Origin of the sequence: Pseudaquabacterium rugosum (genome assembly GCF_038066575.1) — a bacterium.
Lineage (GTDB): Bacteria > Pseudomonadota > Gammaproteobacteria > Burkholderiales > Burkholderiaceae_C > Pseudaquabacterium > Pseudaquabacterium rugosum.
The window spans coordinates 54,528-112,198 of sequence record NZ_JBBUTF010000009.1 but is presented as its reverse complement, the minus strand read 5'-3'; the positions used below and the strand labels follow the sequence as shown (position 1 = coordinate 112,198).

Annotated in this window: 45 protein-coding genes and 1 pseudogene (2 of these 46 cut by a window edge); 18 read left to right on the top strand and 28 right to left on the bottom strand. The window is 72.7% G+C overall.

Translation table 11 applies throughout. From position 1 onward, the window contains the following. From otnI to AACH11_RS11775, 6 genes are all read right to left on the bottom strand, one after another. Positions 1 to 84 carry the beginning of a 2-oxo-tetronate isomerase gene (gene otnI / locus AACH11_RS11800; protein WP_341374430.1) on the bottom strand. 726 nt of this gene lie to the left of the window's left edge, so 84 of the gene's 810 nt are visible here — the first part of the coding sequence; the start codon lies at positions 82 to 84; the stop codon falls past the left edge of the window. A gap of 57 nt (positions 85 to 141) precedes the next feature. Continuing rightward, a complete protein-coding gene (locus tag AACH11_RS11795) occupies positions 142 to 837 on the bottom strand; it encodes a class II aldolase/adducin family protein (protein ID WP_341374536.1) in 696 nt (231 codons plus the stop codon). A gap of 34 nt (positions 838 to 871) precedes the next feature. Next, positions 872 to 2,182 (bottom strand): 3-oxo-tetronate kinase, encoded by a 1,311-nt coding sequence (gene otnK, locus AACH11_RS11790; RefSeq protein ID WP_341374429.1) that lies wholly within the window; start codon positions 2,180 to 2,182, stop codon positions 872 to 874. 4 nt (positions 2,183 to 2,186) lie between these two features. Further along, entirely contained in the window at positions 2,187 to 3,083 is an 897-nt protein-coding gene (ltnD, locus tag AACH11_RS11785) for an L-threonate dehydrogenase (RefSeq protein WP_341374428.1), read from the bottom strand. Positions 3,084 to 3,144: 61 nt separating this feature from the next. Further along, the gene (locus AACH11_RS11780; RefSeq protein WP_341374427.1) at positions 3,145 to 4,506 is read right to left on the bottom strand and encodes a GntP family transporter; all 1,362 of its coding nucleotides are present in this window, start codon (positions 4,504 to 4,506) and stop codon (positions 3,145 to 3,147) included. Between the two features lie 180 nt (positions 4,507 to 4,686). Further along, complete coding sequence (locus tag AACH11_RS11775) at positions 4,687 to 5,457, bottom strand: FadR/GntR family transcriptional regulator (protein WP_341374426.1); 771 nt, start codon at positions 5,455 to 5,457, stop codon at positions 4,687 to 4,689. 198 nt (positions 5,458 to 5,655) lie between these two features. On the opposite strand from AACH11_RS11775, the gene AACH11_RS11770 reads away from it, so the two are divergent. The 3 genes and pseudogenes from AACH11_RS11770 to AACH11_RS24810 all read left to right on the top strand — a co-directional run. After that, on the top strand, positions 5,656 to 8,520 hold the full coding sequence (locus AACH11_RS11770) for a PAS domain S-box protein (protein ID WP_341374425.1): 2,865 nt from the start codon (positions 5,656 to 5,658) through the stop codon (positions 8,518 to 8,520). Positions 8,521 to 8,650: 130 nt separating this feature from the next. Continuing rightward, positions 8,651 to 9,118 carry a helix-turn-helix domain-containing protein gene (locus AACH11_RS11765; RefSeq protein ID WP_341374424.1) on the top strand — a complete coding sequence of 156 codons (468 nt, stop codon included), beginning with the start codon at positions 8,651 to 8,653 and terminating at the stop codon, positions 9,116 to 9,118. Further along, a pseudogene (locus AACH11_RS24810) lies at positions 9,115 to 9,270 on the top strand (PIN domain-containing protein); the annotation flags it as partial. The gene AACH11_RS11765 and the pseudogene AACH11_RS24810, both read left to right, overlap by 4 nt. A 127-nt stretch (positions 9,271 to 9,397) precedes the next feature. Here AACH11_RS24810 and dsbD read toward each other — a convergent pair. The 8 genes from dsbD to AACH11_RS11720 form a co-directional block, all read right to left on the bottom strand. After that, complete coding sequence (dsbD, locus tag AACH11_RS11755; RefSeq protein WP_341374422.1) at positions 9,398 to 11,479, bottom strand: protein-disulfide reductase DsbD; 2,082 nt, start codon at positions 11,477 to 11,479, stop codon at positions 9,398 to 9,400. Positions 11,480 to 11,492: 13 nt separating this feature from the next. Further along, positions 11,493 to 13,898, bottom strand: a complete 2,406-nt coding sequence (locus tag AACH11_RS11750; RefSeq protein WP_341374421.1) for a hypothetical protein — start codon at positions 13,896 to 13,898, stop codon at positions 11,493 to 11,495. 48 nt (positions 13,899 to 13,946) lie between these two features. After that, positions 13,947 to 15,743, bottom strand: a complete 1,797-nt coding sequence (locus AACH11_RS11745; RefSeq protein WP_341374420.1) for a WD40 repeat domain-containing protein — start codon at positions 15,741 to 15,743, stop codon at positions 13,947 to 13,949. Beyond that, a complete protein-coding gene (locus tag AACH11_RS11740) occupies positions 15,734 to 16,708 on the bottom strand; it encodes an FAD:protein FMN transferase (protein WP_341374419.1) in 975 nt (324 codons plus the stop codon). Before AACH11_RS11740 ends, AACH11_RS11745 begins: the two co-directional genes overlap by 10 nt. Positions 16,709 to 16,739: 31 nt before the next feature. Next, the gene (locus tag AACH11_RS11735) at positions 16,740 to 17,855 is read right to left on the bottom strand and encodes a DUF3570 domain-containing protein (RefSeq protein WP_341374418.1); all 1,116 of its coding nucleotides are present in this window, start codon (positions 17,853 to 17,855) and stop codon (positions 16,740 to 16,742) included. 14 nt (positions 17,856 to 17,869) lie between these two features. Continuing rightward, a complete protein-coding gene (locus tag AACH11_RS11730) occupies positions 17,870 to 18,130 on the bottom strand; it encodes a DUF4266 domain-containing protein (protein ID WP_341374417.1) in 261 nt (86 codons plus the stop codon). A gap of 17 nt (positions 18,131 to 18,147) precedes the next feature. Then, complete coding sequence (locus tag AACH11_RS11725) at positions 18,148 to 18,657, bottom strand: TlpA family protein disulfide reductase (RefSeq protein WP_341374416.1); 510 nt, start codon at positions 18,655 to 18,657, stop codon at positions 18,148 to 18,150. A 295-nt stretch (positions 18,658 to 18,952) separates the two neighbouring features. Beyond that, a complete protein-coding gene (locus tag AACH11_RS11720; RefSeq protein ID WP_341374415.1) occupies positions 18,953 to 20,239 on the bottom strand; it encodes a sugar MFS transporter in 1,287 nt (428 codons plus the stop codon). A gap of 167 nt (positions 20,240 to 20,406) precedes the next feature. Between AACH11_RS11720 and AACH11_RS11715 the strand changes: the two genes are divergently transcribed. After that, complete coding sequence (locus AACH11_RS11715; protein WP_341374414.1) at positions 20,407 to 21,405, top strand: patatin-like phospholipase family protein; 999 nt, start codon at positions 20,407 to 20,409, stop codon at positions 21,403 to 21,405. Positions 21,406 to 21,516: 111 nt separating this feature from the next. On the opposite strand, the gene AACH11_RS11710 is transcribed toward AACH11_RS11715, so the two are convergent. The 7 genes from AACH11_RS11710 to AACH11_RS11680 form a co-directional block, all read right to left on the bottom strand. Further along, on the bottom strand, positions 21,517 to 22,212 hold the full coding sequence (locus tag AACH11_RS11710; RefSeq protein ID WP_341374413.1) for a DUF4197 domain-containing protein: 696 nt from the start codon (positions 22,210 to 22,212) through the stop codon (positions 21,517 to 21,519). Then, a complete protein-coding gene (locus AACH11_RS11705; RefSeq protein WP_341374412.1) occupies positions 22,212 to 23,846 on the bottom strand; it encodes a TAXI family TRAP transporter solute-binding subunit in 1,635 nt (544 codons plus the stop codon). The genes AACH11_RS11710 and AACH11_RS11705 overlap by 1 nt, the downstream gene beginning before the upstream one ends. Before the next feature lie 99 nt (positions 23,847 to 23,945). Continuing rightward, positions 23,946 to 24,725, bottom strand: coding sequence for a glucose 1-dehydrogenase (locus AACH11_RS11700; RefSeq protein WP_341374411.1), 780 nt, complete (start codon positions 24,723 to 24,725; stop codon positions 23,946 to 23,948). Positions 24,726 to 24,761: 36 nt separating this feature from the next. After that, a complete protein-coding gene (locus AACH11_RS11695; RefSeq protein WP_341374410.1) occupies positions 24,762 to 26,210 on the bottom strand; it encodes an aldehyde dehydrogenase family protein in 1,449 nt (482 codons plus the stop codon). A 91-nt stretch (positions 26,211 to 26,301) separates the two neighbouring features. After that, the gene (locus tag AACH11_RS11690) at positions 26,302 to 27,630 is read right to left on the bottom strand and encodes a TRAP transporter large permease (RefSeq protein WP_341374409.1); all 1,329 of its coding nucleotides are present in this window, start codon (positions 27,628 to 27,630) and stop codon (positions 26,302 to 26,304) included. Between the two features lie 25 nt (positions 27,631 to 27,655). Next, on the bottom strand, positions 27,656 to 28,276 hold the full coding sequence (locus AACH11_RS11685; RefSeq protein ID WP_341374408.1) for a TRAP transporter small permease: 621 nt from the start codon (positions 28,274 to 28,276) through the stop codon (positions 27,656 to 27,658). Between the two features lie 2 nt (positions 28,277 to 28,278). Further along, positions 28,279 to 29,295, bottom strand: a complete 1,017-nt coding sequence (locus tag AACH11_RS11680) for a TRAP transporter substrate-binding protein (protein WP_341374407.1) — start codon at positions 29,293 to 29,295, stop codon at positions 28,279 to 28,281. A 411-nt stretch (positions 29,296 to 29,706) separates the two neighbouring features. On the opposite strand from AACH11_RS11680, the gene AACH11_RS11675 reads away from it, so the two are divergent. The 14 genes from AACH11_RS11675 (at position 29,707) to AACH11_RS11610 (ending at position 51,200) form a co-directional block, all read left to right on the top strand. Next, complete coding sequence (locus AACH11_RS11675) at positions 29,707 to 31,017, top strand: ABC transporter substrate-binding protein (RefSeq protein ID WP_341374406.1); 1,311 nt, start codon at positions 29,707 to 29,709, stop codon at positions 31,015 to 31,017. Between the two features lie 133 nt (positions 31,018 to 31,150). After that, the gene (locus AACH11_RS11670; protein ID WP_341374405.1) at positions 31,151 to 32,023 is read left to right on the top strand and encodes a carbohydrate ABC transporter permease; all 873 of its coding nucleotides are present in this window, start codon (positions 31,151 to 31,153) and stop codon (positions 32,021 to 32,023) included. 24 nt (positions 32,024 to 32,047) lie between these two features. Further along, positions 32,048 to 32,878, top strand: coding sequence for a carbohydrate ABC transporter permease (locus AACH11_RS11665; protein ID WP_341374404.1), 831 nt, complete (start codon positions 32,048 to 32,050; stop codon positions 32,876 to 32,878). 34 nt (positions 32,879 to 32,912) lie between these two features. Next, positions 32,913 to 33,977: an ABC transporter ATP-binding protein gene (locus tag AACH11_RS11660; protein WP_341374403.1), complete on the top strand. Its 1,065-nt coding sequence runs from the start codon at positions 32,913 to 32,915 to the stop codon at positions 33,975 to 33,977. 28 nt (positions 33,978 to 34,005) lie between these two features. Beyond that, positions 34,006 to 35,451: a D-arabinitol 4-dehydrogenase gene (dalD, locus tag AACH11_RS11655; RefSeq protein WP_341374402.1), complete on the top strand. Its 1,446-nt coding sequence runs from the start codon at positions 34,006 to 34,008 to the stop codon at positions 35,449 to 35,451. Between the two features lie 104 nt (positions 35,452 to 35,555). Further along, on the top strand, positions 35,556 to 36,476 hold the full coding sequence (locus tag AACH11_RS11650) for an AraC family transcriptional regulator (protein WP_341374401.1): 921 nt from the start codon (positions 35,556 to 35,558) through the stop codon (positions 36,474 to 36,476). A gap of 102 nt (positions 36,477 to 36,578) precedes the next feature. Next, entirely contained in the window at positions 36,579 to 38,072 is a 1,494-nt protein-coding gene (gene xylB, locus AACH11_RS11645) for a xylulokinase (protein WP_341374400.1), read from the top strand. A 121-nt stretch (positions 38,073 to 38,193) separates the two neighbouring features. Beyond that, positions 38,194 to 38,670 carry an SRPBCC family protein gene (locus AACH11_RS11640; RefSeq protein ID WP_341374399.1) on the top strand — a complete coding sequence of 159 codons (477 nt, stop codon included), beginning with the start codon at positions 38,194 to 38,196 and terminating at the stop codon, positions 38,668 to 38,670. Positions 38,671 to 38,807: 137 nt separating this feature from the next. Beyond that, positions 38,808 to 41,174: a protein-disulfide reductase DsbD family protein gene (locus tag AACH11_RS11635; protein WP_423228733.1), complete on the top strand. Its 2,367-nt coding sequence runs from the start codon at positions 38,808 to 38,810 to the stop codon at positions 41,172 to 41,174. A 190-nt stretch (positions 41,175 to 41,364) separates the two neighbouring features. After that, positions 41,365 to 43,653, top strand: a complete 2,289-nt coding sequence (locus tag AACH11_RS11630) for a polysaccharide deacetylase family protein (protein WP_341374397.1) — start codon at positions 41,365 to 41,367, stop codon at positions 43,651 to 43,653. A gap of 178 nt (positions 43,654 to 43,831) precedes the next feature. Beyond that, complete coding sequence (locus AACH11_RS11625; RefSeq protein ID WP_341374396.1) at positions 43,832 to 45,127, top strand: fumarylacetoacetate hydrolase family protein; 1,296 nt, start codon at positions 43,832 to 43,834, stop codon at positions 45,125 to 45,127. Between the two features lie 255 nt (positions 45,128 to 45,382). Then, positions 45,383 to 48,736 carry an ATP-binding protein gene (locus AACH11_RS11620; RefSeq protein ID WP_341374395.1) on the top strand — a complete coding sequence of 1,118 codons (3,354 nt, stop codon included), beginning with the start codon at positions 45,383 to 45,385 and terminating at the stop codon, positions 48,734 to 48,736. Positions 48,737 to 48,758: 22 nt separating this feature from the next. Further along, a complete protein-coding gene (locus AACH11_RS11615) occupies positions 48,759 to 50,591 on the top strand; it encodes a putative bifunctional diguanylate cyclase/phosphodiesterase (protein ID WP_341374394.1) in 1,833 nt (610 codons plus the stop codon). A 171-nt stretch (positions 50,592 to 50,762) separates the two neighbouring features. Next, complete coding sequence (locus AACH11_RS11610) at positions 50,763 to 51,200, top strand: hypothetical protein (RefSeq protein WP_341374393.1); 438 nt, start codon at positions 50,763 to 50,765, stop codon at positions 51,198 to 51,200. On the opposite strand, the gene AACH11_RS11605 is transcribed toward AACH11_RS11610, so the two are convergent. From AACH11_RS11605 to AACH11_RS11575, 7 genes are all read right to left on the bottom strand, one after another. Continuing rightward, complete coding sequence (locus AACH11_RS11605; protein WP_341374392.1) at positions 51,178 to 52,659, bottom strand: sensor histidine kinase; 1,482 nt, start codon at positions 52,657 to 52,659, stop codon at positions 51,178 to 51,180. The genes AACH11_RS11610 and AACH11_RS11605 overlap by 23 nt on opposite strands. Continuing rightward, entirely contained in the window at positions 52,656 to 53,369 is a 714-nt protein-coding gene (locus AACH11_RS11600; RefSeq protein ID WP_341374391.1) for a response regulator transcription factor, read from the bottom strand. Before AACH11_RS11600 ends, AACH11_RS11605 begins: the two co-directional genes overlap by 4 nt. Positions 53,370 to 53,470: 101 nt before the next feature. Continuing rightward, complete coding sequence (locus tag AACH11_RS11595) at positions 53,471 to 53,833, bottom strand: hypothetical protein (protein WP_341374390.1); 363 nt, start codon at positions 53,831 to 53,833, stop codon at positions 53,471 to 53,473. After that, positions 53,817 to 54,317, bottom strand: a complete 501-nt coding sequence (locus AACH11_RS11590; RefSeq protein ID WP_341374389.1) for a Spy/CpxP family protein refolding chaperone — start codon at positions 54,315 to 54,317, stop codon at positions 53,817 to 53,819. Before AACH11_RS11590 ends, AACH11_RS11595 begins: the two co-directional genes overlap by 17 nt. A 130-nt stretch (positions 54,318 to 54,447) precedes the next feature. Further along, positions 54,448 to 55,491: a trypsin-like serine protease gene (locus AACH11_RS11585; RefSeq protein WP_341374388.1), complete on the bottom strand. Its 1,044-nt coding sequence runs from the start codon at positions 55,489 to 55,491 to the stop codon at positions 54,448 to 54,450. A gap of 153 nt (positions 55,492 to 55,644) precedes the next feature. Continuing rightward, positions 55,645 to 57,021 carry a hypothetical protein gene (locus AACH11_RS11580; protein WP_341374387.1) on the bottom strand — a complete coding sequence of 459 codons (1,377 nt, stop codon included), beginning with the start codon at positions 57,019 to 57,021 and terminating at the stop codon, positions 55,645 to 55,647. Between the two features lie 133 nt (positions 57,022 to 57,154). Continuing rightward, on the bottom strand, positions 57,155 to 57,671 hold the 3' portion of the coding sequence (locus tag AACH11_RS11575) for a Bug family tripartite tricarboxylate transporter substrate binding protein (protein ID WP_341374386.1). It continues 482 nt past the right edge of the window; only the last 517 of its 999 coding nucleotides appear in the window; the start codon falls outside the window, past its right edge; its stop codon occupies positions 57,155 to 57,157.

Here is a 57,671-nt window from a genome sequence, read left to right as displayed (position 1 = left end):
GCCATCGGCCGCGGCGGCGGCGAAGCGGTCGAGGAAGGGATGCTCGTTGTAGAGCATCGACAGGTTGGCGGCGAAGCGGGGCATGGCGGGGTCAGGCTCCGGAAATGAGGGGATGAACGGTGGGGCCGGCCGGGCCGGCGCTCACCAGGACGCGCCGAAGACGCGGCGCAGTTCGTCGATCTGGGGCTCGGCCAGCGGGCGGATGGCCGGCTGCAGCAGGTGCAGGCGGGCGGTCTCCTCCAGCTCCTCCAGCACGGCCAGGGCGGCGGCCGGCGTGTCGTGCCAGACGTTGGGGCCCAGGCGCGCCAGCATCACCGCCTGCAGCCGGCGGCCGGCGGCGGCGTGCTGCGCGATGGCCCGCACCACGGCCTCGGCCGCGGCCGGATCGCCCGGGCGGTGGTAGGCGATGTGGGGCACGCGGCCGACCTTCATCACGAAGTAGGGCGTGATCGGCGGCAGCAGCTCGGCGCCCTCGGCCAGCCCCTCGTTCGCGGCGCCAGCCGCGTCATCGGCGCGCAGCGAGCAGGCCACCAGGTGCGTGCTGTGGGTGTGGATCACGCAGCCGGCGGCGCGCCCGGCGGCGGCCGTGGCCGCGTAGATGCGCCGGTGCAGCGTGATGGTCTTGCTGGCGCGGTCGCCGTCGATCTGCTCGCCGGCGGCGTCCAGCCGGGCCAGGCGCTGGGGCTGCAGCGTGCCCAGGCAGGCATCGGTGGGCGTGATCAGGAAGCCGTCGGCCAGGCGCACGCTGATGTTGCCGGCGGTGGCGTGCACGTAGCCGCGCTCGAACAGGCTGCGGCCGACGCGGCAGATCTCGTCGCGCGCGGCGGCCTCGTCCAGCGGGGGCGGGCAGGTCGGGGTGGTCATCGCGGGGTCAGGCCTGCAGCTGGCCGAAGGCCTTGGTGAAGAAATCGGTGGTGCCGAAGTTGCCGGACTTCAGCGTGATGTGCACGCCGTCGGCCGCCTGCAGCGCGGCATCGACCGGCGCGTGGCACCAGGGTACACCGGGGTCGATCTGGCCGCCGATGCGCAGCTGGGTGACGCCGAGGGCCTGCACGCAGGCGCCCGAGGTCTCGCCTCCGGCCACCACCAGCTGGCGCACGCCCAGGCCCACCAGGCCGCGTGCGATGCGTGACAGCGCGTGCTCGACCAGCGCCCCGGCCGCCTCCACGCCCAGCTTCGCCTGCACCGCGCGCACGGTGGCCGGCTCGGCGGTGGCATAGACCAGCACCGGGCCCGTGGCCAGCTGCGGCGCGGCCCAGTCCAGCACCTCGGCCACGGTGCGGTCGACGGCGCGGGCATCGGCCGCCAGACGCAGCGGATCGAGCGCCAGCGCCGGCCGGCCGCTGGCGATGAAGTGCGCCACCTGGCCGTTGGTCGCCACCGAGCAGCTGCCCGAGACGATGGCCTGCAGCCCGCGGGCCGGCGGCAGCGCCGCGGCCTGGGCCGACGGCGCGATGCCGGCGTTGGCCGGCAGGGCGATGGCCACGCCCGAGCCGGCGGTCAGCAGCTTCAGCCCGGCCAGTGCCGGGCCCATGCGCATCAGGTCGTCGTTGGAGACGGCGTCGACGATGGCGATGCCCACGCCCTCGGCCTGCAGTGCGGCGATGCGTGCGCGCACCGCGTCCGCCCCGGTGGCCACCGTGCGGTGGTCGATCAGGCCGACGCGGCGGCGCGTCTGCGCCTGCAGCACGCGCACCAGGTTGGCATCGCGCATCGGCGTCAGCGGGTGGTCGCGCATGCCGCTCTCGTTGAGGAGCACGTCACCCACGAACAGATAGCCCTTGAACACCGTGCGCCCGTTGTCCGGGAAGGCCGGCGTGGCGATGGTGAAGGGCGCGTCCAGCGCGTCCATCAGCGCCTCGGTCACCGGGCCGATGTTGCCGTGGGCGGTCGAGTCGAAGGTCGAGCAGTACTTGAAGTAGATCTGCCGTGCGCCCCGGGCCTGCAGCCAGCGCAGGGCGTCCAGCGATTGCGCCACCGCCTCGTCCGCCGGGATGGTGCGCGACTTGAGGGCCACGACGATGGCGTCGGCCTCGCCCTCGGGCGGGGTGTCGGGCACGCCGATGGTCTGCACCACGCGCAGGCCGGCGCGCACCAGGTTGTTGGCCAGATCGGTGGCGCCGGTGAAGTCGTCGGCGATGCAGCCCAGCAGCAGCGGGCGGGAGGCGTTGGCGGTGCTCATCGTTTCAGGCCTTGGGCTGCGGCAGGGTGATGCCGGGGAAGATCTTGATCACGGCGCTGTCGTCCTCGCGGCCGTGGCCGGCGGTCGAGGCCTGCATGAACATCTGGTGCGCGGTGGCGGCCAGCGGCAGCGGGAATTTCGTCGCCCGCGCGGTGTCCAGCACCAGGCCCAGATCCTTGACGAAGATGTCGACCGCCGACAGCGGCGTGTAGTCGGCCGCCAGCACGTGGGCCATGCGGTTCTCGAACATCCAGCTGTTGCCGGCGCTGTGGGTGATCACCTCGTACAGCGCGTCGGCGTCCACGCCCTCGCGCAGGCCGAGGGCCATCGCTTCGGCGGCCACGGCGATGTGCACGCCGGCCAGCAGCTGGTTGATGATCTTGACCTTGCTGCCGGCGCCGGCCTTGTCGCCCAGGCGGTAGACCTTGCCGGCCATCGCGTCGAGCACCGCGCCGGCGGCGGCATAGGCGGCCGGCGTGGCCGAGCTCATCACCGTCATCTGGCCGTTGGCGGCCTTGGCCGCGCCGCCGGAGATCGGGGCGTCGATGTAGTGGACGCCCTGGGCGTTCAGTTTGGCCTCCAGCGCGATCGACCAGTTCGGGTCGACGGTCGAGCACATGATGAAGGTGCTGCCGGCGGTCATCCCGGCGGCGGCGCCGTGCTCGCCGAACAGCACCGCCTCGGTCTGCTGCGCGTTGACGACGACCGAGACGACGACCGGCGCGGCCTGGGCCACCTCGGCCGGCGTGGCCCAGGCGGTGCCGCCCTCGGCGGCGAAGGCCTGCGCGGCCTCGGGGCGCACGTCGCAGACGTGGACGTGGTAGCCGCGCGAACGCAGGGTGCGGGCGATGCCGGCGCCCATGGCGCCCAGGCCGATCAGGCCGACAGTGAGGTTGCTCATCAGGTGGAAGGTCCGGTGGACGAGGGTCGGTGGCAGGGGAAGCGCTCGGATGCGGGGCCGCTCAGCCGATGACGGCCCACAGCAGCGCGGTCAGGCCGAAGCCGGCCAGGCCCAGCAGCGTGGTCAGCACGGTCCAGCTGCGCAGGCCGTCGGCCACGCTCAGGCCGAGGTAGCGGGTGACGATCCAGAAGCCCGAATCGTTGACGTGCGACAGGCCCAGGCCGCCGAAGCCGATGGCCACGGCCAGCAGCGCGACCTGCACCGGCGTGTAGGCGCCGCCCTGCACCGCACCGACCAGCAGGCCGGCGGTGGTGAGGATGGCCACGGTGGCCGAGCCCTGCGCGGCGCGCAGCGCCAGCGAGATCACGAAGCCGGCCAGCAGCAGCGGCAGCCCGGCGGCGGTGATGGCGCCCGACAGCGCGGCACCGATGCCCGAGACCGTCAGCACCTTGGCGAACACGCCGCCGGCACCGGTCACCAGGATCACGGTCGAGGCCGGCGGCAGGGCCGACTCCATCACGTCATTGGTCTGCTGGCGGCTCCAGCCCTGCTGGCGCGCGATCAGCACGAAGGCCAGGCCGATGGCCACCATCAGCGCGAACACCGGCGCGCCGATGAACGACAGCGCGTTGCGCAGCGCATCGCCCTTGGGCAGCAGCGTGGCGCCGGTGGTGCCGGCCATGATCAGCAGCAGCGGCACGACGATCAGCGTCAGCACGGCGCCCATGCCCGGGGCGCGGCCACGGCCGGCGGCGTCGGCACCGGCGTCGAAGGCGGCGTAGCTCTCGGCGGTGGCCGGCAGCATCGCGTAGCGGCGGCGGTTCAGCCAGCCGCCCAACAGCTGGGCCAGCGGCGCCAGCGCCACGCAGCAGCCCAGGCCGATGACGGTGATCCAGCCGATGTCGGCCTGCAGCACGGCCGCGCCACCGACGATGCCCGGATGCGGCGGCACCACCACGTGGGTGGCCAGCATGATGCCGGCCACCGGCAGGCCGAACTTCACCGGATCGACGCCCGCGGCCTTGCAGAAGCCGTAGACGATGGGCACCAGGATGATGAAGCCGACGTCGAAGAACACCGGGATCGACAGCACCAGTGCGGCGGCCGTCAGCGCCGCGGGCACGCGCTTCGGGCCCAGCAGCTGGGTGAAGCGCCGCGCCAGGCTGCCGGCGCCGCCCGAGACCTCGATGGTGCGGCCCAGCATGGCGCCGAGCGCCACCAGGATGGCCACCGAGCCCAGCGTGCCGCCCATGCCCTGGATCAGCGTGGGCACGATGTCGGCGACCGGCATGCCGGTGGCGAGCGCGACCAGGATGCTGACCAGCATCATGGCGATGAAGGCGTGGACCTGGAAACGGATGATCAGCAACAGCAGCAGGCCGATGCCGGCGAGCGCGATGCCCAGCAGGGCGGGGGTGGACATGATGGAAACGGACTCCGGGAACGGCGGGGCGGCGCACGGAAGCCTTCGCGCACCGCTTTGAATGACTGGCTATATGGTCATCATACAAATTTGCCGTGGAGTTTCATCAGGGTTACTCCTTAGATGGCGCGGCGGTCGGCGCGATCCCGCGCGGTCTTGCGCAGGATCAGGGGTCGGGCGTCAGACCGGGCCGGCGCTGATCAGCGGGCGCGCCAGCCGGCCGCCGTCGTGCTGCCAGAACATGGGGTCGGCCTGCTCGATGCGGCGGGCGGCGCCGCGCATGTGCTCGGCCGCGGCGGCGCGGGCGGCGGCCGGATCACCGGCCTCGATGGCGCCGACCAGGCGCTCGTGCTCGCGCAGCACATCGGCGGCGAAGGGCGCGTGGCGGGCCTCGTTGGCCCGCGTCACCCGGGTGGCGCCCTGCAGGAACTGCGACAGGTAATCCAGCGTGCGGATCAGGAAGGGGTTGCCGGCGGCCTGGGCGATGGCGCGGTGGAAGCGCACGTCCTCGTCCACGCCGTCGCGGCCGGCCTGCACCGCGGCATCGATCGCGTGCAGCGCGTCGCGGATGGTGGCCATGTCCGCGTCACTTCGGCGTTGGGCGGCCAGCTCGGCCACCTCGGCCTCCAGCGCGCGGCGCACCTCGACGATCTGCAGCACGGCCTCCTTCGAGGCCACGGTGACCGGATCGAAGGTCAGCGGCTCCAGCCCCGGGCGGCGCACGTACATGCCGCTGCCCTGGCGCGAATCGACCAGCCCCTGTGACTTCAGCCGCGAGACCGCCTCGCGCACGACGGTGCGGCTGACGCCGAACTGCTGCACCAGCACGGCCTCGGTCGGCAGCCGCTCGCCCTCGCCCAGCCGGCCGGCGCGGATCTCGGCCTCGAGCGCGCTGGCGACCTGATCGGCCAGCCGCAGACCGGGCTGGATGGCGCTGAAGGTGACGGACATGGGACGGTGAGGCGGATGGCGGGGAACGGCGACAGACAGCGGCGATGGTACGTCCCGGGGCGGCGGACGCAGGGGCGTCCCTGGTGAGGACCCCGAAGCCCGGTGCCAGGCGCCGGTGCTAGCCTCCGCACGCGCCGTGCATCCGCCCGGGGTGACCGTCGTGGTTCGCTGTCGTTTGCTGTCGTTTGCTGTCGTCCGATGAATCCCTGGCAGACCGATGTCCTGGCCGGCGCCGCGCCCGCGGCCGCCCTGGGTCCGCTGCACCGCAGTTCGCCGCTGTGGATCGCGGCCCTGGCCGCCGCGCTGCTGCCCGGCCTGTGGTGGGCTCCGGCCTGGATGTGGGTGCCGCTGCACCTGCACCAGCTGCCGGTGCACACGGTGCTGGAGCTGATGGCGGTGATCATCACCGCATTGGTGGCCGTGCTGGCCTGGGGCGGTCGGCAGCTGCCGGACAACCGCTCGGCGGTGCTGCTGGGCGATGCCTTTCTCGTCGCGGCGGTCATGGATCTGCTGCACCTGCTGACCTACGCCGGGCCGCTGGTGGCCGTCGGCGTGCAGGGGGACGAGCAGGTGCTCGGCTACTGGCTGGTCGGCCGCATCGCGGCGGCCGTGGGCCTGGTGGCGGTGGCCTGGTCGCCGCCGGGGCGCCTGGACGGCCGCCGCAGCCTGGGGATCACCTTGGGCCTGCTGCTGACGGCCGGCCTGTGGGGCTGGCCGGCGCCGGCATCGGTGCCCCCGGTGCCCGAAGCCCTGCCGGGGCTGGCGCTGCTGCGCAGCGTCTGCGGCGCCGTGCTGGTGGTCGTCAGCCTGGTCGCCGCCCTGCGCCTGCTGCGTGGCCAGGACGGCACCGCCCGCTGGCTGGCCGGCGCCGCCTTCGTGCAGGCGCTGTCCGAGCTGCACCTGTCGCTGGCCACCGACATCAGCGCCCATGCCCACCTGATGGGCCACCTCTACAAGGTCGTCAGCGTGGCCATGGTCGGCCGGGCGGTCTACATCGGGGCCGTCTGCCGCCCGCTGCAGGCGCTGCTGGCCGAACGGGCCCGGCTGCAGCAACTCCTCACCCGGCTGCACCACACCGAGCGCGCGCTCGACCGCAGCGAGACCGTCTTCACCGCGATGGCCCAGCAGGCCACCGACGCCATCGTGCTGGTCGATCCGCAGGACGGCCGCTTCATCGAGTTCAACGAGGCCGCCCCGCGCCTGTGCGGCGTGGACGCGGCCACCTTCAGCCACATGTGCGTGGCCGACATCGATGCCGAGCACACGCCGGACGTGATCCTGCAGCGCATGGCCGACATGGTGCGCCACGGCCTGACCCGCAGCTTCGAATCACGCCACCGGCGCCCGGGCGGCCGGCTGCACGACGTGCTGGTGCGCGTGCGGCCGGTGCACATCGACGGCCGTCCGCTGGTCGCGGCGATGTGGACCGACATCACCGACCGCAAGCGCGCCGAGGCCGCGCTGCGCGAGAGCGAGCTGCACTTCCGCGATCTGGCCGATGCCGGGCCCGCGCTGATCTGGACCAGCGACGCGCACGGCCGCCTGCTCTACGTCAACCAGCCCTGGCAGCGCTACACCGGGCGCGCGGTGGAGACCGGGCTGGGCGACTGGTCCGGCCTGCTGCACCCTGAGGATCGCGTGCAGGCGCTGGCCGTGCTCGGCCACGGGCTGGACACGCAGCGGCCGTTCCAGCTCGCGTTCCGGCTGCAGCGTGCCGATGGCGTCTACCGCTGGCTGCACACCCATGTCGCGCCCCGGCGGGACCACCAGGGCCGCTTCATCGGCTGCATCGGCTTCGCCCACGATGCCACCGAATCCCGTGCCCAGCAGCAGGAACTGGCCCGTTATCGGCAGCGCCTGGAGCAGCTGGTCGACGAGCGCACCGCCCAGCTGGCCGAAGCCAAGGTGGCCGCCGAGCAGGCGGCCGAGACCAAGGGCCGCTTCCTGGCCAACATGAGCCACGAGATCCGCACGCCGCTGAACGCCATCATCGGCATGGCCCACCTGATGCGGCGCAGCGGTGTCACCCGCCAGCAGGCGCTGCGGCTGGACCGCATCGACGCCGCGGGCGCGCATCTGCTGTCGACGCTCAACGCGATCCTGGACCTGACCAAGATCGAGGCCGGCAGCCTGGTGCTCGATGCCCATGCCGTCGAGACCGACGTCCTGGTCGGCGAGGTGGTGGCCATGCTGGGCGATGGCGCCCGCGCCCGCGGCCTCGCCCTGGAAGCCGACGTGAGGGGCGTGCCGCCGCTGCTGTGGGGCGACGCCACCCAGCTGCGCCAGGCCCTCGTCAACTACGTGGCCAACGCGGTGAAGTTCACCGAGCGCGGCGGCATCCGTCTGCGGGTGCGCGTGGTGCACGAGGACGCGGCCGGCGTGCGCCTGCGCTTCGAGGTGCACGACGACGGCCCCGGCATCCCGCCCGAGGTGCAGGCGCGGCTGTTCGCGCCCTTCGCCCAGGGCGATGCCTCGACCACCCGGCGCTATGGCGGCAGCGGCCTGGGCCTGGCGCTGACCCGCCGGCTGGCCGAGCTGATGGGCGGCCAGGCCGGCGTCGACAGCCGGCCCGGCGAAGGCAGCACCTTCTGGTTCACCGCGCTGCTGCAGCACCCACCGGCCGAGGCCCGCGCCGTGCGCCCACAGCCCGGCACCGCCGAGCGCAGCCTGCGCCATGACCATGCCGGCGCCCGCGTGCTGCTGGCCGAGGACGAACCCGTCAACCGCGAGCTGACGGCCGAACTGCTGCGCGAGGTCGGGCTGACGGTGGAGCTGGCCGAGGACGGCGCCATCGCCGTCGAACGCGTGCGCGAACGCCGCTACGACCTGGTGCTGATGGACATGCAGATGCCGCGCCTGGACGGCCCGGACGCCACGCGCGCCCTGCGCCAGCTGCCGCAGGCCCGCGGCCTGCCGGTGGTGGCGCTGACGGCCAACGCCTTCGCCCAGGACCGTGCGCGCTGCCTGGAGGCCGGCATGGACGACTTCATCGCCAAGCCGGTCGACCCCGATCAGCTGTTCGCGACGGTGGCGCTGTGGTTGAAGGCGCGGGCGGGGGCGTGAGGGGAGGGCGCATCCGACTTCGATGCCTGCCGTCCCCATGAACCGATCCGATGTCGTTTTGCTTGTTGCGTTTTTCGTTTGTTTCGAATAACGTGCGGCTCTCAGTACCCGTCGAGCGGAGCCATCCACCGTGATCCAGTCCACCACGTTCGAAGCCTCCCTCCCGGTTGCGAGGGAAGTCGCAGCGGCCACGCAAGGCCAGCGCGCGCTGGCGGCTTTCCTGTCCACGCAGCTCGAGACCCAACGGATCCAGATCTTCGACGACAAGAACGAGGCTCACGCCGTCGAGCTGCCGACATCCGCGCTGCGCCTGTTGGTCGACATCCTGTCGGAGCTGGCTGAAGGCAACGCCGTCAAGGTCGTGCCGATCCATGCGGAGCTGACCAGCCAGGAGGCCGCTGACATGCTCAACGTGTCGCGGCCGCATCTGGTCAAGCTGCTCGAGTCGGGTGCGCTGCCGTTCCACAAGGCCGGCAAGCACCGTCGGGTCCGGTTCTCCGACTTGATGGCCTACAAAGCGGCCCAGGAGCAACGCAGTGCTGCAGCGATGGAGGAGCTGGCAGCGCAGGCTCAGGCGCTGCAGATGGGCTACGAGTGAAGAGCTCGCCGTTCACGGCCGTCTTCGACGCCTGCGTGCTGTATCCCGCCCCGTTGCGGGACTTCCTGATGTGGTTGGCCTTGTCGGGGCGGTTCCGCGCACGCTGGACCGACCTCATCCATGACGAGTGGGTGAGAAACCTGCTGAAGAATCCCTCTGTCGATGCGGACCGCTACCTGGAGGTCCTGCTGAAGCAGGGTCTGATCCGTACGGTCAGGAACTTGACTGGCTTCCGGACCGTTCTGTAGTGCCCGCCCGGTCCAGGCGGGCGAGCCCGGGTCATTGCCGGGTCTGGCCTGACCCGGCGTCCAGCGACGGGCTTCTGGGCATGCCCTCGGATGTCAGGCTGGCCACGGTGGTGCCCAAGGCGGCATCCAGCGCCGCGGCAAAAGGCGCGGCTTTCTGGAAGCCGACCACGCGGCCCAGCTCCTGGCCGCTGCCGGGCTGCAGCAGCAGGATGCCGGGCGGGCCGAACAGGCCGTGGCGCTTGAGCAGCGCCTTGTCATCGTCGTTGTTGGCCGTGACATCGACCTGCAGCAGCAGCAGCGCGTCCATGCGCTGGCGCACGCCGGGATCGCTGAAGGTCAGGTGCTCCATCTCCTTGCAGGACACGCACCAGTCGGCGTAGTAGTCCAGCAGCACGGGGCGGTCGGCCGCGGCCACGCGCTGCTGCAGCTCGGCCAGCGTGCGCACGCGCTCGAAGCGCGGGCCGGTGCTGGCGGTGGCCGCGGAGGCGCCGCCGTTGCCGCTGCCGGCACCCGCGCCGCCGCGCAGCGTGGCCAGCGGCTGCAGCGGATCCTGGCCGCCGGCCAGCAGACCGATGAACTGGGCGGCTCCGGCCAGCGTCAGCGCCACGCCCAGCGCCTTGCCGCAGCGGCGCAGGCCGCCGCTGCCGGCCGGCAGCGGATCGAGCGCGTGCAGCGCCACGCCGCTGCCCAGCAGCAGGGCACCCCAGCCGGCCATCAGCGCCCAGTCCGGCAGCACCGACTGCAGCAACCACATCGCCACGCCCAGCAGCATCACGCCGAAGACCTGCTTGACGCCGTCCATCCAGGCGCCGGCACGCGGCAGCAGGCTGCCGGCGGCCAGGCCCAGCAGCAGCAGCGGTGCGCCCATGCCCATGGCCATCATGAACAGCGCGGCGCCCCCCAGCACCGCATCCCCGGTCTGGGCGATGTAGAGCAGTGCGCCGGCCAGCGGTGCGGCCACGCAGGGGCCGACGATCAAGGCCGACAGCGCACCCATCAAGGCCACGCTGCCCAACGAACCACCTTGGCGGTTGGCCGCATCGCCCAGGCGGCTCTGCAGCGCCGCCGGCAGCTGCAGGTCATAGAAGCCGAACATCGACAGCGACAGCGCGACGAACACCAGCGCGAAGCTGCCCAGCACCCACGGGTTCTGCAGGGCCGCCGACAGCAGGCTGCCGGACAGGCCGGCGGCCACGCCGGCTGCGGTATAGGTGATCGCCATGCCGAGCACATAGGCCAGCGACAGCGTGAAGCCCCGTCGGCGGGTGATGCCCGGCCCGCCGCCGACGATGATGCCCGACAGGATGGGGATCATCGGGAACACGCAGGGCGTGAAGGCCAGCAGCAGGCCGAAGCCCAGGAAGCTGGCCAGCACCAGCGGCACGCTGCCGCCACTGAGCAGGCGCGCGACACGGCCGGACTCGTCGGTCGGGGCCGGTGCGGTGGTGGTCGCGGCCGTGGTCGCCGTGGTCGCGGTCGCCGCGGTGGCCGTGCTGGTGCGGCCGGTGGCGGCGGCCGTGCCGGGGCTGGCCGGGGCGCCGGTGTCGCGCGGGGCCGCCACCGGCGTGGCACCGCCATGGCCGGCCGGACCGGCATCCCGGAAGTCCGCCGTGGCCGCCTGGATGGGCAGGTCCAGCGGGGTGGCGTAGGTCATCGGCGGATAGCACAGCCCCAGGTCGGCGCAGCCCTGGGCCGTCACGCGCAGGACGGCATCGGCCGTGCGGGCCATGCCCTCCCAGCGCACGCGGACCCGCATGCGCTCGCGGTAGACGGCGACGCGGCCGAAGTTGGGATCGTCCTTCTGCAGCGCGGGCTCGAAGCGGGGCGCCTGCAGCGTCACGCCCTCGGGCGCGTGGAACTTGAGCTTGGCCTGGTAGAGGTAGTAGCCAGGGGCCACGTCCCACTGCAGCTCCAGCTCACGCTCGCCGATGCGGCGGGTGCTGGGGCGGAAGGCCTGGTCGGCCTCCAGCAGATCGTCGGCGGAGGCGGGTGCCGCGGTGCGGGCACCGGCCGTGCCGCCTGCGGCCTGGGCCGGCAGCGCGGCCGCGCCGATCAGCAGCGCCGCCAGCGTGGCCTGCAGCAGGGACGGAAGGAAGGTCCGGGTCGGGATCATGTCCAGGCGTGCCTCAGTCGGTGAAGCCGGCGCTGCGCAGCTTGCCGAAGATGTATTCGAGCGCGGCCATGCCCTGCTCCATCGCCGGCACGGTGAAGTAACGCTCGGTGTAGGTGTACCCGGAGCCGTAGTACTGGCCGCTCACGATGTGGCCATCGACCACCATCAGCGCCAGCTTGCGGTAGTTGGGCGCGGTGTGGGTGGCGGGTGCGGCCGAGAAGGTGTTGCCGTCGAGCGTGGCACCACCGAACTGGCCGGCCGGCAGGACCGGCGCCGTCGGCGAGGTACTGCCATCGGAGGCCAGGCCGCTCTTGACGCGCGGATCACCGCTGTCACGGAAGGGCCACCACACCAGCACCAGGTTCGGGTTCTCGTCGCTGATCTTCCAGCGGATGGTCTCGGTGGTCTCGGTGTAGCTGGTGGCCGTCCAGGCGCCGTAGGGGCTGGTCAGCGTGCCGCTGCCGGAGGTGGCGTTGCCTTCACGCACCAGTTTGAGCGTCAGCTGCTGCGGCAGGCCGGCCTGCTCGGCCGTGCCGGCCGTGCGGGCGGTGGTCACGCCGCTGGTGGTGAAGCTGGTGGTGCCGTAGTACTTGCTCCAGCTGTTGATGGCCACGCCGTCGGTGCGGAACAGATCGGCCACGGTGTGGCCGCCGGCGGTGTCCAGCGCCCAGTTGCAGTGGCTGGCGCCCAGCGTGGTGACGCTGGCCAGTCGACGGTCGGACGGGATGGCATCGACCGCGTTCGGGCTCGGGTTGACGCAGGTGCTGCGGGCCGGGGCGGACAGCAGCGAGCCGCGCAGGGTCGCGTCATAGAAGTTGGCGCCGGGCAGGGCCGTGTTCTGGTAGGTCAGGCCCAGATCGCCCTTGACCAGGTCGTAGTACTCGGCCAGGTAGTAGTCGAAGCAGGTGGCATACCAGGTGCTGGCCGTGGTGCCGGTGCCCAGGCCGGTGGTCGAGCTGGTGTTGTTGGCCGAGGCGGTGTTGACCACGCCGGACGCCGTCCGCTGGTAGATGCGGTTGCAGGCCGAGGGGGCGGCGCTGACGGTGGCGGTGGCCGGCGCGGTGCCGTTGTAGAAGACGCTGTAGCTGCCCTGCTCGTCCACCCACTCGTTGATGAAGAAGTTGGTGCCCGGGCTGTCGGCGATGTCGAAGCCGAAGCGGGCCGAGCCGTGGGGGCTGGTGAAGGTCACGCGGTTGCCGTCGATGGCGGTGATGGTGCGCGCCTTCAGATGGTCGGTGCTGCCTTGCAGCACGGCCGTGCCACTGGCGTTGAGCGTGATCGACGGCGTCTCCTCGACCACCAGCGTGGTCCACACGCCGGCGGCCCAGCGCGCGAGCCTGTAGACGATGCTGCCGTTGTCCAGCTCGGTGCCGCGGCGGTCCAGGTAGCTCAGCACGTGGCTGCCGGTCTGGCGCACGAAGCCGGCGGTCTCGGTCAGGCCCTCGCGCAGGCGCAGCGCGGCCGGGCTGTGCGGCCGGAAGTAGTGGTAGTCCTGGGCGATGTAGTACTCCGCCGAGCTGGTGCTGGTGCTGGCGAAGCTGGCGATCCGGGTCGCATCGGCCGCGATGCCGGCGGCGGCGGTGGTCGGTGCGGTGTAGGTGTTGTACCAGGAGGCGTGCAGCGCCGTGGTCATCAGCATGCTCAACGGCGCGCCGGCGGTGGCCGCCCGGGTGTCCAGCACGCCGTGCATGGCCCTCAGTCGGGCGGGCAGGCCGTCACGCGGGGCGGCCACGTAGTCGAAGTCGACCGGCACCTTCAGCGCGCCGGTCTCGGTGTCGACGTTGGTCTCGTGGACGATGCGGGTGAACACCGCGATCTGGTTGGACAGCCGGTTGCGGCCGGCCGCGCGGATGCGGGCGTAGTAGACGGTGGTCAGCGGCGAGATGTTGATGCTGACGGCGCTCGGGTTGTCCTCGTACTCCAGCAGCGAGGACAGCGTCCAGCCCTGCTGCACCGTCAGCGGCGCGTCGGTGCTGGCGGCGCTGTCGGTGCTGGCCGGGCGCACCACGGCCAGCAGGCTGGCGCCGCGCTGGCCGGTGGGCACGCTCAGGCTGTAGCGGCCGTCGGCGGCGCTGGTGGTCGAGGGCTCGCTGCTGCCGCAGGCGCCGTCGTCATCGGTGTCCAGGCAGACCTGGGTGGCGCCCAGATAGCCGACGTTGAGCACGCGGCCGCTGACCTGCAGCGTGCCGGCGGTGGTGGTGGCGGTGCTGGTGCCGGCGGCGGTGCCGTTGACCAGGCTGCTGCCGCTGCCGGTCGAGACGGCGGCCGGCTCGCTGCCGCCGCCACCGCAGGCGCTCAGCAGCAGGGCACTCAGGCTGAGCGTCATGCCGACGGTCAGGCCGCGGGTGCGCGTCGGGGTCCGCGCGGGCTGGGACGCCGAGGCCACGGCCCGGCGGGGGAAGGGAAGGGGGTGGTGCATGGTCGGATCGGGTGCGTGTGCAGGTGGGCGACGGACGGCGGGCGGCGCTCAGGCGCCGGTGCGGGCGACGGTGGCCGGGGTCGCGGTGGTCGCGGTGGTCGTGGCCTGGGTCGTGCTGACTGTGGTCCCCACGGTCGCGTTCAAGGGCGTGCTCAGGCGCATCAGGCGCAGCTGCTGGTCCTGCGCGCCGCGCGCCAGCAGCACCAGGCGGGTGCCGGCCAGCGTCGCCTGCTGGACGCTCATGCCGGCGTCCAGGCTGCGGCTGGCCAGTGCGCTGTCGGTGGCGGCGGCGCGCCAGGCGATGCGCTGGTCGGTGACGGCGAAGTAGCTGTCGCCGTCGGCGGCCACGGCCAGGGCCCGCACCGGCTCGTCGCTGCTGCTTCCCACGGTGACGCTGCTGGCCGACAGGCGCTGCATCTGGTCGTCCAGCACCAGGGTGTGCACGTTCTGCGCGCTGGCCAGCAGCACCCGGCGGCCGCCCTGGGCGAAGGCCACCTGGGTGACGTTGCCCCAGTCGCCGGTCAGCTGGGCGACCAGCCGGCCGTCGCTCAGGTCCACCAGGGTGAGCCGGCCGTAGGCGGCCAGGGCGACGAAGCGGCCACCGGCGCTGATGCCCATGGCCTGCACCGCGGTGCTGCCCGACAGGCCGGGATCGATCCGGCGCTGCAGGGCCAGCGTGCTGCCGTCCATCACCCACAGCGTGGCGCCGGTGGCGTCCCAGGCCGCGACGCGGCTGCCGGCGGCGTCGGCCGCCAGCAGCGAGAAGCCGCTGTGCACGCAGGCCGGCGCCTGGGCCAGCCAGCGGTAGGACGCGGTGTCGCCCAGGCCGACCCGGAACAGGCCCTCGCGGCCCTGGCTGGTGGTCTCGCAGCTGCTGCCGGTGTGGCCGCCATCGGCCATGTTCAGCAGCACGAAGGCGTCCTGTGCGGCATTGACCAGCGTGATGCCGGTGATGCCCAGGCCGGGCGCCAGCGTCACCACCTCTTCCTGGCGCGGGGTGGTGGTGAAGCCGGTGGCCGCCGAGGCGGTGTCGACGAACAGCGAGACCGCGCCTTCGACCATCGCCCAGGCGCGACGCAGCAGCGGCGGCTGGTCGGCCAGGGCCACGCGCTGGGCGGGCACCAGATCGATCTCGCGGCTGCTGACGGTCTCGGCGCTGGCATCGAACAGGTAGAGGCGGTTGCTCTCGCTGTTGTTGAGCACCTGGCTGCCGTAGGCGGTGAGCTGGCGGCGCGCGCTGCCGTCTGCACTGGCATCCCACTGCGTGGCGGTGGCCGGTGCGGCCAGCGTGCTGCTGGCCGCGGTGAGGGTGGCGGCGCCGTCGCCGGCCGTGGCCACGGCGCCGGACCAGGCCAGCAGCGCCTGCCATGCCAGGCCCTGTTGCTGCTGGGCGGTGGCCAGGCTGGCGGCCAGGGTGCTCTCCAGCGCGCTGCCGTGGCGCGTGCCCAGGGCGGTGACCAGGGTGTCGATGGTGGTGGCGGAGCGGCCCTGGGCGGCCAGCGCCGCGCGCAGGCTGGACAGGGCGCTGACCTGGGCGCTGCCGGTCTCGGCCAGCCACAGGCCGGTGCGGCGGTTGGCGCTGTCGCGGCGCTCCAGCAGCACGCGCTGGCTGCTCGTCGGGCTCAGGCCGGTGGCGCCGGTGGCCGGCAGGCTGTCCAGCAGGCGGCTGGCGTCGCCGTCGTCGCAGTGGCCGTTGGTGTTGGCGTCGATGCAGGCCAGCAGCGAGCCGCTGCTGGCGCTCTGGGTCGAGACGGTGGTGCCGACGGGCGTGTCGCCGCCGCCGCCGCAACCGGCGGTCAGGCTGAGGGCGATCAACAGGGGCAGGGGCTTGAGGGTCAGGCGCATGGGGCGGCGCTCCGTGGTGCGTCGATGGGCTGCGCGGGCGCAGCCGAGGTCGATGAGGGGGCGGGCAGGGTCGCCGCGGGGGCCGCGGCGTCGGGGGTCAGGCGGTGCACGCGGCCGTCGGCATCGACGACCACGGCGTGCACGCCGGCAGGCAGCGTGAAGTCGTCGCGCACCAGCAGGGCGGTGCTGTAGAAGCCGCAGGTCAGCGTGTCGCGGGCGATCACGCTGGCGCTGATCCAGCGGCTGCGGCCCTGCGCGGCCTGGGCGATGTGCGACAGGCGGTGGCCGTCCGCCAGCCGGCGCTGACGGGCATAGTGGGCGGACGTGGTCAGGCTCTGGTCTTCCAGATCGAGCGCGAACTTCGGCTGTGCGGGCTGCAGGGGGTCGGACACGGCCGCGATCCAGCGGCTGCCGTCGGGCCGGCGGCCCAGCACCGCCACGTCGCCGCCGAAGTTCACCAGCGCCGAGCGCAGGCCGGCCTGCCGGCACAGGCGCAGGGCCTCGTCCACCGCGTGCTCCTTGACCACGCCGCCCAGGTCCAGCCGGGTGCGGGCATCGGGCAGGTGCAGCTGGCGGCCACTCAGCCGCCAGGCCGCCAGGCCCATGGCCGGTGCGCTCGCGGCCAGGTGCGCGCGGGCCTCGTCCAGGCTGTCGGCCCGGGCCAGTCCCTCGCGGGCGGTGGCCAGGGTGATGTCGAAGGCCCCCAGGCTGCGCTCGGCCGCGGCGCGTGCGGCGCGCAGCAGCTGCGCCGACTCGTCGTCGAGCTCGACCTGACGGCCGCTGCGCCGGTTGACGCAGCGGTTGAGCCAGGACGCCGGGTCGTGCAGGTTGTAGCGTCGCACCAGGGCCGCGGTGCGGGCCTCGATGCGGCGCGCCAGCTGCGCGGCCGTGGCGGCGTCGGTGTCACCGAACTGCAGCCGGCAGTCGGTGGTCATCGCCTGGAAGTGGTGGTGGTGCAGGCTCATCGGCGGGTCCGGGGCGCGCGGCGCGGTCCGCTCAGTAGCTGTAGGCCAGGCCGGCCGTCAGCGTGCGGGCGGAGAAGCCGCGGCTCTGGCGGTAGTGGCCCACGCCGGCGTTGAAGCTCCATTCCTTGGACGCCGTGTACTGGACGTTGATCTGGCGCGTCAGCGCCGTCATGTCGCCCAGCCGCTCGTCGTTGCTGCCCGGCCCGGTGGCCGCGAAGGTGTTGGGGCTGCCGTCATAGGCCCGCCAGAACTCGGCGGCCGTCTGCCGGTGCACGCGCAGCACCGGCGCCAGGCGCCAGGCCGGCGTGATGTCCCAGTGCACGCGGGCCTCGGTGGTCAGGCCGCTGACCGACCAGCTGTCCTGATAGACGCGCGTCCACAGGCTGCCGACCAGCCCCGGCTTGAGGCTGCGCGTCACCCGCAGGGCCAGGCCGCCGCTGCGCCGCTGGTCGGGCCGGGTGTCATCGGCCAGCACGTGGGCGCCGGTGTCCGGGTCCTCGCGCACGATCTTCAGGTAGTGGTGCGACAGGTAGCCGCTGTCGCGTGCGCCGTAGACGCTCAGCTCGGCCGTGGTGCTGGCGTCGATCACCTGGGTGACGCCGGCCTGCACGCTGACGGTGGTGGCGTTGCGGTCGCGGCTGTTGTTGGTGTTGGCCGTGGCGATGGCCACGTTGCGCATCAGGCCCACGCCCAGCGTCCACGAGCGGTTGTGGCTGTCGTCGGCCCAGCGCAGCACCTGGCCGGAGAGCTCGGTGCTGGCGTAGTCGGGCTCGGCCGAGTGCGACAGGCCGAGGGTGTACTCGTGGCGGTCGGCATCCCGCGTCAGCAGGCTGGCCGACATCGAGCGCCGCTTCTCGCGCGCCACGCGGGCCAGGCCGCGCTGGTACTCGTTGGCATAGCCCGGCACCTGCACCCAGTAGGGGGTGGCGCCCGACAGCGCGTCGTAGCCCAGATCGAGCTTGAGCGTGCGGTCGGTGTCGATGTCGTGCTCGATGGCCAGCGAGCCGTCGACCGCGTGCACGCGGCCGCCGCGCTCCTGGTAGTCCATCAGGCCGAAGGCGACCTTGTTCTCGGCCAGCGCGCTCTGGCACAGGGCGGTGGCGGCCAGGCCGGTGGCGGCCAGCAGCTTGAGGGTGGGTTGATGCATGGTGTGCGGCCCTCTCACTTGCAGCCGCAGCCGCCGCCACCGATGCCGGTGCCGCCGCTGACCGTCTCCTTGGAGACGTAGACATGCTGGTCGAACTTCGACAGCAGCGGGATGCTGCCGGAGGCGGTCATCGTCGGCAGGGCCAGCGTGGCCTTCTCCCAGGGCTGGACCGGCTGGACGGCGCAGGCGCCCAGCAGCAGCGGGGACAGCAGGGCCGCGGTGCGCACGATGCGGGCGGCGGGACGTCCGAGGGACTGGATCATCAGGTAAGACATTGGGTCAGCGTCCGGATTCATTGAATCCCGAGGTCCTTGAGATCGCGCTGCAGGCGCACGTCGACATCGGGCATCGCGCCCAGGTGCATGCGGGCGACCTTGCCGTCCTTCAGGATGTAGAGCGCCGGATAGCCCTTGGGCTTGAACTGCCGCACGATGCTCTGGTCGACATCGTTGAGGGTGCGGAAGGTCAGTGCGCCCTTGGCCCGCATCTCCTTCTGGAACGCGTCGGCCACGGCGGCGCTGTCGTCGGTGTCCACGCCGACGACGTCGACCCGGCTCTTGTCCGCCTTGTCGGCCACCGCGCTGATCAGCGGCAGCTCCTTGCGGCAGGACGTGCACCACTCGGCGAAGAAGTCCAGCACCGTGACCTTGGCCGGATCGATGCGCAGGCGCTGCAGCAGCGCCGGATCGACGGCATCACCGGGCTTGTAGGCCTGGGCGGTGAGGGGCAGGACGGTGGCGGCGGCGGCGAACGCAGCCGCCAGCAGGGCGCGGCGCTGGGGCCGCGACAAGAAGACAGACATCGGCAGGAACCTCGGCGGGCGGCCGGCATCGGTCAGGACGCGATGCGGGCGCGGTGTGGAGGCTGGCTGCCGTTTCAAGGCCGCAGGGCGCGGTCGAAAGCGAGGGGTGGCTTGCCCGGAACCCGCGAGCGTGTCATCCGGGGGGGGTACAGCGTTGCGGGGCTGCGGACCCTGGCGCACCCGATGGCGCGCCAGTGTGTCCGGCATGTGAATGCAGTATATGGTGATGCGAATGATTCGCAATGCATCACTGCCGCAGGTTCCCCTTCGAATTAGGGGGGCGACGCGAGCGGCTTCAGGCGCCCTGCACCGCGGTCGTTCCGCCGGCCAGGCCGGCGCGGATCTCGCCCACCGCCGGCCCCACCGGCTTGTGCCCCCAGCCGCCGTAGTGCGCGATGTACAGGTAGCACACCAGCGGCACGATGAAGGACGGCAGCAGGCCCCAGTGGTCGGCCAGCATCGCCTGGGCCAGCGGCACGATGGCGCCGCCGACGATGGCCATGCACAGCAGGCCCGAGCCGCGGCTGGTCAGCGCGCCCAGGCCCTCGATGGCCAGCGCGAAGAGGGTCGGGAACATGATGGAGTTGAACAGGCCGACGGCCAGCAGGCTCCACATCGCCACCGGGCCGCTGACGGCGATGGCCACCGCGATCAGCGTCGCGTTGACCAGGCCGGCGGCGGCCAGCACCTTGGCCGCCGACACCTTGCGCATCAGCGCGCTGCCGATGAAGCGGCCGACCATGGCCGCGCCCCAGTACAGCGACAGCCACTTGCCGGCCTCGCTGACGGTCAGGCCGGCGATCTGCGGCTCGGCCATCAGGTTGACCAGCAGGCTGCCGATCGAGACCTCGGCGCCGACGTAGGCGAAGATGCCGACGGCGCCCAGCACCAGATGGCGATGCGCCCACAGGCTGCCCTCACCGGCGGTGGCCGAGGGCCAGCTGCCGCTGAGCTCGGCGCGGTTCTCGGCCAGGCGGCGCGGATCGGGCAGGCGGAACAGCGCCACCACCACGGCCAGCACGAACAGCAGCGCGGCCAGCGCCAGGTACGGGCCCTGCACGCTCGATGCATCGGCCGCCGTGCCGGCCGCATGGTCGGCCGCCCCCAGGATCAGCACCGAGCCGATCATCGGCCCCACGGTGGCGCCCAGCGAGTTGAAGGCCTGGGTCAGGTTCAGGCGGCTGGAGGCGGTGTCCGGATCGCCCAGCAGCGTCACGTACGGGTTGGCCGCGACCTGCAGCAGCGTGACGCCGGCCGCCAGCACGAACAGCGCGCCCAGGAACAGCGGGTAGGCATGCGAGCCGGCCGCCGGATAGAACATCAGGCAGCCGACGCCGATCTTGCACAGGCCGATGACCAGACCGCGCTGGTAGCCGATGCGCTGCAGCAGCCAGCCCGCCGGCAGCGAGACGACGAAGTACGCCATGAAGAAGCAGAACTGCACCAGCATCGCCTCGACATAGCTCAGCGAGAACAGCGCCTTCAGGTGCGGGATCAGGATGTCGTTCAGCGAGGTGATCAGACCCCACATGAAGAACAGCGAGGTGAGGACCGCCAGCGGGCGACCGTGTCGAGAAACCATGGCTTGCGCGACCGGCGAGGCAGGACCGGTCGATTCGGGTTGAAAGCTGGCATTATAAAAACGTTAATAAAATGTTCAGACAACGCTCACCGTCGCCACACCGAGGGGCGGGGCCAGCGCGGACAATGCCGACCGTCCTGTCACCCGAGCCTGTCCGCTGCCGTCCGATGTCCGCCTCCGCTGCTTCCGCCCGTCCGTCCGCCGTCCTGCCCGCCGCCCTCCCGCGTGAGCGCCGGCGCCTGCTGTCCCTGGCCCTGGCGGCGGGGCTGCCCCTGCTGGGCTCGGCCGTCCTGGTCGGCTGCGGCGGTGGCACGGCGCCGGTCGCGCCCACGCCGCCGGCCGCCCCGATGCCGAAGATCGGCATCGCGCTCGGCGGTGGCGCGGCCAAGGGCTTCGCCCATGTGGGCGTGCTGAAGATGCTGGAGGCCACCGGCCTGACGCCGCAGGTGGTCTCCGGCACCAGCGCCGGCAGCGTGGTGGGCGCGCTCTACGCGTCCGGGCTGACCGGCTTCGAGCTGCAGGAGCAGAGCTTCGCCCTCGACGAGAGCCGCGTGCGCGACCTGACCCTCTTCGGCGCCGGCGGCCTGGTCAAGGGCGACAAGCTGCAGGACTACGTCAACCAGCTGGTCAAGGGCAAGGCGCTGGACAAGATGGCCAAGCCCTTCGCCGCCGTGGCCACCGATCTGGACAACGGCGCGCGGGTGATCTTCCGCACCGGCAACACGGGCCAGGCGGTGCGCGCCTCGTGCAGCATCCCGGGCGTGTTCCAGCCGGCGGTCATCGCCAACCGCCGCTACGTGGACGGCGGCCTCGTCAGCCCGGTGCCGGTGGACGCGGCACGCGAGCTGGGCGCCGACGTGGTGATCGCGGTCGACATCTCGTCGAAGGCCACCGACGGCCGCTCCGACGGCATCGTCGGCAACATCAACCAGACCATCACCATCATGGGCCAGCGCCTGGGCGAGCAGGAGCTGGCGCGCGCCGACGTGGTGATCCGGCCCAAGGTCGGCAAGGTCGGCCCGGCCGACTTCGACCTCAAGCACGTGGCCGTGCTGGAGGGCGAGAAGGCGGCCCAGGCCGCGCTGCCGCAGATCCGCGCGGCCGTCGCCGCCTGGCAGCAGCGCTGGCAGGCCGACTGGGTCAAGCGCCAGCAGGCGGTGCGCTGAGCGCGGATCGCGCCCCGGCCCGGCGCCCTGGTGCCTGCGTGCCGGCCGTCCTGCCGCGGGCGGGCCTGCTGTTCGGACCGAGGCCCGAGGGCGGGCCTGTCGGCCGGCCGATCAGCGGCCGAACACCTGCTTGAGCAGCGCGCTGCCGGTGGCCACCGGGTCCTGGCGGATCTTGCGTTCCTCCTCGCCGACGAGCTTGTACAGCCCGTCGAGCGTGCGCGAGGTGACATAACCGGCCAGGTCGGCGTCCTCGGTCTTCATCAGACCCAGCTTGGCCGCGCGGCCGGCCACCGCATCGTAGTGCTGGGCCAGCGCCACCTCGCCGGTGGTGCGCTGGACGATGGGCGCGAAGGCCTCGCCCAGCGGCTTGCGGGTGCGGCCGCTGAACCAGTCGGTGACGGCGGTGTCGCCGCCGCGCACGATCTTCAGCGCGTCGTCGACGCTCAGGCTCTTGACGGTGTCGACCAGCACCTGCTTGCCGGCCGGCACCGCCGCCTCGGCCGCCCGGTTCATCGCCGTCACCAGCGCGTCGACCTGTTCGCCCTGGCCCATGCGGCGCAGCAGCTTCTCGGCCTTGGCCAGGTTGCGCGGCAGGCCGATGCGCACCGCGGCATTGCCGAGAAAGCCGTCGGTCTGGCCGAGCCGCTCGACGGCCAGCTCGGCGCCCCGGGCGAGGGCGGCGCGCACGCCGTCGGCGGCGGTGGACGCGCCCAGCGTGGCGGCGCGGGGGCCGGCCATCCAGGGGGCGTACAGCGCCGGCAGCAGCGCGAGCCGGCCCAGCAGCCGGCGACGGGACAGGGGATTCATCATGACTTCTCCGATGAGGGGGACAGGGATGCGGCCAGTTGCACCCGCTGCCGCACCCACGCGATGTGGCTGCGCAGCGCGTACAGCTCCTCGGCATAGGACAGCGGCACGCTGATCTGCAGCACGCGGGCGTCGATGGCGTCGAGCTCGGCGCTGAGCTCGTCGGCCGGGCGCTGGCCGATGGCGTCCTCGACGGCGCGCAGCTGGGCGTACCAGCGGAACACGCGCGAGCGGATGCGGAACTGGTAGAGCGGCGGGATGATGCGCGACAGCGGGATGGCGACCACGATGATCGAGGCCAGCGCCACCCACATGCGGTCGAACAGATTGGCCAGGCCGAAGGGCAGATAACGCTGCAGCCAGGGGGTGCCGTTGCGGGCGTGACGTTCGGCCTCAGGTGACAGCGGCAGCGTGCTGCCGGCCGTCAGCTGCGGAAACTCGCCCGGCCGCTGGAACCAGCCGGCGCCGGCATGGGCCTCGTGGGCGGCCTGCACCAGCAGCTGCTGCAGCGCCGGATGGGTGTCGGCCCGGGCCACCAGCAGCGTGGTCGGCGCCAGCAGCTGGCGGTCGGCCGGTGGCAGGTCGGCGGCCAGATCGACGATGCCGCGCGGCAGCCGCACTGGCGCGATGAAGGGCCAGCGCCGGGCATAGGCATCGGCCTGCACGAAGTCCATCAGCGCGATGCCGGGCGTGCGCAGCAGCATCTGCACCAGCAGGCCTTCGGGCGCCGAGGCCAGCATCACCGCGTCCAGCTCGCCGCCGAGCAGCGCGGCCACCGCGTCGTTGTCCTGCTGCTGGCTCAGCCGCAGCTGCGCGGGTTGCAGCTGGTGGGCCGCCAGCAGCTCGCGCGCCAGCGGGGCCAGGCCGCCACCGGCCGCGCCGATGTTGATGCGCCAGCCGGCCAGATCCGACAGCTTCTGCGGCGGCTGGGGCGCCGGTTGCAGCGCGTGGGTGCTGACCGGCAAGGCCTTGGCACGGCGTGCCGCGACGCGGCGCTGCTGCGGCGTGGAGGCCGCCGCCGGAGCGCCGACCGAGGCCGCCAGCTCGGCCGCCGCGGCGGCCATGCCGGGCGCCAGCGTCTGGCGGTCGCTGCGGTAGAAGACCCAGATCGGCTCGCGGAACAGCTGGCCGAGCGAGCGCAGCGACTCGGCATCGCTGTCGGAGGCCGAAGGCGCGGGGGCGCCGCCGTCCGTGCCCTCGTCGCTCTCGTCGGCCAGCAGGCTGCCGTTGACGAAGGCCACGTCGACGCTGGCCTGGTCCGCCGGCCCATCGGCCGGCGTGTGCGGCTGGCGCAGCCGGGCCAGGTTCTCGGCCGAGCCCTGGGTCGGCCGCAGCACCACCTCGATGCCCTGACGGCGCAGGATCTGCACATAACGTTCACCGAAGACGGCATACGCGCTGCGCTCGGGGCCGGTGGCCAGCACCAGGCGGCGTGGCGGTGCCGGATCCAGCAGCCAGTAGGCGACGCCCAGCAGCGCGACCGTCAGCAGCACGAAGGGCGCGGCCGTCGACAGCAGCTCGCGCCAGGCCGGCCGCCAGCGTGGCCAGTTCAGGCGGCGGCGCAGGGTCGGGCGGATCGGCGCCGCCGCGTCGGTGAGGGGCGCTCCGGCGGGGGCGGGTGGGGACGAGGACATGGCGCAACGATAGCGCCTGTCGGTGGCCCTCGGGTCTCGGGCGCCGGCCGCGGCGGGTCCGCAGCGGGTCGGGGGCGTGTCGCCGGCCGCGGTGGACCCTCAGATGCAGCGTCCGCCATCGACCTCCATCGCCACGCCGGTGATGAAGGCCGATTCCGGCCCGACCAGGAAGGCGCAGGCGCGCGCGATGTCCAGCGGCCGGCTGAAGCGGCCCAGCGGGATGGTGGCCAGGATGCGTTCGCGCACGGCCGGCGTGTTCTCGCCCGGCAGAAAGTCGCCGAACAGGCCCGTCTCGCCCATCACCGGGTTGATCGCGTTGACGCGGATCTGGTCCGGCGCCAGCTCGGCCGCCATCGCCTTGGTGATCGTCACCGCCGCGCCCTTGGTGCCGGCGTACCAGGTCAGGCCCGGCCGCGGCCGGGCGGCGGCGGTGGAGGCGATGTTGACGATGGCGCCGCCGCGACCCTGGCGCCGCAGCACCGGCACCACGCTCTGCGCGCTCCAGTACAGGCTCTTGACGTTGGTGGCGTAGACGCGGTCGAAGGTGGCCTCGTCGACGTCGAGCATCGACTGGTTGCGGTGGGTGGTGCCGGCGTTGTTGATCAGGCTGTCGATGCCGTCCCACTGTGCCAGCGTGCGCTCGACCAGCGCCTGCCAGCCGTCGGCCCGGGTGACGTCCATCGCCACCGCCAGCGCACGGCCGCCCTCGGCGAGGATGTCGGTGGCCACGCGCTGCGCCTGCTCCGCGCGCAGGTCGGCGACCACCACGCGGGCGCCGGCCGCGGCGACGTGGCGCGCGATGCCCTCGCCGAAGCCGCCGCCGGCTCCGGTGACGAGGACGACCTGTTCGGACAGCGGGCGGGGCTCGATCGGGGTCATGAAGAGGTCTCCTGAGGTGGTCGGGCAGGTCGGGGCTTAGCCGTGGGCGATGGCCACCGTCTTGAGGGTGGTGAAGCTGCGCAGGCCCTCGAAGGCCTTCTCGCGGCCGTGGCCGGAATGCTTCATGCCGCCGAAGGGCAGCTCGATGCCGCCGCCGGCGCCGTAGTTGTTGATGAAGACCTGGCCGGCCTCGATCGCGTGGGCCAGGCGCAGCGCGCGGCTGCCGTCGCGCGTCCAGACGGCGGCGGTCAGGCCGTAGGGCGTGCCGTTGGCCAGCGCGACGGCGTGCGCCTCGTCGTCGAAGGGCAGCACGCACAGCACCGGGCCGAAGACCTCCTCCTGCGCGATCGGTGCGGCCGGATCCACGTCGGCCAGCAGCAGCGGCGGGAACCAGCATCCGGTGGCCGCCGCCTCGGGCAGCAGCCGCGACTGCGCCACCACGCGCGCGCCGTCGCCGACCGCGCGCTCGACCATCGCGGCCACGCGGTCGCGCTGGCGGGCGTTGATCAGCGGGCCGCAGTCGGCGCCGGCCAGACCCGGGCCGGTGCGCAGGGCCGAGAAGCGCTCGGCCAGCAGGGCCAGCACGCGGTCGTGCACGCTGCGTTCGACCAGCACGCGGCTGCCGGCCGCGCAGGTCTGGCCGGCGTTCTGCACGATGGCGTTGACCAGCACCGGCAGCGCCGCGTCGAGGTCCGCATCGGCGAACACGATCTGCGGCGACTTGCCGCCGAGCTCCAGCGTGACGGGCACGTGGTGCACCGCCGCCGCCTGCGTCACCGCGGTGCCGGTGGCGGGGCTGCCGGTGAACGACAGGTGGGCGATGCCGGGATGGCCGGCCAGCGCGGCGCCGGCCTCGGCGCCGAGGCCGCAGACCACGTTCAGCGCACCGGCCGGCAGCCCGGCGTCGAGCGCGAGGCGGGCGATGCGCAGCGGCGTCAGGCAGGCGTCCTCGGCCGGCTTGACCACGCAGGCGTTGCCGGCGGCCAGCGCACCGCCGACCGAGCGGCCGAAGATCTGCGCCGGGTAGTTCCACGGGATGATGTGGCCCGTCACGCCGAAGGGCACGCGCAGCACCAGCACCGTGCTGCCCGCGGCATAGGGCACCGTCTCGCCGTGCAGCTTGTCAGCGGCGCCGGCATAGAACTCGAAGTAGCGGGCACAGGCGGCGATGTCGGCGCGGGCCTGGGCGATCGGCTTGCCGGTGTCGCGGCATTCCAGCTCGGACAGCGCCTCGGCCTGGGCGGTGATGGCGGCGGACAGCCGCATCAGCACGCGGCCGCGCTCGGTGGCCGTGGTGCGGCCCCAGGCGCCGGCGAAGGCGCTGCGGGCGGCGGCCACGGCGGCGTCGATGTCGCGGGCGTCGCTGCGGGGCAGGGTCGTCAGCGCGCTGGCGTCGGCGGGATCGATCACCGGCAGCGTCAGGCCGCTTGCGGCGGGCAGGTCGCGGCCGTCGATCAGGTTCAGGCGGGCGGGCAGCAGGGGCATGGGAGCAGGCGCCTCATTCGGCGGGGCAGGCAGGGCAGGTGGGGCAGGTGGGGCAGGTGGGGCCGGGCGGGCCGTCGGACCCGGCAGGCCCTCAGACCGGGCCGATGGCGGGCGTGGGTCCGGGGACGGGTGCCACCACGGCCGGCGGATAGACCCAGTCGCGCAGCGTCAGGCTGATGCCCGGCAGGTAGGTGATCAGCATCAGGCAGCCGATGATCACCGCCACGAAGGGCAGCAGGTGGCGCACGATGCGGTCCAGCGAGATGCGCGCCACCGTGCAGGCGGCGAACAGGTTGACGCCGAAGGGCGGCGTGATCATGCCGAGCGCCAGGTTGACGACCATGATGGTGCCGAAGTGCACCGGGTCGACGCCGAAGTGCCGGGCCACCGGCACCAGGATCGGCGCCAGCACGATGATGGCCGCGCTGGTCTCGATGAACATGCCGATCACGAACAGCGCGGCATTGACCCCCAGCAGGAACATCGCCGGCGAGCGCAGCACCTCGGTCAGCCAGGCGCCGATCGCCTCGGGGATGCCGGCGCGGGTGATCAGGAAGGCGAACAGGCCGGCATTGGCGATGATGAACAGGATCACCGCCGAGCTGACCAGGCTCTTGCGCAGCACGGGCAGCAGATCCGCCAGCGACAGCTCGCGGTGGATGAACAGGCCCACCGTCAGCGCATAGAACACCGCCACCACCGAGGCCTCGGTCGGCGTGAACACGCCGCCGTAGATGCCGCCCAGGATGATGACCGGCATCAGCAGCGCCCAGGCCGCGTTGCGGCTGGCCCGGCCGACGCCCAGACGGCCTTCGCCGTCCTGCAGCCCCCAGCCCTTCCAGCGGCAGTACAGGTGGACGAACAGCATCAGCACCCCGCCGATCAGCAGGCCCGGCCCGAAGCCGGCGATGAACAGCTCGCCGATCGACACCTCGGCCGAGACGCCGAACAGGATCATCGGGATCGACGGCGGAATGATCACGCCCAGCTCGGCCGAGGTGGCCTGCAAGGCGGCCGCGTATTCCCGCGGGTAGCCATGGCGGATCAGCGCCGGAATCAGGATCGCCCCGATGGCGAAGGTGGTGGCGACGCTGGAGCCGGAGACGGCGGCGAAGATCATGCAGGTGAGCACGCAGCTCATCGGCAGGCCGCCCTGCACGCCGCCGACCAGGCTCTTGGCGAAATCGACCAGCCGGCGGCTGATGCCACCGGTCTCCATCAGGTTGCCGGCCAGGATGAAGAAGGGCACGGCCGCCAGCGGAAACTTGTCGATGGCGGTGAACATCTCCTTGGGCGCCAGCACCAGGCGCTGGGGATCGAAGATCGCCAGGCCCAGCATGGCCGAGCCGCCGATGGACACGGCGATGGAGACGCTGAGCGCGAAGCCCAGCAGCATGGTGACGAGCAGGGTCAGGGGCATGTCGGTATCCGGTCGGGCAGGCGCGTCACTGCGCGGTCTCGAGTTCCTCGTTCATCGGGTCGGCCCACTGGGCCAGCACGGCCACGATGGACAGCGCGGCCCCGACGGGCAGGGCGGCATAGGCCCAGGCCATCGACAGCTCCAGGCTGGCGAAGGTCTGGAAGCGCACCCGCCAGGCCAGATCGGTGCCGAACCACAGCAGCACGCCGAGGAAGGCCAGCGAGGCCAGCGCGATGCCGGCGCGCAGCAGCGTGCGCCAGAGCCCGCGGCTGGTGCGCAGCGCCAGATCGACCGACACCAGCGCGCCGCGCCGGAAGGCCACCACCACGCCGCACATCACCGCCCAGATCAGCAGGCGGCGCATCAGCTCCTCGGTCCAGGAGGAAGGCTGGGAGAACAGGAAGCGCGCCAGCACCTGCCACAGGCCCAGCACGCTGACGACGGCCAGCAGCGTGCAGCCCAGGGCCTGGGAGGCCGCCGTCAGGTGGTGGTCGATGGCCAGCAGCGCCCGCACCGCGGCCGCGCGCGGTGCCGCGGCGTGGGGGTTTCCAGCGTGGCCGGCGTGGCCGTGCGCCGGGACGGTGGACGCGGCCGCGGCCGCGGGCGACCCGGCCGGTGTCCGGCCGGCCTGCGTGAGCGCGGCCATCGTCAGCGCACCGCCTGGATGGCCGCGATGCGATCGGCGCCGAACTCCTTGGCGAAGTTGGCGAAGGCCGGGGCCACCGCCTTGCGGAAGCTGTCGCCATCGACCTTCTCGACCACCTGCATGCCGTCCTTCTTCAGCTGCGCGATGCCGTTGGCCTCGTCGTCGTTGACCTTGCGGCGCTGCGCGGCCGCGCCCTTCTGCGCGGCCTCGGTGAACACCTTCTTGTCCGCGTCCGACAGCTTCGACCAGATCGCCGGCGAGACGATCAGCACCGCCGGCGAGTAGACATGGCCGGTCAGCGACAGGTGCTTCTGCACCTGGGCGAACTTGGCCGACAGGATGACGGGGATCGGGTTCTCCTGGCCGTCGACCGTGCCCTGCTGCAGCGCGGTGAACACCTCCGGCCAGGCCATCGGCGTGGGCAGCAGGCCGAAGGTCTTGTAGCCCTCCATGTGGACCTTGTTCTCCATCGTGCGCAACTTCAGCCCGGCGGCATCGGTGGCCTTGACGATCGGGCGCTTGCTGTTGGTCATGTGACGGAAGCCGTTCTCCGTCCAGGCCAGGCCCGGCAGGCCCTTGGCATGCATCTTCTTCAGCAGGTCCTGGCCGATGGGGCCGTCCAGCGTGTGGCGGGCGTGGTCGTAGTCGCGGAACAGGAAGGGGATGTCGACCACCTTGACCTCGGGCACGAAGTTGCCCAACGGTCCGGTCGAGGAGTTGACGAGATCCTGGGTGCCGAGCTGCACCGCCTCGATCATCTCGCGCTCGCCGCCGAGCGCCGCGTTGGGGAAGTGCTGGCAGCTGTAGCGCCCGCCGGTGCCCTTGGCCACCTCGTCGCAGAACACGGTGGAGCCCACGCCGTAGTGCGAGTCCTTGGCCGTCGAGTAGCCGATCTTCATCACCGTCTGCGCCTGGGCCGGTGCCAGCCATGCGCCGACCGCCCATGCACAGGCCAGGGCGGCGACAGGGCGCAGGCGGCGCGTGAGGGCGGACGGCGGGTGACGGTCGTACGGATGCATGCGTGTGTCTCCTGGTCTGGGTGGGCCCGGCGGCCGGACGGTGGCGCGGGTAGAGGTGTTGGTGTGATGGTATGACCACCATACCGATCACCCATCCGTGCGAACCCCCAGACCGCGTTGCAACGCTGCCGGCACGCCCTGCATCCGGCCTCCACGGTCGCCGGATCCTGGCGATCTGGACGCCTCGTGTACGGATTCATCCGCAGATGCTTCGCTCTGATACTTATAGGTCGATGATCAAGGAAAACCCGCATCAATGAGCGCAATAACGTACTGGAACGTGGCGAAACCGTACTCGTGGACACAAGCCGCGATGTCTACAGTCCCGCCACGCCACTGACGGTCCCGCGGCACGGGACGGCAGCGGACGGACTCCCCTCTTGCGAACCGATCCCCCTCAGGAGACACGACATGACGTTGAAGGCTTCCCTCGCGCTCGCTTTCGGTCTGAGCCTGGCTGCCGCCGGCGCCCAGGCCGCCACCGAACTGGTCATCGCCACCGTGAACAACGGCCACATGATCGAGATGCAGAAGCTGACCAAGCATTTCGAGCAGGCCAACCCGGACATCAAGGTCAAGTGGGTCACGCTGGAGGAGGGCACGCTGCGCCAGCGCGTGACCACCGACATCGCCACCAAGGGCGGTCAGTTCGACATCATGACCATCGGCATGTACGAGGCGCCGATCTGGGGCAAGAAGGGCTGGCTGCAGGAGCTCAAGACCGACGCCGCCTATGACGTCGACGATCTGCTGCCCGCCATCCGCAACGGCCTGAGCGTGGGCGGCAAGCTCTACGCGGCGCCGTTCTATGGCGAGTCCTCGATGCTGATGTACCGCAAGGACCTGGCCGACAAGGCCGGCATCACCGTCGGCGACAAGCCCACCTGGCCGCAGATCAAGGATCTGGCCGCCAAGATCCACGACCCCAAGAACGGCGTGTACGGCATCTGCCTGCGCGGCAAGCCGGGCTGGGGCGACAACATGGCCTTCCTGTCGACGCTGGTCAACACCTTCGGTGGCCAGTGGTTCGACATGTCGTGGAAGCCGCAGCTCGAGAGCAAGCCCTGGAAGGACGCGATCACCTTCTATGCCGACCTGCTGAAGAACTACGGCCCTCCCGGCTCGGCCGCCAACAGCTTCAACGAGATCCTGGCCCTGTACAACGAGGGCAAGTGCGGCATGTGGATCGACGCCACCATCGCGGCCTCCTTCATCAGCGATCCGAAGCAGTCGAAGGTGGCCGACAAGGTGGCCTTCGCCCAGGCCCCGACGATGAACACGCCCAAGGGCGCGAACTGGCTGTGGAGCTGGAACCTGGCCATCCCGGCGGGTTCGAAGAAGGTCGACGCGGCGCAGAAGTTCATCAACTGGGCGACCAGCAAGGACTACGTGCAGCTGGTGGCCAAGACCAACGGCTGGGCCAACGTGCCCACCGGCACGCGCAAGTCGACCTACGCCTCGGCTGACTTCCAGAAGGCCGCCAAGTTCGCCGCCGCCGAGAAGGCCGCCATCGACAGCGCCAACCCGACGGACTCGACGCTGCCGAAGTCGCCGTACATCGGCGTGCAGTTCGCGGCCATCCCCGAGTTCCAGACCATCGGCCTGGCCACCGGCCAGCAGATGAGCGCCGTCCTGGCCGGCAAGACCAGCGTGGATGCCGCGCTCAAGGCCGCGCAGACCGCTGCCGAGCGCGAGATGAAGAAGGCCGGCTACTACAAGTGATGTCGTGCAGGGTGGGCGGCCGGTGCACATCGGCCGAACCCCTGATTTCCTGCGTCAGGTCCGACGGCGTCGCTGCTTCCGTGCAGCGGCGCCGTCCCTCTTCGACGCGCCCTTGTTCCGCTGGAGTCTGGCCATGCAAGGTCAAGCGCCCCGCCTGATCCCGCGCCTGCTGATGGCGCCGGCCATCGGCACGCTGCTGCTGTGGATGATCGTCCCCCTGGCGATGACCATCTACTTCTCGTTGATCCGCTACAACCTGCTGCAGCCCGAGGTCTCGGGCTTCGCGGGTCTCGACAACTTCGAATACTTCGTCACCGACCCGGCCTTCGGCAGCTCGGTGATCAACACCGTGCTGCTGCTGGGCAGCGTGATCGTGCTCACTGTCGGCCTGGGCGTTGGCCTGGCGCTGCTGATCGACGACCCCTTCCCGGGTCGCGGCCTGGTGCGCGTGCTGCTGATCAGCCCCTTCTTCATCATGCCCACGGTCAATGCGCTGCTGTGGAAGCACATGATGATGAACCCGCTGTACGGCGTGCTGGCCGCGGTGTGGAAGTTCTTCGGCGCCGAGCCGGTGGACTGGCTGACCGACTGGCCGCTGCTGTCGGTCATCATCATGATCACCTGGCAGTGGCTGCCCTTCGCGACGCTGATCTTCATCACCGCGCTGCAGTCGATGAACCGCGAGCAGCTGGAGGCCTCCCGCATGGACGGCGCCAACTACCTGCAGCAGCTGCGCTACCTCTACCTCCCGCATCTGGGCCGGTCGGTGGCGGTGGTGGTGATGATCGAGCTGATCTTCCTGCTGAGCGTGTTCGCCGAGATCTACACCACCACCGGTGGCGGTCCGGGCGATGCGTCGACCAACGTCGCCTTCCTGATCTTCAAGCAGGCGCTGCTGGGCTTCGATGCCGGCGTGGCCTCGGCCGGTGCGCTGTTCGCCGTCGTGCTGGCCAACATCGCCGCGGTCTTCATGATCCGTCTGGTCGGCAAGAACCTGGACGCCTGAGCCCCCGCGAGCCGGAGTCTTCCCATGAGTCAACCTCAACGCTTCTCCACCGCCCTGGTGATCCGCACGCTGTCGGCGTGGGCCATCACGCTGCTGCTGTTCTTCCCGCTGGGCTGGATGGTGCTGACGGCCTTCAAGACCGAGCTGCAGGCGATCGCCCAGCCGCCGTTGCTGCTCTTCACGCCCTCGCTGGAGGGCTTCCACGAGGTCAACGAGCGCAGCGACTACCTGCTGTACGCGACCAACTCGCTGATCACCAGCGTGGCCTCCACGCTGCTGGGTCTGGCGATCGCGGCTCCGGCGGCCTATTCCATGGCCTTCTTCCGCACGAAGAAGACCAAGGACATCCTGATGTGGATGCTGTCGACCAAGATGATGCCGGCCGTCGGCGCACTGGTGCCGATCTACGTGCTGGCGCAGAAGTCGCACCTGCTCGACACGCGGCTGGGCCTGATCATCGTCTTCACGCTGAGCAACCTGCCGATCATGGTGTGGATGCTGTTCTCGGCCTTCAAGGACATCCCGTCGGACATCCTGGAAGCCGCGCGCATGGACGGTGCCACGCTGTGGCAGGAGGCCCGCCAGGTGCTGCTGCCGCTGACCATGGGCGGACTGGCCTCGACCGGGCTGCTGTGCCTGGTGCTGAGCTGGAACGAGGCCTTCTGGAGCCTGAACCTGAGCAGCGCCAACGCCGGCACGCTGGCCACGCTGATCGCCAGCTACTCCAGCCCCGAGGGCCTGTTCTGGGCCAAGCTCAGCGCGGCCTCGGTGCTGGCCGTCGCCCCGATCGTGGTCTTCGGCTGGTTCAGCCAGAAGCAGCTGGTGCAGGGCCTGACCTTCGGTGCGGTGAAGTGATCCACCCCACCCACGCGATCTGAGGAGAAATTACATGGCTTACCTTCAACTCAAGGGCATCGAGAAGTTCTTCGGTGGCCACCGCGCGATCAAGGGCGTGGACCTGACGATCAACCAGGGCGAGTTCATCGTCTTCGTCGGGCCGTCGGGCTGCGGCAAGTCCACGCTGCTGCGCCTGATCGCCGGCCTGGAGCACATCGACGGCGGCACGCTGACGCTCGACGGCAAGGACATCACCCATCTGCCGAGCGCCAAGCGCGATCTGGCGATGGTGTTCCAGAGCTATGCGCTGTACCCGCACATGACGGTGTACGACAACATGAGCTTCGCGCTGAAGCTCGCCGGCGTCTCGCCCGAGGTCATCCGGGACAAGGTCGACAAGGCGGCCCAGGTGCTCAACCTGACCCAGTACCTGCAGCGCAAGCCGCAGGCCCTGTCGGGCGGCCAGCGCCAGCGGGTGGCCATCGGCCGCGCCATCGTGCGCGCGCCCAAGGTCTTCCTGTTCGACGAGCCGCTGTCCAACCTGGACGCCGCGCTGCGCGGCCAGACCCGGGTCGAGATCGCCAAGCTGCACCGCGAGCTGGGCGCCACCACGATCTACGTCACCCACGACCAGGTCGAGGCGATGACGCTGGCCGATCGCGTGGTCGTGCTGCGCGACGGCCTGATCGAGCAGGTCGGCACGCCGCTGGAGCTCTATGACCGGCCGGCCAACCAGTTCGTCGCCCAGTTCATCGGCACGCCGCAGATGAACGTGGTGGCCGCCGACAAGCTCGGCCCGGTCGCACCGTCCCTGCAGGCCGCGGCCGGCCAGGCGCTGCCGGCGGGGGGCTTCGTCGGCCTGCGGCCCGAGGCGGTGTCGGTGCGCCATGCCGGCCAGGGCGCGCTGTCCGGCCGCGTGGACCTGATCGAGGCGCTCGGTGCCGAGACCCTCATCTACGTCACCACCGAGACCGGCGCGCAGCTCGTCGCCCGCCAGAACGCGCGCAGCGGCCTGCATGCGGGCGATGCCGTCTCGCTGGAGATCGATCCGGCCGCCGCCCATCTGTTCGATGCCAAGGGCCGGGTGCAGCACACCGGCGCTCTGCACCTGCTCTGACCCTTACTCCCATCCCAAGGATCCCGTCATGACCGCCTCGTCCGACACGCCACTGGTGATGCTGCACCTGGGCCTCGGCTCGTTCCACCGGGCCCATCAGGCCGTCTACCAGCAGGCCCTGCACGATGCCGGTGACGCCCGCTGGGTGCTGGCCGGGGGCAACATCCGCAACGACATGGCCGAGACCGTGGCCACGCTGCAGGCCGCCGGTGGCGCCTACACGCTGGAGACGGTCTCGCCCGAGGGCGAGCGGGTCTACCAGCGCATCACGGCCATCCGCGAGGTGATCGGCCATGACGCGGCCTTGTCGGGGCTGATCGCGTGGGGCGCCGATCCGGCCACCCGCATCATCAGCTTCACCGTCACCGAGGCCGGCTACTACCTGGACGCGAAGAACCGGCTGGACCTCGGCTTCGCCGACCTGGCCGCCGACATCGCGGCCGCCCGCGCCGGTCACCCGCACCCGGCCACGCCGACGCTCTACGGCGCGCTGACGGCCATCCTGAGGGCCCGGATGGCGGCCGCTGGCGGCCCCGTCACGCTGCTGAACTGCGACAACCTGCGCCACAACGGCGACCGCTCGCGCGCCGGCCTGCTGCAGTTCATCGAGGCCGCGGGCGACGCCGATCTGCTGGCCTGGGTGCAGGCCCACACGAGCAGCCCGAACGCGATGGTCGACCGCATCACGCCGCGTCCGGTGCCGGCCGTGCGCGAGCGCGTGCGCGCCGCCACCGGCATCGATGACGCCGCCGCGCTGATGGGCGAGAGCTTCATCCAGTGGGTGATCGAGGACCGCTTCGCCGCCGGCCGCCCGGCCTGGGAGACGGTGGGCGTGCAGATGGTCGATTCGGTCGATGCCTACGAGGAGGCCAAGATCCGCCTGCTCAACGCGACGCACAGCTGCATCGCCTGGGCCGGCACGCTGGTCGGCCACACCTACATCCACGAGGGCACGCACGACCCGGTCATCCGCCAGATGGCCTACGACTACGTGACCTGCGACACCATCCCGGTGCTGGACACGCCCGAGCGGCCGTGCCCGATCAACCTGGCCGACTACCGCGACGTGGTGCTGGCGCGCTTCGGCAATCCGGCCATCGCCGACACCAACCAGCGCGTGGCGATGGACGGCTTCAGCAAGATCCCGGGTTTCATCGCGCCGACGATCCGTGAACGGCTCGCGCGCGACGAGGGCATCGCCAGCGTGGCGCTGCTGCCGGCGCTGTTCCTGGCCTACCTGCAGGTCTGGCACCGCGGCGGCATCGCCTACACCTATCAGGATCAGGCGATGGACCCGGTGGTGGCGCATGCCATCTGCGAGGCCGCCGACCCGGTGGCCGCCTTCTGCGCCGACGGGCCGCTGTGGGGGGCGCTGGCCGGTGATGCCCGCCTGGTGCGTGCGGTGCGCGATGCGCTGGCCCGGGTGCAGTCCTTCGTCGCCGCCCATCCCCTGCGGCGCGGCGTGGCGGGCTGATCCGCCCGCGGCCGGCCGGTGCCCCGCAGCAGGGTGCTGGCCGGCCGCCGCCGCAGCTGGTGCAATCGCTGTCCCTGCAGTCAGACCGACCGGAACGCGCGACCATGGCCCGAGCCATCCCCCGCCAACGCCAGCCCGAGCTGGAACATGATTACCTGCGCAGCCCCGCCCTCGGCTACGAGGCGCCGTGGGACGTGGGTGTCGTGCGCTGCCTGGCCCACGGCTTTCCGACGCCGCTGGCGCGCTGGCACCACCACGACGAGTACGAGCTGCACCTGATCGTCGCCAGTTCCGGCAAGGCCTTCGTCGGCGACTGGATCGGCCAGTTCCAGCCCGGCCATCTGGTGCTGACCGGCCCGCGCCTGCCGCACAACTGGGTGTCGATGGACGTCGGCGAGGAGGGCGTGCCGATGCGCGATCTGGTGATCCAGTTCCCGCACGCGCCGATCGCCGCCGCGGCCGAGCACATGCCCGAGCTGTCCGAGGTGCTGCCGCTGCTGGAGCGGGCCAAGCGCGGCATCGAGTTCTTCGGCATGTCCGACCTCGCCCAGGCCCACTGGCAGCGGGCCAAGGACAGCCGCGGCCTGCGCCGCATGGCCGCCTTCTGCGACTACCTGGCCGATCTGGCCCGCTGCACCGACTACCGGCTGCTGTCGACGGTGCAGATGCAGGCCGACGACGACGATGCCGAGCTCGACCAGATCAACCGCATCGTCAACCGCCTGACCGACGACATCGCGCAGCCGGTGTCCGCCGGGGCGGTCGCCGCCGAGCTGGGCATGAGCGAGAGCCGCTTCTCGCGCTTCTTCCGCCGCGCCACCGGCAACAACTTCACCGATTTCGTCAACCGCCTGCGCGTCAACCGTGCCGGCCAGCTGCTGATGGACACCGACCGCAAGGTGGGCGACATCGGCTACGAGGTCGGCTTCAACAATCTGGCGAACTTCAACCGCCGCTTCCTCGAACTCAAGGGCATGACGCCGACGGAGTTCCGTCGCCAGGCCGACAAGCGTTTCGGCGGCTGAGGCGCGGGCGGCCCGTCGGGTCGCCGGTCCTGTGTCCGCGTGATCCGCCGTCGACCGTCGCCGGGACCGCCGCGCGTCCGCCCTCCACGACCGCCACGCCCCATGTACATCGGCATCGACCTCGGCACCTCCGAACTCAAGGCCCTGCTGCTCGACGAGCGCCACCGCGTGCTGGCCTCGATCGGCGAGCCGCTGACCGTCCAGCAGCCCCAGCCCCTGTGGCGCGAACAGGATCCGGCCGACTGGTGGGCCGCCTGCGACCGCGCGCTGGCCCGGCTGCAGGCCTGGCAGCCGGCCGCCATGGCCCGGGTGCGGGCGATCGGCCTGTCCGGCCAGATGCACGGCGCGGTGCTGATCGACGCCAAGGATGAGGTGCTGCGCCCGGCCATCCTCTGGAACGACGGCCGCAGCGGCGCCGAGTGTGCCGAGCTGGAGCGCCGGGTGCCCGATCTGCACCGCATCGCCGGCAATCTGGCGATGCCCGGCTTCACCGCGCCCAAGCTGCTGTGGGTGGCGCGCCACGAGCCGGCGGTCTTCGCCCGCGTCGACGGCGTGCTGCTGCCCAAGGACTGGCTGCGGCTGCAGCTCTCGGGCGAGCGCGTGGGCGAGATGAGCGACGCCGCCGGCACGCTGTGGCTGGACGTCGCTGGCCGCTGCTGGAGCCACGAGCTGCTGGGCGCCTGCGGCCTGCGCGAGAGCCAGATGCCGCGCCTGGTCGAGGGCAGCCAGGTCAGCGCACGGCTCAAGCCCGAGCTGGCCGCGCGCTGGGGCTTGCCGGCCGACGTGGTGATCGCCGGTGGCGGCGGCGACAACGCGGCCAGCGCCATCGGCATGGGCGTGGTCGAGCCCGGCCAGGGCTTCGTCTCGCTGGGCACCAGCGGCGTGATCTTCGTCGCCGGCGCCGGCTTCCGGCCCAACCCGGCCCAGGCCGTGCACGCCTTCTGCCACGCGCTGCCCGGGCGCTGGCACCAGATGAGCGTGATGCTCAGCGCCGCCGCCAGCCTGCGCTGGGTGACGCGGCTGCTGGGCCGGGCCGACGAGGCCACGCTGCTGGCCGAGGTGGCGCAGCTGACGCCCGCGCAGCGCGCCGGCGCACCGGTCTTCTTGCCCTATCTGAACGGCGAGCGCACGCCGCACAACAACCCGCATGCCCAGGGCGTGTTCTGCGGCCTGCATGCCGGCCACGGCGCGGCCGAGCTGGGCTATGCGGTGATCGAGGGCGTGGGCTTCGGCCTGGCCGACGGCTGGCAGGCGCTGAACGCCGATGGCGGCGCGGTCGCTCCGGCGCTGTCGCTGGTCGGCGGCGGCGCGCGCAGCCCGCTGTGGGCGCAGCTGCTGACCAGCCTGCTGCGGGTGCCGCTGCTGACCCACAGCGGCGGCGAGGCCGGTGGCGCACTCGGCGCCGCGCGCCTGGGCTGGCTGGCCGATCTGGACGCCCAGGGCGTGGCCGAGGCCTCGGCGCTGGCCACCGTCTGCCCGCCGCCGCCGGTGGCCGCGCGCTACGTGCCCGATGCCGACGAGGCGGCCCGCCTGGCGCCGCGCTACGAGCGCTTCGGCGCGCTCTACCGCGCGCTGGCGCCGGGCTTCAGCGCCTGAGCGGTCGCCGCTCGACACCGTACGGCGGTCGATGCCGGCTAGCATCGGCCGCTGTACGGCGACGCCGGTCGGCCACCCTGGCGGTGGCGGCCACGGCCCGCCGGTCTCACCAGGAGCCGCGATGTCCGATCTTCCCCTGCCCGAACCCGTCCCTGGCGTGCGCGAGGTGCGCCTGCAGCGCGTGCTGCGGGCCCCGCCCGAGGTGGTCTACCGCGCCTTCACCGATGCCGCGGCGATGGCCAAGTGGTTGCCCCCGCGCGGCTTTGTCTGCGAGGTGCAGGCGATGGACGTGCGCGTCGGTGGCCGCTTCCGGATGAGCTTCCGCCACCTGGCCAGCGGCGCGGCCCACGGCTTCGGCGGCGAGTACCTGCTGCTCGAACCGGGCCGCGCCCTGCGCTACACCGATGTCTTCGACGACCCCGGCCTGCCCGGCGTGCTGACCGTCGACGTGCGGCTGCGCGAGGTCGACGGCCTGTGCGAGCTGCACGCCGTGCAGTCCGGCATCCCCGACGTGATCCCGCTGGCCATGTGCCATCTGGGCTGGCAGGACTCGCTGGACCAGCTGGCCGCGCTGGTCGAGGCGCCGGCCGCGGGCTGAGCCGGGCCCGTGGTGCGGGGTGGCCGCCGCGCCCCGAATGCCCGCTTCACCGACGGGTGGTGCCGGCGCGTGACAATCGGCCGGACCTGCACGCCCGCCGCCCGGCGGGATGGTCCTGGCCCTGTCCCCTGTCGCCGATGAGCTGCCTTCCGACTGCCGTGTCCGCCCTTGCCGCCGAACCTCGCTGCGCCGGGCGCGCCGTGTCCACGCCGGCCGTGGCCTGGGCGATCGGGCTGGCCGCCGCGCTGTGGCTGCCCGGTCCGGCCGGGGCGGCTTCGTCGGTGGTCACCACGCCCCAGGTGCGCGCCGAGCTGATCGCCCATGCGCCCGAGGGCGTGGGCCCCGGCAAGCCGCTGTGGCTGGGCCTGAAGATCGAGCACCAGCCGCACTGGCACACCTACTGGAAGAACCCGGGCGATTCCGGCCTGCCGACGGCGTTGCAGTGGACGCTGCCGGCCGGCGTCGACGTCGGCGAGATCGACTGGCCGACGCCGCAGCGCCTGCCGATCGGCACCCTGGTCAACTTCGGCTACGAGGGCCCGGTGCTGCTGCCGGTGCCGGTGCAGATGCCGGCGACGCTGCCGCAGACGTCGGCCATCGGCGCTGGGGCCACGGCCTCGGCCGGCACGCTGCCGGTGCGCCTGCGCGCGGACTGGCTGGTCTGCAAGGAGGTCTGCATCCCCGAGGGCGGCGACTTCGCGCTCGATCTGCCGATCGCCGCCGCCACCGCCGCCCACGCGGCCCTGTTCGAGGCCGCCCGCGCCGCGGTGCCACGCCGGCCCGAGGGCGCCCGTGTCGACAGCCGCTTCGACGGCGACGCGCTGGTGTTGCGCGTCCACGGCCTGCCGGCCGACTGGCGCGGCCGGCCGCTGACACCGATGCCGGAGACGCCCGCCGTCTTCGTCCATGCCGCCCCGGTGACCACCGCCTGGGACGGCCCGGTCTGGACCGCGCGCCTGACGGTCGACCCGATGCGCATGGACTCGCCGCCGCGGGTTCCCTTGGTGCTGGTCGCCGAGGGGCGGCCGCAGGGCCTGCGCGTCGAGGCCGCGACGGCCGAGGGCTGGCCGGCGCAGGCGCCGGTGCCGGCCCTGGGCGCCGCGGCATCTGGGGCGGGGGGCGGTGCGGTGGGTGGTGCGGCGGTTGGTGCGGGCGCGGCACCCGTCGCCGCGCCGGCCGGCGCCGGTCCGGTCGGGCTGTCGGCCGAGGGCGGCGTCGCGGCCAGCGGCCTGGGCCTCAGTCTGGTCCTGGCCTTCGTCGGCGGCCTGATCCTGAACCTGATGCCCTGCGTGTTCCCGGTGCTGTCACTGAAGGTGCTGGGCTTTGCCCATGCCGGCGCCGACCGCCGCGCCCAGCTGGCCGGCGGCCTGGCCTACACCGCCGGGGTGGTCGCCAGCTTCGTCGGCCTGGCCGGCCTGCTGCTGGCGCTGCGCGCCGGTGGCGAGCAGCTGGGCTGGGGCTTCCAGCTGCAGTCGCCGCCCTTCGTCGCGGCGATGGCCACGCTGTTCACGCTGATCGGCCTGAACCTGGCCGGCCTGTTCGAGGTCGGCACGCTGCTGCCCGGGCGCTGGGCGGCGGCCCGCGCCCGCCATCCGGTGGCCGACCATGCGCTGACCGGCGTGCTGGCCGTGGCCGTGGCCAGCCCCTGCACCGCGCCGTTCATGGGCGCCTCGCTCGGGGCGGCCTTGACGCTGCCGCCGGCCCAGGGCCTGCTGGTCTTCGTCGCCCTCGGCCTGGGCATGGCCGCGCCCTATCTGGCCGCCAGTGCCTGGCCGGCGCTGGCGCGGGCCTTGCCGCGGCCGGGCGTCTGGATGCAGCACCTGCGCCAGCTGCTGGCCTTCCCGATGTTCGCTACCGTGCTGTGGCTGCTGTGGGTGCTGGGGCTGCAACTGGGGCTGGATGCGGTGGTCGCGCTGCTCGGCCTGTTGCTGGCGCTGGCGCTGGCGGCCTGGGCGCTGGGGTCGCCGGCGCTCGGCCGGCGCGCGCGCATCGGCTTCGGCCTGCCGGCGCTGGCGCTGCTGGCCGCCGCCGTGCTCTGGGCCTGGCCGGCGCTGCGTGCGGATGCGCTGTCCCCGGCATCGGCCCCGGCGGGCGAGCGCACCGGCGTGGCCGGCGGCGCGGGCGATGCCGCCAGCCCCTCGGCCCAGGGCATCGACTGGCAACCCTGGAGCGCCGGGCGGGTCAGCGAGGCCCTGGCCGCCGGCCGGCCGGTCTTCGTCGATTTCACCGCCGCCTGGTGCGTGACCTGCCAGGTCAACAAGCGCGGCACGCTGGCCGCCGACGCGGTCAGCGCCGCCTTCCGCGAGCGCCGGGTGACGGCGCTGCGTGCCGACTGGACCCGGCGTGACCCGGCCATCTCGGCCGAGCTGTCCCGTCTGGGCCGCAGCGGCGTGCCGGTCTATCTGGTCTGGCTGCCGGGCCAGGCGCAGCCTCGGCTGTTGAGCGAGCTGCTGTCGGTGCGTGAGGTGCTGGCGGCCATCGACGGCCCCGCCGCCGCGCGCTGAGTCCCTGCGCGGCGCGCGCCGCGGCCCCCCGGAACAGGTGGGTGAGCGCTCACAAGATGTCACGAGCGGACGCTTCCGGACCATGGCTGGCGCGCATCCGCGGCCGCATGATCGGCGCCTCGGCCAGCGCGGCCGGACAGTCCGTCATCGTTGGGAGACGGCGCCGCGCCGGACCGCCGGACTCCAGAACATGAGCATCTCCCTGATCGGCGGCGCGCTGCGGCGTGCCCCGTCCCGCCTGCGCGCGCGCCTGCGCCGCGCCGCCCGTCCCCTGTTGCCGGCGCTGGTCGCCACGCTGCTGGCCGCCCTCGGCGGCGTCTGGCCGGCGGCCGCCGGCGCCGCGGGCGTCAGCGCGCCCGACACGTTGACCCTGCTGGTGCCCGATGGCGCCGACCTCGGCGCCTGGCAGGCCAAGGTCTGGATCGACAGCGCGGCCGAGGAAGGCCTGCGCCTGCAGATCATCACCGACAGCCAGTTGCTGGCCCTCGGCAGCGCGGCCGCGCAGAAGATCGCCGGCCTGATCGTGCCTGACAGCGCGCACCTGCGCGCCAGCGAGGCGGTGATCGCCGCCGTCAAGCAGTACGCCTACACCGGTGGCCGGCTGATGCTGGTCTACGACGCGGGTGCGCTGACGGCCGCCGGCACCTTCCCCGCCAGCGGACCGAACCGGTTCTCGGACCTGGTCGGACTCGACTACACGCTGTGGAACAGCGGCGCGGGCGCGGCGACGATGGTCGGTTTCGGTCCGGTCGTCGGCACCCGGGCGCGGCTGGACAGCCTGCAGGTGCCGCCGGGCAAGTACCTGCCCTACCAGGCCCCGCTGAGCCTGAGCACCACCGCCGCCAGCACCGCCTTCGTCGCCGCCACGGCGGCCGATCCGGGCGGCTCGACCCGCATGGCCGACGTGCTGCGCGCCCGCGTGGGCAAGGGTGCGGACGAGGGCTCGGCCCGTGTGCGCCAGCGGCGCAATGCCGAGTTCGCCCGCCTGCTCGGCCTGAACATCGAGCCCAATCCGGCCGTGCGCTATGACCGCCGCAACACCGCGGCCTGGCCGGCCCGCAGCTACCACGTCTACGACCGCCGCCTGCTCAGCGGCGCCGAGGTCGACGCGGTGCTCAATGCCGACGGCGCCAGCGCCACCGAGCGCACGGTCAGCGCCGGCACGGTGGGCGACGGCTCGCTGCAGGCCATCAGCGGCTATGGCTACGGCGCGCTCGGCTACTACAGCTACGTCACCACCGGCACCTTCCCGGGCACCGTCTACCTGTCCTCGCCCGAGCACGGCCTGGTGGCCGGCGTGCGCGGTTATGGCAGCGGCCAGGTGCTGTTCGTCAATCTGCCGCTGGGCTACTTCAAGGCCATGGGCACCGACGGCATGCTGCTGCACGGCTTCCTCGACCACTTCGGCCGTGATCTGGTCGGTGCGGCCTCGATGTCGGTGCAGCCGCGGGCCCAGGGCGGCCTGGTCTACAACTGGCACATCGACGATGGCGACGATCTGCGCGTGGACACGCAGGCCCTGCTCGACCGCAGCACGGTGTTCCGGCGCGGCCCCTATTCGCTGCACCTGACGGCCGGCCCCGACGTGATCAGCTTCGGCGACGGCAACGGCATGAACCTGGACGCCGACAGCACCTCGCAGGCCCTGGTGCGCCGGCTGGCCGGCATCAAGGTCTGGTCCCAGGGCAAGTCCGTGCCCCACGTGCTGGGCTCGCACGGCGGCTGGATCCACGACTACTGGGGCGCCAACGCCAGCGAGACCAATGCCTCGGAGATGACCTGGCTGCTGCAGCGCAACTTCGACGCCATCGAACGCGTGACCGGCCAGCGCATCACCGAGTACAGCTCGCCGGTGGGCAACACGCCGACCTGGGCCGTGCAATGGCTGGAGAACCGCGGCGTCAAGGCGATGTACCTGACCGGCGACAGCGGCTCCGGCGTGGTGCGCAGCTGGCGCTCCGGCGCCCGCCTGACCCGCGATCTGTGGACGATGCCGATCACGCCCCAGGGCCGCTGGGCGACCTTCGAGGAGTTCGACATCAACGGCGTCGGCGATGCCACCACCGGCCAGTGGCTGCTGGACCTGCAGAGCTTCGCGGTCAACCACCGCACGGCGCGCATGTTCTACAACCACCCGCCGGGTGCGCTCGGCCACCTGAACCCGCTGAACGCGGTGCTGACCCGCGGTGACCGGCTGCAGGCCAACGGCCGCTTCAGCTGGTACACGATGACCGGCCTGGCCGAGTTCTCGCAGAAGCGCCTGCAGACCAGCTGGGACGCCGGCATGGCCTGGGGCCTGGCCTGGTTCAGCGCCGGCAATGCGGCCGGCCTGGCCGACCAGAGCTGGCTGCTGCCGAAGTCGCGCTACTACCTGCCGGTGGTGATCAGCGGCAACGGCACGGTCCAGGCCGACGCGACGAACTGGATCGTGATCGCCGAAGGCGGCACCCAGATCCGCTTCACCGCACTGCCGCGCTGAGCGCTGAGGACCGACGGCGGCGGCGCCAGCTCTTGAGCCTGCGCCTGCGCCTGCGCCGCCGACCGTCGGGCCGCGGCCTTCTGTGCGTCCGCGCCGCGCCGGGTGGCGCCGGAACGCGTCGACGGCCGGGCAAGTCCGGACGGGGACGCGCAGGTCCGGCGCTATGCTGGCCGGCATCATGTCCGACGTCCAGACCCCCTCTGCCGCCAACGCCACTGCCACCGCCACCCCGGCCGCGCTCACGCCGCCCGGCGCCGCCGCCGCGCTGACCCCCGCCCGCGTGCTGCCGGCCGATGCCGCCCGGGCGGTGCTGATCGGCCGCCTGTGGGTGCCCGGCAGCGGCCCGGTGCTGGTCACCGTGCACGGCGAGCGCCTGCTCGACATCTCCACGCTGGCGCCCACCTGCGCCGAGCTGCTGGAACGCCCCGACGCCGCCGCCGCCGTGCGCGCCCTGCGCGAGGCCCATGACAGCCTGCCGCTGGAGCCGGCCCGCGCCACCTGGCCGCTGGCCACGGTGCTGGCCGCCAGCGACGGCAACGCGCGGCCCGATGCCGATGCCGGCGCCGTGCGCCTGCTCGCCCCCTGCGACCTGCAGGTGGTCAAGGCCAGCGGCGTCACCTTCGTCGCCAGCCTGCTCGAACGGGTGATCGAGGAACAGGCCCGCGGCGACGCCGCACGCGCCGTCGGCATTCGCCAGGCGCTGGCCGGCATCCTGGGCGACAACCTGGCCGACATCGTGCCCGGCTCGCCGCAGGCCGCCGAGGTCAAGCGCGTGCTGATCGAGCGCGGCGCCTGGTCGCAGTACCTGGAAGTGGGCATCGGCCCCGATGCCGAGATCTTCACCAAGGCGCCGGTGCTGGCGGCCGTCGGTTGCGGCGCGCGCGTCGGCATCCTCGAGTCGTCGGCCTGGAACAATCCGGAGCCCGAGGTGGTGCTGGCCGTGGCCAGCGACGGCCGCATCGTCGGCGCCAGCCTGGGCAACGACGTCAACCTGCGCGATGTCGAAGGCCGCAGCGCGCTGCTGCTGGGCAAGGCCAAGGACAACAACGCCTCCTGCGCGATCGGCCCCTTCATCCGCCTGTTCGACGACGCGTTCACGCTCGACACGGTGCGCGGTCTGGAACTGTCGATGCAGGTCGAGGGCCTGGACGGCCATCAGCTGCAGGGCCACAGCTCGATGGCGCGCATCAGCCGTGATCCGGCCGATCTGGCGGCGCAGGCGATCGGCGCGCACCACCAGTACCCGGACGGCCTGATGCTGTTCCTGGGCACGATGTTCGCGCCCACGCAGGACCGCCACGGTCCGGGCCGCGGCTTCACCCACGAGGTCGGCGACGTGGTCACGGTGGCCACGCCCGCGCTCGGCGCGCTGGTCAACACCGTCGACCACTGCCACCGGATCACGCCGTGGACCTACGGCCTGCGTGAGCTGATGCGCGATCTGGCGGCGCGCGGGCTGCTCGGCGCCGCCTGATCCCGGCCCTCCGGGTGAGGGCCTGCCGGTCGTTCCCGGACGCTGTGCCCGGGGTCTCGGCCGTGGTCCGGGGCAGACCGCGTCTGCGGTGTCCGTTCCTGGCCGTCGTGTCGCGGACGCGGTTTTCCGCCACTTTTCCGCTACGCTAGACAGCTTTTGTAACAAAAGCTGTCCGTGGCCTCGTCTTCACGTCCGTCCGACCCCGCTGGCGCCCCTCCGGCGCCGCCTGTGCCGAGGCCTTCCGGTCCTGCCGCCGTGTGCTCCAGGACGTTCGGGCCCTTGGCGTGGCGGCTGCGGCGTCTGTGCGCGCACGGCCGGGTCGGTCGGGTCCTGCCGCTGCTGCTGATCGCGCTGCTGGCCGCCTTGGCCGGCCGTTGGATGCTGCTGGACAGCGCAGGCGCTCAGGCGCAGCCCCTGCTGTGGGCGTCCACCGGCGCAGGGCTGGCCTGGGTGCTGCGGCGTGTGGCCGCTGCGCCGGCGGTGTCGGACGCCGACCGGGCCGCTGCGGCGGGCTCTGCGGCCCGGGCGTCGACGGCGGTGGCCGGCGCCGGGCTGACCGGGCTGGCTTTGCTGATGCGGGTGGTGCCGGCCATGGCGGGCGGCCTGATGCTGTGGCCCGCCGCGTGGCGACCGTCGCCCGGGCTGGCCTTCACCGTTGCCGCGCTGCACGGCCTGCTGCTGCTGGGCGCGGCCGTGCTGGCCCGGCGCTGGCACATCGATCCTTGCACGCCGGGGTGGGCCGCACAGCGGCGCTGGTTCGCGACCGTGCTGCTGCTGGCCACGGCGCTGGCGGCCGTCGACCGGATGCTCGGCCTGGCGGCCGACGTGCGCGCCGCGGTGCTGGCCCATGCCCTGGGCCTGCTGCTGCTGACGCCGCTGGGCTGCGCCTGGCCCGGCGTGCGCCCGTCGCGGGACACGGCCGACACGACCGACGCGGCGTCCGTCGCCCGCCGGAGGGACGAGGTCCGCCTGGACGGCGCGCGCCAGCGCGCGGTGGTGCACAGCCTGGGCCTGGGGCTGACGCTGTGGCTGGCGCTGGCCGTCTCGCTGGCCCAGCACCAGACCCGGCAGGCCACGTTCGCCGGTCAGGCGCGCGCGCTGGCCGCCGATCTGCAGGGCCTGTTGCAGACCGCCCAGCGCGACCTCGAGCGCCTGCGCGATCTGCACTACCGCGTCGACCTCGATGACGAGGAATTCGAGCAGGGTGGCCGCGTCATCCTGCGCGACAGCCCCTGGCTGCGTCTGTTCGTCGTCATGCCGCGGGTCGAGGCGGGCCAGCGTGCGGCCTTCGAGGCCTCACCCTGGGGCCTGGACGGTCAGGCCATGCGCGAGCTCACCGGCAGCGGTGGTGCGCGTGTGGCCGCCGGTGAGCGGGACCATTTTCCCGTCCGGCGGGTCGTGCCGCGCCAGGGCAGCGAGGCCCTGATCGGCCTCGATCTGGCTGCCGACACCCTGCTGGCCCCGGCGCTGCAGGCGGCCTACACCAGCGGGCGCACGCATGCCAGCCCGCCGTTCGCCTCCTTGGCGCGCACGGCCTCCGATGCCCCGTCGCTGCTGCTGTTCACGCCGGTGCCCGACCGCCACTGGTTCATGGGTGAGCCGCTCACCCCTGAGCGGGTGCGCACCGTCATCGGCGCGGCGGTCGATCTCGGATGGCTGTTGCGCGAGGCCCGCCAGCGCGCCGGACTGGACGGCGTGAGCATCACGCTGGAAGGCGGCGAGCTGCCCGCGGCGGCCGATGTCCTGCTGCACGCCGATGGCCGTCTGCTTGGCCTGCACGACGCCGCCCGCCGGACGTGGCGGGCCGACCATGCCGGCCAGCCGCAGGCGCGCGAGCTGCTGCGCCTGGCGGACCGGCTGGTGCAGCTGTCGGTGCAGGCGCCCTGGTCCGCCGGTCTGCCCTTGCCGGGCGGCGCTGGCCTGGCGGTGCTGGCCGCCGGTCTGGCGGTGACGCTGCTGACCTCGGCCACGCTGCGCACGCGCCAGCGCCACCTGGCCGCCCTGCAGGCCGCGCACGACGGGCTGGAGCAGCTGGTGCAGCTGCGCACCGCCGCGCTGGCCGACAGCAACCGCCAGCTCGCCGCCGAGGTCGACGAGCGCCGCCGCCTGGAAGATGACCTGCGCCAGGCCAGCCAGCAGGCGCACCAGGCCAACCAGGCCAAGACCCAGTTCCTGGCCAACATGAGCCACGAGATCCGCACCCCGCTCAACGCGGTGATCGGCTACACCCAGATCCTGCTCGAAGCCCGCGATCTGCCCGACATCGCCCGCGAGCGCCTGCGCACCATCCTGGGCGCCGGCCAGCGCCTGCTGCGCCTGATCAACGACGTGCTGGACCTGTCGAAGATCGAGGCCGGCGGCCTGCAGCTGCATGCCTCGGCCTTCGATCTGCGCCAGGAGTGCGAGGAGATCGTGCGCCTGTTCGCCGACCGTGCCCGCACGCGCGGGCTGCAGCTGCACGCGGCCCTCGATCTGGAACCCCGCGAGCCGGTGCATGGCGACCGCACCAAGATCGGCCAGATCGTGATGAACCTGCTGAGCAACGCGGTGAAGTTCACCCCGCAGGGCGGCCAGGTCTGGCTGCAGGTGCGGCGCACGGGCGACGGCGTCGCCGTCGAGGTGCGCGACGACGGTCCGGGCATCGGCCCGCAGGAGCTCGGCCAGCTGTTCGCGCCCTTTCGCCAGGGGCAGGCCGGGCTCGACCAGGGCGGCACCGGCCTGGGTCTGGCGCTGGCCCGCCACATGGCCCGCGCGATGGGGGGGGACCTGACGCTGGCCAGCACGGTCGGCGTCGGCACCACCGCCGGTCTGCAACTGCCCTTGCCGCGCGTCAGCGCGGCGCTGCCGCTGCCGGCCGTCGAGGCCGACAGCGGCCCGCAGCGGCTGGATCCGGCCACGCCGGTGCACGCGGTGGTGGTGGAGGACGATGCCCACAGCCGCGACATCCTGGTGCACCTGCTGACGCAGCTCGGCTGCCAGGTCGAGGCGGCGCCCGATGGCCTGGCTGGCCTGCGCCTGATCGAGGCCCGCCGGCCGGACATCGTGTTCACCGACATCCGGATGCCGGTGCTCGATGGCCTGCGCATGCTGGGCCAGCTGCGGGCCGGCAGCCAGCCGGTGGCCCGCACGCCGGTCATCGCCGTCTCGGCCTCCAGCCTCGAACATGAGCGGCGCCACTACATCGAACAGGGCTTCAACGACTTCGTCGGCAAGCCCTATCCGTTCAGCGAGATCCACCGCATGCTGGCGGAGCACGCGGCCGCCCGCTTCATCGACGACGGTCCCGTCGACGGGCCGGCGGCGCCCTCCGATGCCACCGCTGCGACCACTGCCGCCGCCACCATCACGGCCGATGCGGTCGCGCCCGGAAGCGCCGGTCCGTCCGTGCCGAGCCCCGCCCAGCGCGAGGCCTTGCACCAGCTGCGGGCGGCCGCCGCCGACGGCCAGTTGCGCGCGGTGCGTCAGCAGCTGCAGGCCGCGGCCGCTGACCCGTCCGCCTTGCCCGAGACCCTGCTGCCTGCGCTGCACCAGGCGTGCCAGGACTACGATGTCGACGCGCTGCTGCGCCTGATCGACGATCGGCTGGGCCTGTCCTCCCCCCCGGCCTGAGACCGCGCCCGCCGCTGACCCCATGACCGACGCCATGCCCCGGATCCTCATCGTCGACGACACGCCACAGAACATCGCGCTGCTCGAGGACATCCTCGCGGCCACCGGTGCCGAACTGCTGGCCGCCACCCACGGCCAGCGCGCGCTGGAGCTGGCCGCGCGCCTGCGGCCGGACCTGATCCTGCTCGACGTGATGATGCCGCCGGGCATCGACGGCTTCGAGGTCTGTCGGCGGCTCAAGGCCGATCCGTCGACCGCCGGCATCCCGGTCATCTTCGTCACCGCCCGCACCGACGACGTGGCCCAGGGCTTCGCGGTCGGCGGCGTCGACTACATCACCAAGCCGGTGCAGGCCGACGAGGTGCGCGCACGCGTCGGCCACCAGCTCGAACGGCTGGCGCTGCTGGCCTCCCTGCAGCAGCTCAACCGCGAACTTGAGGAGCGGGTGCGCGACCGCACCGCCGAGCTCACCCGCACCAACCTGGCCCTGCGCCAGGAGGTCCAGGAGCGGCGCTACATGCAGGACCGGCTCGCCTACCTGGCCAGTCACGACTTCGTCACCCGGCTGCACAACCGGCAGGCGCTCGACGAGCAGGCCTCGCTGCGGCTGGCCCGGCTGCAGACCGAACGCAGCGGCAGCGGCGCGGTGATGATGCTGATCGACATCGACCAGTTCCGCCTCGTCAACGACAGCTGCGGCTGCATCGCCGGCGACGAGCTGCTGCGCCAGTTCGCCGACCTGCTGGCCGGCGTGGTCGGCCGCGAGGACTTCCTGGCGCGGCTGGGGGCCGACCAGTTCGCGCTGCTGGCCGAGGACCGCCACGGCGATGCCGGTGCCGGTCTGGCGCGGCTGATCCTGGAGGCCGTCGGGCGCTTCGAGTTCCGCTGGAACGGCCAGGCCTTCCGCCTGCAGGCCACGGTGGCCATCGTGCCGCTGGAGCCGGCCGTGGTGTCGTTCGATGCGCTGATGCAGCGGGCCGACGAGACCGCGCTGCGGGCCCGTCGCGAAGGTCGGGCCCGGGGCGAGCCCTGCTGGTACCGGCCGGGCAGCGGTCGCGGAGATGCGGCGCGCGATGACGCCAGCTGGGCCCTGACGCTGATGGATGCGCTGCGCCACGAGCGCTTCAGCGTCTGGTTCCAGCGCCTGCAGCCCCTGCGCCCGCCGGCCGGTGAGGGCGCGATGCCCTTGCGCCTGGAGCTGCTGCTGCGCCTGCACGAGGGGGGGCCGGACGGTCCGCTGATCGAGCCCGGCCGCTTCATCGCCCAGGCCGAGCGCTTCCACCTGATCGAGCAGATCGACCGTTGGGTGCTGCGCCGCCTGCTCCAGCTGCTGGCCGCCGAGCCCGCGCTGTGCGCGCGCATCGACCAGATCACGCTGAACCTCTCGGCCGTGACGCTGCGCGAGCCCGGCCTGGCCGCTGACATCGCACGTATGCTGGCCGGCCATCCGCTGCGGCCGCAGCAGCTGTGCTTCGAGATCACCGAAACCGAGGCCATCGTCAACCTGGAGCAGGCGCGCCAGTTCATGCGCACGCTGCAGGCGCTGGGCTGCCGCTTCTCGCTCGATGACTTCGGTTCAGGCTACGCGTCCTTCGCCCATCTGCGTGAGCTGCCCTTCGACACGCTGAAGATCGACGGCCTGTTCGTGCGCCACATGGACGAGGACGCGGACAGCCGCACGCTGGTGCGCTCGATGGTCGAGATGGCCCGCCAGCTCGACAAGCCGGTGGTCGCCGAGTTCGTCGAAAGCGAGCCGGTGGCGCGGCTGTTGGCCGATCTGGGCGTCGAATGGGCCCAGGGCTACCACTTCCATCGTCCCGAGCCCTTGACGGTCGCCGCGCTGGTCGCGGCCTGATCCACCGGGCGGCCTGCGGCCTGTGGCCGTGGCCGGGTGCGCGATGGCTGCGGGTCAAACCCGATGCGGGCGGGCCGGGCCGATCATGATCTCCTGACTTGTCGGGCCGGGTGGCGGACAGGCAGCATCCGCTCTCGCATCGTGCAAGGCTGTTCTGCAAGGAGGCTGATCATGGATCCGGAAGTGGATTTCGCGTTGTCCTCGGCCGCCGAGGCGGCCGCCCGCCTGCTGGCCATCGTGTTGTCGGCCAACGGCCGCATCGATGAGCGGGAGCTCGCCGTACTCGATCGCCTGCAGGCCTGCGAGCGCCTGAGCATCGGGCGCGATCACCTGCTCGATCTGGTCGAGCAGAACCTGCGCCACACGCAGCGGGTGCTGCGCTTCGCCTCTGGTCTGGGTCTGCCCGACCATGCCCGCATGCTGCGCCTGCAGCAGCAGGTTGATGACCCGGCGCTGCGCCTGCTGGTGTGCCGGCTGGCCGCGGCCATCATCACGGCCGATGGACAGGTCAGCGACGAAGACCGTGATGTCTACGGCTTCCTGCTCGGCCAGTGGGGCCTGACGCAGTCGATGGTGGCGCAGGCCATCATGCGCGATCGGCTGCACTGAGTCCGAGCGTCGCGATCACCCGCAGCCCGGGCGCTGCGGCCTCCAGCCGCAGCTCGCCGCCGTGGGCCTGGGTCACCAGCCGGCACAACCACAGACCCAGGCCGACCCCGCCCGCGGACCGCGTCCGCGCGGCGTCAGGGCGGTAGAAGGGCTCGGCCAGCCGGTTCAGCTGTTCGGGTGCGACGCCGGGGCCGTGGTCGCGTACCTCGATCGTCAGGCAGCCGTCCTGCGCGTGCAGCCGCAGTTCGGTCGCGGGCTCCGGCCGCTCCACCTCGCGGCGGCCATGGCGCAGGGCGTTGTCCAGCAGATTGCGCAGCAGCAGCCGGGTGCGGGCCGGATCGACCGCCAGCGGCGCCTCCAGACCGCTGAAGCTCGGCCGGATGGCCGCGGCCTGTGGATGGCGCACGCACAGCGCCTGCAGCACCTCGCCGCACAGCGTCGCCAGATCGGTGGGCTCGCGCTGCAGCACCGCGTGGCGGCCGGACAGGCGCTCGCTCTCCAGCAGGTCGCTGATCAGGCCGCCCATCTCCTGCAGATCCCGCAGCAGGGCCGCGCGTGAGGCGGCCGGCGGGCCCTCCTCGGGCAGCAGCTCGGCATGCAGACGGGCGCGGGTCAGCGGGCTGCGCAGCTCGTGGCTGATGGCCAGCAGCAGCGCGCGCTTGGCCTCCAGCATGCGGTGGATGTCGCGGCCCATAGTGTCGATGGTCTGCGCGAGTTCGCCCAGCTCGTCCGGATGGCGGCGCGCGGGCAGGGCGATCGGCTGCTCGAACTCGCCGCGGCCGAAGCGGCGCGCGCCCGCGCCGATGGCCTCCAGCGGGCGCAGCAGGCGGCGCACCGTCCACCAGGCCAGCAGCGTCAGCAGCAGCAGCACGCCGAGCGCGTGCAGGATCATCCGCGGCCGGCGTTCGAAGGCCTGGGCATCGAGGCCGAAACGCATCACGTGGCCGTCGACGGTGCGCCGGGTGAACAGCGCCTGCCAGGCCTCCTGCGCGGCCTCGTCGCGGCTGCGCGACAGGGCCAGCGGGCGAACAACGCCACCGGCCGTCTCGCCGGTCTGCGGATGGGACTGCCAGTGCAGCCGCGGGCCGTCGATGCGCACCGTCAGGGGCAGGCGGTCGGTCAGTGCCCGGGCGCGGGCCAGATCGGGCGTGCGCAGGCCGTCGCTGATGTCGGCGGCCAGGTGGTCGACATAGTCGGCCAGCAGCGGCCGGGCGGCCTCGCGCCAGCCCAGGCTGAAGGCGCGCTGGGCCGAGATCAGGAAGACCGCGCTCATCGCCAGCGCCAGCGCGAGGAACACCAGCACCAGGCGCAGCTGCAGCGAGTGGCTGACGCGCCGGCGCGCGCCGCGGCACGAGGCCAGCGCCTGGCGCAGCTCCTGTGCGAAGCGACGGCGGCGGGGCGCAGCAGGCCCGGCCGGCGGGGCCGTCGGCTGCGGCGGCTGCGGCGGCGGTCGGGTCATGGCAGCGCCCGCAGCGCGAACACATAGCCCGCATTGCGCACGGTCTTGATCGCTTCCAGCGGTTCGAGCTTGCGGCGCAGGCGGCTGACCACGATGTCGACCGCGCGGGTGTAGAGCTCGGCCTCATGGCCGCGCAGCGCGGTCAGGATGTCGTCGCGCGAGAGCACGCGGCCGCCGGCACGGGCCAGCAGCACCAGCAGCTCGTACTCGCTGCCGGTCAGCTCGATCGCGCCGCCGCCGGCCGGGCGCACCTCGCGCCGCGCGGTGTCGATGCTCAGGCCCTCGTAGTGCCAGACCGGCAGGGCCGGCGCCGGACCGGAGGGCGTGCCGCTGGCGACCGGGGCCAGCGGCGGGCGGCGGCGCAGCACGGTCTGCAGCCGCGCGACCAGCTCACGCGGCTCGAAGGGCTTGGGCAGGTAGTCGTCGGCACCGATCTCCAGGCCGACGACGCGGTCCATCACGTCGCCGCGGGCGGTCAGCATCACGATCGGCAGGTCGCTGTCGCGGCGGATCAGGCGGCACAGCGCAAAGCCGTCCATCTCCGGCAGCATCACGTCGAGGATCAACGCATCGAGCCCGCCTTGCTGCAGACGGCGCAGGCCGTCCGAGGGCCGCACCGCCTGCTCCAGCTGCAGCTCGAAGCGCTGGAAATAGGCGGCCAGCGGCGGGCCGAGGTCTTCGTCGTCGTCGATCAGCAGGATGCGCGGCATCGGGGGATTTTCGTTGCGTGCGGGCCGCGGCCGGTGCGGCCCCGCACGGCCTTGCGCAGCCGCGCGGGCGGCGTGGTCGCCCGCGCGGTCTCAGGCGGCCCTCAGGATGCCAGCCCCGTGTCGCGGCCGTAGAGCCGGCGGTGGCGCAGCAGGCGGCGGCGCAGCGTCTGCTGGGCGCCGGTGTCCAGCGCGTCCCAGGCGTCGGCCAGGCGCAGCAGCGTGACCAGGCTGTCCAGCGGGGTGGCGGTGGTGTGTGCCGGCTCGGGCAGCGCCGACGGTGCCGGCCGGCTCGCGGCGTTGTCGCGCCACAGCGACAGCGCGTGGGCGCGGTCCAACCGTGGGCCCCACAGCAGCGTCAGCCACTCGGTGTGCGGATCGGGCAGCCCGGCCAGCAGCCGCGTGCCCAGCCCGCGGGCCTGGCGGCTGAGTCCGCGCAGCGCGGCGGCCTCAACCGCGCCAGCCACGCCAGCCCCCGTGGCCCGAGCCCATGCGGGCCAGGTGATCGCGCACCTGCTGCTGCTGGGTCGGATTCAGGCTGTCGTAGAAGTCGCCGAAGGCCTGGATCACCTGCGGCGACTGGCCCTGCAGCGCCTGGGTGCGGGCCTCGGCCCAGCTGCGGGCGCGCTCGCGGTCGAAGGTCGGGCCCTGGATCAGGGCCGTCAGTTCGTCACGTGGCGAGGCGGCCTCGCCGCGCACCGACTTGCGGGCGTTCTGCAGGGCATCGGCGAGCGTCTGCAGCCGGGCCTTCTGGGCGGCGTCGAGCGTCAGCCGGCTGCTGACGCGCTCGATCATGCGCTCGCGCATCTCGCCCATGCGGGCCTCGCTCCGGCCGTGGGCGCCGGGCTCGCGCGAGGCACAGGCGCTCAGGCCACCGACGGTCAGGACCACACCGAGGCCGGTGAGCAGGCCGCGGTGCAGCCAACGGGACGTCATCATCATCTTGCGCATGGGTTCTCCGGATTCGCTTCGTCAGCGGTGGAGGTCCTGTCGTGGACCGTGCCGGCATGGTCGCGCGGCGGCGGTCGGGGCGCATCTCGATGGTGTCGCGGTTCTTTTCGGCGTGTTTCAACGCCGGTGTTCAGGCCGGGACGGTGTGGGCCGCGGTGCAGCGGCGCTGCCGCCCCAGCCCGCCGAGCAGGCCGAGGCCGGCCAGCCACAGGGCCGCCGTGCCGGCCTCGGGCACGGCGGTGACCTCGGCGATCCAGGCCTGCACGCTGGCGCTGGTGACCACGCTGTCGCCGGCGATCTCACCGAAGCTGGAGTTCACGCCGCTGAGCACGTCGCCGCTCGCGCTCTCGCCGAACGAGTGCACGCCGACCAGGTAGAGCTGGCCGTCGACCTCGACGAAGCTGCCGCCGCCGGAGTCGCCGGGGGCGATCAGCGCCTCGTCGGCGCCCAGGCCGGTGCTGCTGCTGCGCCGGCCCAGGACATTGGCCGTCTGCGTGCCGTCGTCGAAGTCGTAGAGGTTGTAGCCGGTCGTGCTGCCGGCGTAGCTGCTGTCGTACTCGTTGTAGCCCCAGTGCAGGGTGCCGAAGGTGCCGCTGGTGTAGCCGCTGTCGCCGCTGCCGGTGTAGCCGTAGCCGGCCAGCAGCACATCCTGACCGGCGCTCAGCGTGCCGTCGTAGACCGTGTAGCCGGCGATCGTGGTGATGGCGGTGTCGAGCTGGATCAGGGCGAGGTCGCTGCCGCCGCTGACCGCGCCCGTCCAGCCGCTGGCCACGATGATCTGGCTGGCGCTGCTGACCGAGGCGCTGACCGTGCCGGAGGCGAAGTTCAGGCTCAGGCTGGCGACGTCGATCGCGCCGCTGTCGTCGGTCACGCAGTGGGCGGCCGTCAGCACCCAGCCGCCGCCGGCCAGCAGGCTGCCACTGCAGCCGGTGCCGGTGTTGGTGACGAGGCTGGCCACGCCGTCGAGCAGCGAGGGCGTGCTGTAGTCGGCCTGCTCCCAGGCCGAGGCCTCGCTGGTGGTGGTCACGGCGTGGGCCGCCGGTGCGCCGAGGGCGGCCAGCAGGCTCAGCCCCAGGCTCAGGGCGAGTGGACGGGCGCGGCCCGGCGTGGCCGCGGGCTGACGTGACGGGCGCTGGAACGGGAACGGGAGCGGGATCGGGTACTGCGCGTGCATGGCGTGTGTTCGAGAGGGCGGGCCGGTGGCGTGTGCGTGCGGCCGCACTCTGTACGCCGATTGCAAAGCCGATGTTGCGAGACGGGGCCGGGCGGTGGCCGATCCCCCGCCTGGATGGGGCAGGGCCGGTCCGATGTCACGCCGTGCCGCGGGTCAGGGCCCGAGCCAGGCGCTGCGCAGGGCCTGCAGCACCGGTCCGAGCCCACCGAAGCCGGCCGACAGGGCCTCGACCGCCACCAGATCGTTGCGTTCGAGGGCCCGCAGCAGCGTCAGGTAACGCATCCACGGCCCCTCCTGCTCGGCGATCGCCGCCAGCGCCTCGGGCGGCAGCAGCAGGCGGGCCAGGCAGTCGTCGACATCGGCCTGCAGCAGTTCGGGGATCACCGTGGCCAGGCCCAGCACGTAGAGCATGGGCGCCTGCGGCTCGTGCTGCTGCTGGCCCAGGCGGTGCAGCAGCCGGGCGCGGGCCAGCGCCAGCGCGTGCAGCAGCGGGGTGCCCGGACGCCGTGGTGCGCTGCGGGCCAGCAGGCGCAGGCTGGCCTCGCGCAGGGCGTCGTCGCCGTGGCGCTTGCGGGCCTGGGCCAGCGTGGTGACGCCGCCGGTCGGCATGCCGGGCATCTGGTTGAGCTCGGACAGCAGGTGCTGGGTCACCAGCGGATCGCCGTGGCGCAAGGCCTGGCGGGCGCGGCTCTCGTCGAGCCGGCCCAGCAGGCCCAGCACCGGCAGCAGCCGCAGCGCCAGGGCCGAGGGGGCATCGGCGCCCAGCGGCGCCTCGCACAGCCCGACGCTGGCCGCCGACATCACCACCGGGCCCTGCAGCAGGCGTTCGGCCAGTGGCAGCGGCAGCGGATCGAGCAGCAGCAGCGGCAGCTCGGGCCAGGCGGTGGTGGCCGCACCGATCGCGCTCTCCCAGGCCGGGCCGTGGTCGCGCTGGGGAACCGACAGCGCCAGGAAATCGGGCCGGCCGGGCAGGCCGTCGGCGCCCGCGTCCTCGGGCCGCCAGCCCAGGCAGGCGCCGGCCTGGCGCAGCCGCCGCAGCAGGGCGGCCACCGCGCGGGTGTCGCGGCTGCTCTCGTCGGGGCGCAGCACCAGGTACATGCCGCGCCGGCACAGCGGCTCGGCCTGGCAGAGGAAGAGGTCGCGCAGCGACAGTTCGGCCAGTGCCAGCGGGTGATGGCCGAGCGCCGACTGCATCGCGCCGAAGACCGCCCGCACGGCCGCGTGGCGCTGCGCGTGCTGCACCGGCGACTGCGGCCGCACCGGCTCGCCCAGCGGGGCCATCTCCAGCCCGGCCAGCACGCCGCCGGCACCCAGCAGCGGGCGGCACAGATGGCCGACCTCGGCCGTGGGCGACCAGTCGGGGGGCGGCTCGGACAGGCGTGCGGCGGCCAGCGCGGCCGCGTGCGGCGGGGGGGCGCTGCGGGTGGGCAGCGCGCCGGGTATCGAGGGCGGTCCGCCGGCGCCCGGCCCGGGGGTGGCAGGCGTCGGCGCGGCCCGGCCGAGCAGGGAGGAGAACAGACGGAAGACCATGGCGCGATGCGGAGCCGGCCCGTGCCAGCGTCCTGCAGCACGGGCAGGTTAGCACCATCACGGGGCACGCCTGGCGGTCGACCGTGTCGTCCTCCTCGAATGCGCCGCGTGCGTCGCCGCGGCGGGCGCCCGCTCAGTTCACCGTCGCACCCGACTTGCGGATCAGCGCCGCCCAGCGCGGGATCTCGCGCGCCATCAGCGCGGCCAGCTCGGCCGGGCTGGAGCCCACCACCTCCATGCCGAGGGACGTCAGCTTGTCACGCACCTCGGGCGTCTTCAGCGCCTTGACGATCTCGTCGTGCAGACGGTCGACGACGGGCTTGGGCGTGCCCTTGGGCGCGTACACCGCCTGCCAGGAGAACATCTCGAAGCCCGGCACGCCGGCCTCGACCATGGTCGGCGTGGCCGGGCTGGCCGGCGAGCGCTTCGGGCTGGTGACGGCCAGCACCTTCATCTTGCCGGCCTGGATCAGCGGCAGCGCGGCCGTCAGCTGGTCGAACATGAAGGTGACCAGGCCCTGCGAGACATCGACCATCGCCGGCGGCGTGCCCTTGTAGGGGATGTGCTGCAGCGGCAGGTTGACCAGATCGGCCAGCAGCTCGCCGGCCAGATGCGTGGACGTGCCGGCGCCCGACGAGGCGAAGGTGCGT

Bases quoted from the DNA above. Each gene is read 5' to 3' on its own strand.
- AACH11_RS11685 (WP_341374408.1), bottom strand. From the start codon at position 28,276: ATGGCCGCGCTCACGCAGGCCGGCCGGACACCGGCCGGGTCGCCCGCG.
- AACH11_RS11605 (WP_341374392.1), bottom strand. From the start codon at position 52,659: ATGACCCGACCGCCGCCGCAGCCGCCGCAGCCGACGGCCCCGCCGGCC.
- AACH11_RS11585 (WP_341374388.1), bottom strand. From the start codon at position 55,491: ATGCACGCGCAGTACCCGATCCCGCTCCCGTTCCCGTTCCAGCGCCCG.
- AACH11_RS11695 (WP_341374410.1), bottom strand. From the start codon at position 26,210: ATGCCCCTGCTGCCCGCCCGCCTGAACCTGATCGACGGCCGCGACCTG.
- AACH11_RS11690 (WP_341374409.1), bottom strand. From the start codon at position 27,630: ATGCCCCTGACCCTGCTCGTCACCATGCTGCTGGGCTTCGCGCTCAGC.
- AACH11_RS11600 (WP_341374391.1), bottom strand. From the start codon at position 53,369: ATGCCGCGCATCCTGCTGATCGACGACGACGAAGACCTCGGCCCGCCG.
- dsbD (WP_341374422.1), bottom strand. From the start codon at position 11,479: ATGATCCCGACCCGGACCTTCCTTCCGTCCCTGCTGCAGGCCACGCTG.
- AACH11_RS11735 (WP_341374418.1), bottom strand. From the start codon at position 17,855: ATGCATCAACCCACCCTCAAGCTGCTGGCCGCCACCGGCCTGGCCGCC.
- AACH11_RS11650 (WP_341374401.1), top strand. From the start codon at position 35,556: ATGGCCCGAGCCATCCCCCGCCAACGCCAGCCCGAGCTGGAACATGAT.
- AACH11_RS11720 (WP_341374415.1), bottom strand. From the start codon at position 20,239: ATGGTTTCTCGACACGGTCGCCCGCTGGCGGTCCTCACCTCGCTGTTC.
- AACH11_RS11670 (WP_341374405.1), top strand. From the start codon at position 31,151: ATGCAAGGTCAAGCGCCCCGCCTGATCCCGCGCCTGCTGATGGCGCCG.
- dalD (WP_341374402.1), top strand. From the start codon at position 34,006: ATGACCGCCTCGTCCGACACGCCACTGGTGATGCTGCACCTGGGCCTC.
- otnK (WP_341374429.1), bottom strand. From the start codon at position 2,182: ATGAGCACCGCCAACGCCTCCCGCCCGCTGCTGCTGGGCTGCATCGCC.
- AACH11_RS11615 (WP_341374394.1), top strand. From the start codon at position 48,759: ATGACCGACGCCATGCCCCGGATCCTCATCGTCGACGACACGCCACAG.
- AACH11_RS11780 (WP_341374427.1), bottom strand. From the start codon at position 4,506: ATGTCCACCCCCGCCCTGCTGGGCATCGCGCTCGCCGGCATCGGCCTG.
- AACH11_RS11635 (WP_423228733.1), top strand. From the start codon at position 38,808: ATGAGCTGCCTTCCGACTGCCGTGTCCGCCCTTGCCGCCGAACCTCGC.
- AACH11_RS11715 (WP_341374414.1), top strand. From the start codon at position 20,407: ATGTCCGCCTCCGCTGCTTCCGCCCGTCCGTCCGCCGTCCTGCCCGCC.
- AACH11_RS11675 (WP_341374406.1), top strand. From the start codon at position 29,707: ATGACGTTGAAGGCTTCCCTCGCGCTCGCTTTCGGTCTGAGCCTGGCT.
- AACH11_RS11665 (WP_341374404.1), top strand. From the start codon at position 32,048: ATGAGTCAACCTCAACGCTTCTCCACCGCCCTGGTGATCCGCACGCTG.
- AACH11_RS11625 (WP_341374396.1), top strand. From the start codon at position 43,832: ATGTCCGACGTCCAGACCCCCTCTGCCGCCAACGCCACTGCCACCGCC.
- AACH11_RS11775 (WP_341374426.1), bottom strand. From the start codon at position 5,457: ATGTCCGTCACCTTCAGCGCCATCCAGCCCGGTCTGCGGCTGGCCGAT.
- AACH11_RS11710 (WP_341374413.1), bottom strand. From the start codon at position 22,212: ATGAATCCCCTGTCCCGTCGCCGGCTGCTGGGCCGGCTCGCGCTGCTG.
- xylB (WP_341374400.1), top strand. From the start codon at position 36,579: ATGTACATCGGCATCGACCTCGGCACCTCCGAACTCAAGGCCCTGCTG.
- AACH11_RS11745 (WP_341374420.1), bottom strand. From the start codon at position 15,743: ATGCGCCTGACCCTCAAGCCCCTGCCCCTGTTGATCGCCCTCAGCCTG.
- AACH11_RS11750 (WP_341374421.1), bottom strand. From the start codon at position 13,898: ATGCACCACCCCCTTCCCTTCCCCCGCCGGGCCGTGGCCTCGGCGTCC.
- AACH11_RS11660 (WP_341374403.1), top strand. From the start codon at position 32,913: ATGGCTTACCTTCAACTCAAGGGCATCGAGAAGTTCTTCGGTGGCCAC.
- AACH11_RS11630 (WP_341374397.1), top strand. From the start codon at position 41,365: ATGAGCATCTCCCTGATCGGCGGCGCGCTGCGGCGTGCCCCGTCCCGC.
- ltnD (WP_341374428.1), bottom strand. From the start codon at position 3,083: ATGAGCAACCTCACTGTCGGCCTGATCGGCCTGGGCGCCATGGGCGCC.
- AACH11_RS11725 (WP_341374416.1), bottom strand. From the start codon at position 18,657: ATGTCTGTCTTCTTGTCGCGGCCCCAGCGCCGCGCCCTGCTGGCGGCT.
- AACH11_RS11705 (WP_341374412.1), bottom strand. From the start codon at position 23,846: ATGTCCTCGTCCCCACCCGCCCCCGCCGGAGCGCCCCTCACCGACGCG.
- AACH11_RS11610 (WP_341374393.1), top strand. From the start codon at position 50,763: ATGGATCCGGAAGTGGATTTCGCGTTGTCCTCGGCCGCCGAGGCGGCC.
- AACH11_RS11740 (WP_341374419.1), bottom strand. From the start codon at position 16,708: ATGAGCCTGCACCACCACCACTTCCAGGCGATGACCACCGACTGCCGG.
- AACH11_RS11730 (WP_341374417.1), bottom strand. From the start codon at position 18,130: ATGTCTTACCTGATGATCCAGTCCCTCGGACGTCCCGCCGCCCGCATC.
- AACH11_RS11590 (WP_341374389.1), bottom strand. From the start codon at position 54,317: ATGCGCAAGATGATGATGACGTCCCGTTGGCTGCACCGCGGCCTGCTC.
- AACH11_RS11580 (WP_341374387.1), bottom strand. From the start codon at position 57,021: ATGGTCTTCCGTCTGTTCTCCTCCCTGCTCGGCCGGGCCGCGCCGACG.
- AACH11_RS11700 (WP_341374411.1), bottom strand. From the start codon at position 24,725: ATGACCCCGATCGAGCCCCGCCCGCTGTCCGAACAGGTCGTCCTCGTC.
- AACH11_RS11680 (WP_341374407.1), bottom strand. From the start codon at position 29,295: ATGCATCCGTACGACCGTCACCCGCCGTCCGCCCTCACGCGCCGCCTG.
- AACH11_RS11770 (WP_341374425.1), top strand. From the start codon at position 5,656: ATGAATCCCTGGCAGACCGATGTCCTGGCCGGCGCCGCGCCCGCGGCC.
- AACH11_RS11640 (WP_341374399.1), top strand. From the start codon at position 38,194: ATGTCCGATCTTCCCCTGCCCGAACCCGTCCCTGGCGTGCGCGAGGTG.